This is a genomic window from Cytobacillus spongiae (genome assembly GCF_021390075.1).
In genome coordinates this window covers 2,940,213-2,997,883 of the sequence record NZ_CP089997.1, presented here as the reverse complement: position 1 = coordinate 2,997,883, position 57,671 = coordinate 2,940,213, and the positions used below count along the sequence as shown (strand labels likewise).

Sequence of the window (57,671 nt, the reverse complement as noted above, 5' to 3'; positions counted from 1 at the left end):
ATAGCTGAATTTGGAGTAGCCGCTCACTGGGCATATAAAGAGGGCAAACAAGTAGACCCAGGGGCATCGTTGGAGACGAAGCTCTCATGGTTTAGAGAAATATTAGAATTTCAGGACGATTCAGCAAATGCTGAGGAGTTTATGGAATCATTGAAGTTTGATCTTTTTTCTGATATGGTGTTCGTGTTTACTCCAAAAGGAGATGTAATCGAGCTTCCTTCAGGTTCTGTTCCGATTGATTTCTCCTATCGAATTCACTCAGAAATTGGGAATAAAACAATTGGTGCCAAAGTTAATGGGAAAATGGTGACATTAGACTATCAGCTCAAAACAGGTGATATTGTTGAAATTTTAACCTCAAAGCATTCGTATGGACCTAGTAAGGATTGGTTGAAGCTCGCACAAACTTCACAGGCAAAAAATAAAATTCGCCAATTCTTTAAGAAACAACGTAAAGAAGAAAATGTAGAAAAAGGGAAAGAACTTATTGAAAAAGAAATCCGAAGCATGGATTTTGATATAAAAGAAATCTTAAACCCGGATAATGTAAAGAGAATTTGTGAAAAGTTTAATTTTGCAAACGAAGAAGATATGTTTGCAGCTGTGGGTTATAATGGCATAACTGCTCTTCAAGTTGCTAACCGTTTAACCGAAAAATGGCGAAAAATGCGCGATCGTGAACAAGAAGCAGATATTGTAAATGCAGTATCTGAATTGAAAAGCTTTCCTTCTACAAAAAAGCGTGAATCAGGAGTTCGTGTCTCTGGAATTGATAACCTATTAATCCGATTATCGAGATGCTGTAATCCGATTCCTGGAGATGAAATAGTCGGCTTTATTACAAAGGGAAGAGGCGTTTCAGTCCATCGTGATGACTGTACGAATATCGATCAAGATGAGGCGAGGGCGCGCCTAATTCCGGTAGAGTGGGAAACAGCACTTAATAACCGCAAGGAATACAATGTAGATATTGAAATAACAGGTTATGATCGAAGAGGCTTGTTAAATGAAGTGCTTCAGGCAGTGAATGAAACGAAAACCAATATTTCAGCTGTTTCTGGTCGCTCTGATCGGAACAAAATGGCAACGATTACGATGTCGATATCGATCTTAAATGTAAATCATCTCCAAAAGGTGGCCGATCGGATTAAGCAAATACCAGATATCTATGCAGTTCGCCGAATGATGAATTAAGGAGTTATCATATGCGTGTAGTTGTTCAAAGAAGTAAAGAAGCAAGTGTGACGGTTGACGGTGCTGTTGTGGGCCAAATTACTAAAGGATTCGTGCTACTAGTAGGTGTAACCCATGACGATACGGAGGCAGATGCAGCTTTTTTGGCCGATAAAATTGCCAATCTACGTGTATTTGAGGATGAGAACGGAAAAATGAATCATTCTTTACTAGATGTTGAAGGAGAGGTTCTGTCTGTTTCTCAGTTTACTTTGTATGGAGATTGCCGTAAAGGGAGACGTCCGAACTTTATGGAAGCTGCTAGACCTGAGCATGCAGAAGGAATCTATCAAAAATTTAATGCACTGCTTTTAGAAAAAGGGTTAAAGGTAGATACCGGTACATTCGGAGCGATGATGGATGTTCAGATTGTGAATGACGGCCCAGTTACGTTAATAATTGAAAGTAAGTGAACAGTCCTTTTGGGGGCTGTTTTTTCTTTAATGAGGTTGTTTTCATGTGCGTTGTTAATGAATTAACTTGTATTCAATCACTTAGTTCGTTCCATTTTACTCCGGACACTTGCTTTTCGAGGGGAGGAAGTCAAACCTCATCGGCGTTCGCCTGTTAGGGCTTGACTTTTCCTCTGCATCCCGCAAGAGTCAAGAGTCCTCTGCTCCATTGCCACTATGTATTCAATAATCCAGCCATTTAGTAACTAGATACACCCCATACAAAAGACACCGCTCCAAACTTCTCTCTGTTGGAGCGGTGTCTCTTTAATTTGCTTTAAAGAATTGGGCTAGTCCTTGGAAGATTCCTGTTGCGACGGATTCCTGAAACTGACTTGAATTAATGAGCATCTCTTCTGTTGGATTACTCAAATAGCCAAGCTCTAGCAATACGGCTTTTTGGTTGTTTTCTCTAAGTACATGGTAGTCTCCTTGACGGACTCCTCTATCTTTTAACTTCGCTTTGGCAACAGTCGCTGAGAAGACGGAAGTAGCCAGTTGCTTTTGATACGTATGGTAGTAATATGCAGTCATTCCACGAACACTTCGATCATTAATGCTATCATAATGGATACTAATAAACGCATCTGCATTATGATATTCAGCCGTGCTTACTCTAGAGCGCAAAGAGATATAAGTATCATTATTGCGGGTTAGGATAACATTTGCGCCAGAAGCTTTTAGCTTATCATAGAGAAGCGTTGTTGTCCGAAGAGTGACTCCCTTTTCAAGGGTTCCTCTAGCCCCTTCTGTACCACCATCACGACCTCCATGGCCAGGATCTAGCACAATAGTAACATCTTTTAAATATTTTTCTGCTCCTAGTTTTTCAATCTGTGGTGCTGGACCACTAACAGACACAATCCAACCCGCTACATATGCTTTAGATCCGTCGGCAAGCTTTATTTGGTACCAATTATTACTTAGGCTCAGCACTTCAAACTGATCTCCCGCATTCGCTCTTTTTACAACAGAGGTTTGAACATTAGGGCCTTTTCTAATGTTTGTCCCGTTGTATAAGATCGTGACCGCACTTTCCTTAACGGTTTGTTCCTTTGTTGGTTCTTTTGATGTAGACTTACTTAAAAACCAGCCAGCAACCCATCCGTAGGAGTCTTTCTTATACTCTATTTTTGCCCAGTTATTTACTTCTTCAATAATTTGAAAGGATGTCCCTTTTTGAACAGACCCCAATATTTTCCCGTTCAATGATCCCGTACTACGAACGGATAGTGCTGTTGCTGTTACGGTGCCGATCACACTAGCTGCAGGAGTCTGTGGTGCAGAGCTCGAAGGTGGATCTACTTTTGTTTGGATAAACTGGCTGCTAACCCATGCAGAGGCTCCCTTATAGTCAATTTTAACCCAATCCCTTTGAAATGAAAGGATTGAGACCGATTCGCCCTTCCCCAGCTTTCCGACAATTCGAGCATTCAGGCTAGGTTCAGTACGTACATTTAAATTTTCAACCGTAGCCATTCCTTTCGTTGTTGCAGAAGGATTTTTCTTGGGAGAGGGTGTTGAGACAGACGCTGATTGAATAAAATCAGCAGAAACCCAGCCTTCGCCAAAACTTCCATTTATTTTTATCCAGTTTTCGTTCTTATCTATCGTATCGACTGCTTGTCCCTTGTTGAGGGAACCTATTACTTGAAATCCAGTTCCAGGTCCTTTCCTAATTCTAAGACCATCTGTTAATACAGTCGCTTGAGATCCTAAGGTTGAATGGTTTGAGGAGCCAGATGACGCGTTTTTCGTTATTAACCAATTGGCAACCCACCCTTTTTTCGAGCCTGGTAGATTAATTTGAATCCAATCTCCATCTTCCTTAGAATATGTAAATGTTTGTCCTTTCGAAACCTTTTCGATTACGCGGTAGCTTAAACCAGGTCCCTCTCTAACATTCAATGAGCTAGTAGAAATGGTGATCGTTTGACTAGCTGCAGAAGCGATCTGTATAGGGGTGTATCCTCCAATAAAAAGGATTAAACATAAAGACATGATGAGTATTCTTCTAGCAAGCAATTCATTTCCTCCTTTTTTCGTATCTAGTTAACCCTCTATGTTTTCTACAAAGTAAACAAATTCTATTTTAAACTTTTATTTCCTGCCCGCAACAATGGATTTTGATATTTTCTATGTTTCGTGAAAGTTTTTACTCCGTTTGGGAAAGAATAGATAACTGAACTAGATGATGGAACGAAAGGTGATCACAATGAGATTTAGTGAAAAAGGAATGTCTATTCAAGCTGGAGAGAATAAACTTTTCGGAGTCGATTTTCATGATTTTATCCAAAAGGAACAAAGCTCAAATATGGTTGAACTTGCATCAGAATTTGGCTTAACAATGAGAGATGTACGTAAACTAAAGAAACATATTGAACGCAATTGAAATCTCCACTTGACAATAGAAACAATGCTACGTATTATTATATAAACAAAATGACATAATTTTTACCGATGATGGAGAACAGTAATTAAGATTCAAGTGAAAAGAGAGGAAGCACCTTAGGCTGAAAGTGTTTCTGCATATTGCCTTAATGAATGAACACTCCGTAGGTTTCTTTCTGAAAAAGGAAATCCCTTTAGTAGGTTAGAACGTTAGCAGGCGTTAACTGTCAAAGCGGAAGTGCGTTCATTTAAGCGCCTTCAACTAGGGTGGCACCACGGGAATAATAACTCTCGTCCCTTGTATTTCGATACAAGGGATGGGAGTTTTTTTGTATTCTTTATAGCTATTTTATTCTGGTATCAAGCGGTTAATCTTCCTTTGAAACCTGCATAAATAAACAGCTACCACCACAACCCCCTCTATCATGTAACTACATAAATGAATAATCGTAAGGAGGAAGTGTGAGATGTCGATTCGCATTCCAAGAGGAACACAAGATATCCTTCCAGGTGAAGTAGAAAAATGGCAGCAAATTGAAAAGAATGCAAGGGAGATTTGCGAAAGGTATCAGTACCGTGAAATTCGTACACCTATCTTTGAACACACAGAATTATTTTTAAGAAGTGTAGGGGATACAACAGACATCGTTCAAAAAGAAATGTATACCTTTAAAGACCGCGGGGATCGTGACTTAACACTTCGACCAGAAGGAACTGCCTCAACTGTTCGCTCTTTTGTAGAAAATAAAATGTTTGGAGACCCCAACCAACCAGTAAAGCTCTATTATATGGGGCCAATGTTCCGTTACGAACGACCACAAGCTGGACGTTTTCGTCAATTTGTTCAGTTCGGAGTAGAAACATTAGGAAGTGCAGACCCTGCAATTGATGCAGAAGTGATTTCACTAGCCATGTCCATTTATCGTTCAATGGGTTTAAAGAAGCTGAAGCTAATCATCAATAGTCTAGGAGATAAGGAAAGTCGAAAAGCACACAGAGAGGCTTTAATCCAACATTTTGAGCCTAGAATTGGTGAATTTTGTTCAGATTGTCAGAGTCGTTTAGAAAAAAATCCAATGAGAATTCTAGACTGCAAGAAGGATCGAGAGCATGAATTAATGGCATCTGCTCCTTCAATCATTGATTATTTAAATGATGAGTCTAAGCAATATTTTGAAAAAGTTCAAACGTATCTGTCAGAATTAGAAATCCCTTTTGAAGTTGATCCGAATTTAGTAAGGGGATTAGATTACTACAACCATACAGCATTTGAAATAATGAGTGATGCTGAGGGCTTTGGGGCTATAACAACTCTATGTGGAGGAGGTCGTTATAACGGCCTAGTAGAAGAAATGGGTGGTCCTGAAACGCCAGGGATTGGATTTGCACTAAGCATTGAGCGCTTTATCGCTGCCCTAGAAGCCGAAAGTGTCGAAATCAATGTGAACCAAGGGATTGATTGCTATTTTGTCTCATTAGGTGAATCAGCTAAAGATTACACAGTAAAGCTGTTACATCAATTAAGAACTGCAGGCTATACTGCTGAGCGAGATTATTTAGACCGTAAGTTTAAAGCGCAGTTTAAAGCAGCGGATCGATTGAATGCTAAATATGTGGCCATCTTAGGGGAAGATGAATTACAGGCAAATAAAATTAATGTCAAAGCAATGGCTACAGGAGAACAAACAGAGTTGGCATTAGATCGTTTTATTGAACAATTTAAAGAACTAGGTAACTAGAGGAGGATTTCAATGTTTGGGAGAACCTATTATTGTGGTGAAGTAACGGAAAAGACAATCGGTGAAAAAGTAACTTTAAAGGGTTGGGTTCAAAAACGAAGAGATTTAGGTGGGTTGATATTTATCGACCTTCGTGACCGAACTGGAATTGTTCAAATAGTCTTCAACCCAGATGTTTCAACTGAAGCATTAGCTATTGCTGAGAAAGTACGAAATGAATTTGTATTAGATATTGTCGGTACAGTGATAGCAAGAGAAGAAGGAACAGTAAACAACAATTTAAAAACAGGGAAGATTGAAGTTCAAGCAGAGCAAGTGACTATTATAAATGAGGCAAAAACACCTCCTTTTGTAATTGCTGACCAAACGGATGTATCTGAGGATGTCCGCTTGAAATATCGTTACTTAGACTTAAGACGCTCTGTTATGTTTGACACATTTAAAATGCGTCATCAAGTGACAAAGGCGATGAGGGATTTCCTTGATGGAGAAGGCTTCTTAGACGTAGAAACACCTATTCTAACAAAAAGTACTCCAGAGGGTGCACGAGATTATTTAGTTCCAAGTCGCGTACATGAAGGGGAATTTTATGCTTTGCCACAATCGCCGCAAATCTTTAAACAGCTCCTAATGGTCGGTGGATTTGAGCGTTATTACCAAATTGCACGCTGTTTCCGTGATGAGGACTTACGAGCAGACCGTCAGCCGGAATTTACGCAAGTCGATATTGAAATGAGCTTTATGAGTCAGGAAGACATTATGAGCCTAATGGAAAATATGGTTCAAAAAGTAATGAAGGATGTTAAGGATCTTGACGTCACATTACCATTTCCAAGAATGCCATATCATGAAGCAATGGCTCGTTTCGGTTCTGACAAACCAGATACTCGGTTTGGGATGGAGTTAGTTGACTTATCGGAAATAGTAAAAGATTCAAGCTTTAAAGTGTTTGCAAGTGCTGTTGCAACTGGTGGCCAAGTGAAAGCAATTAATGTAAATGACGGTGCAAGTAAATACTCGCGAAAAGATATCGATGCCTTAACAGAGTTTGTTGCTCGATATGGTGCAAAAGGATTAGCTTGGTTAAAAGCAGAAGAGGATGGATTAAAAGGTCCGATCTCGAAGTTTATTTCTGAGGAAGATCAACAAGCTCTATATGCTGCTTTATCAGTAGAAGCAGGCGATCTATTGTTATTTGTAGCAGATAAGACTTCCGTTGTAGCAGATGCGTTAGGAGCACTACGCATGAAGCTTGGAAAAGAGCTACAGCTAATTGATCTAAGTAAATTTAACTTCCTATGGGTAACTGATTGGCCATTGCTTGAGTATGACGAAGAAGCTGGTCGATATTTTGCGGCACATCACCCATTTACGATGCCTGTGAGAGAGGATTTTGAATTACTTGATTCAGCTCCTGAAAAAGTAAGAGCACAAGCATATGACTTAGTTTTAAACGGATATGAGCTAGGCGGTGGATCTCTTCGTATTTTTGAAAGACACGTACAAGAAAAGATGTTCAGTATTTTAGGCTTTTCTAAAGAAGAAGCTATGGAACAGTTTGGATTCTTATTAGAGGCATTTGAATACGGAACACCACCACATGGAGGAATCGCTTTAGGTCTAGATAGACTAGTAATGCTTCTAGCAGGCAGCAGCAATCTACGTGATACGATTGCATTTCCTAAAACAGCAAGTGCAAGTTGTTTATTAACAGATGCCCCTGGAAGTGTTAGCGAAGCACAGCTAGATGAGTTACACCTTTCGTTAAAGCAAAGCGCTGCTAAAGGATAATGAGAATGGGGAGATGGATTATCACAAGATGTAGTTAATCCTTCTTTTGTCATAGCCTAGATTCCTTGAAACCCAAGCTTATTTATGCTATGATAAAACCAATTAAAAAAGAGTCCTGATGTGTTCGTTGGGTAACCTTTAGTTTTGACCGAACATTTCAAACTACGGGAGTTCGGAGTTTTCAAGTAGCGTAAATGCCTTTGGATGAAGGACTTACAAACGCTTGGAGCAGAACACCCACCTGCTGAGAGCGGGTTCAAAACGTAGGATCAAGAAGCTACGGCACAATTGGGGCTCTTCCTTTACTAACTAATGTAAAAACCTAAGCTAATGGCTTGGGTTTTTTATTTTTGTACCTATTAATATCCTTAATTCCTATCGATATACTTGTTTTTATATGAAAGTATGATATATTCGATTACGGGTAAAACATATAGAAGAAGATTTATCCCATTTTATACTATTTCAATGGAGTTGATTCATAGATGCTACACCAATTTTCAAGAAATGAGCTTGCCATTGGTAAAGAAGGCTTAGATCAAATGAAGAATAGTACTGTGGCAGTATTAGGGATTGGCGGCGTCGGTTCATTCGCTGCAGAAGCCCTCGCACGATCAGGGGTAGGACGACTAATATTAATTGATAAGGATGACGTTGATATCACAAATGTTAACCGCCAAGTTATTGCTCTACTCTCAACGGTAGGTCGTCCCAAGGTAGAAATAATGAAAGAAAGAATAATGGATATTAACCCTGAGTGTGATGTGATTGCTCTTAAGATGTTCTATACAGAGGAAACGTATGAACAAATTTTTGAATATGGCCTAGATTATGTGATTGATGCCTCTGATACCATTTCATATAAAATTCATCTGATGAAAGAATGCTTAAATCGAAAAATCCCAATGATTTCTAGTATGGGAGCAGCTAATAAAATGGACCCAACTCGATTTCAAATTGCTGATATTTCGAAAACCCATACTGATCCTTTGGCTAAGGTAATTCGAACTCGGTTAAGAAAAGAAGGCATTAGAAAGGGAATACCAGTTGTTTTCTCGGATGAAAGTCCAATTGTCATTCGTGAGGATGTTCGTAAAGAGGTAGGGAAAGATGATGCGAAAATTCGTAAGGCAAAAATGCCACCATCATCAAATGCCTTCGTTCCCTCTGTTGCTGGGTTAATTATGGCTAGCCATGTAGTTACAGAGCTATTAGGGAACATTAAAATTTCTCGAGTGAAGGACGAAAAATAACAACAATATAAAAGAGGCTGGGACATAAGGATTTCAGTCAATGGAATATCCGAACTAAAAGGAGTTGTCTCCTTATACTAGTTCGGGTATTTTTGTTTGTTCGGAAAACAAATGTAATAAAATAGTGGAATAGAGTGGAAGAAACTCGACTACTAAGGGAAATAGAGGAAAGGCTGAGACACCAAAGCGCAATGGAACGAACAATGACTTTTTTAACCTTAAAAAAGTCATTGTTCGTCTTTGAGAAGGAGTCATTTAGTTAGATCCCAGCCTCATTTTTTATTAAAATCCTATTGACAATTTTTAGTGTACTTGTGTATTATCTAACTAGAACACTGATACAATAAAACACAACGGAGGTGGAACGTGTGAGTCCTTTTATCGGTTTATATAAAAAAGAAATGAAAATATCTAGAAATACCGATTTAATGGTTATTGGTTTCATGTTACTCGCTGAAATTATCGGGTACAGTTTATCAACCTATTATCAAAATCCAATTATTTTTGCCATTATTTCACTCGGTTTAATCTTTGCTCATATCTTTTTTATTCCGGCCTATCTATTAACTTCATTGAATATTGAAGGTCAAACGCAGCTTTGGTTACACAATCCAACAAGTGGTGTAAAACTGTTTTTAGCCAAAATTGCGGCTTCATTTACCGTTTTTATTTTGTCGCTTCTGGCTACGTTACTTATAGGTGGTTATGCAATCAGTCAAGCATTGTCATTGTCTGAGTTAAATACTTTAAAAGTGGATCTTTATACAAGTCTTCCGCTAAGTGGAATTGGCATAGCGCTTTCTTCGATCTATCTAGGTGTATGGATTCTTTTTTATTGGGCACTTTATCATTCCATTAAGGTCATCCCTAGTATTAAAGGGTTTCGCTGGCTAATCATAATTGGAATTTGGCTGTTGTTTAATATAATCGGAAATTACTTAAGTCGATTATCGTTCATTGACAAATTGAAGGCTTTTGGAGCTTTTAAGTTTGACCGTACGAATAACTCCATAACTGTAAAAGCAGAAAACTCGTCATTTGAATTAGGGGGAGTCTTTTTCAACTTATCACTCGGTAATGCGCTTCTATACATGGTAGTAATTACAATTGTATTTTATGCAGCAGTCTGGCTACTTGAACGTAAAGTGGAGGTGTGAGGAGGATGGGTGAAGAGTTTCAAGCTTCAAAACCAATCTATTTGCAGATTGTAGATAAAGTATGTCATCAAATTGCACGAAACGAGCTTTTACCAGGAGATAAGCTTCCTTCTGTAAGAGAAATGGCCATTAAATCAGGTGTAAACCCAAATACGATTCAAAGAACTTATAGTGAATTGGAGAGGATGGCAATCGTGGAAACGAAGCGAGGACAAGGAACATTTGTGACGGAAAATGAAACGGCTGTAAAGGAACTAAAGTTCCAGCTTCAACGTTCAATCATTGAAGCGTTTTTTACAGCAATGAAGGATTTAGGTTTTTCAGAAGAAGAAATGATAGACGGCTTGCAAAGTTATATAGTCGAAAAGCAGGTGAGCCATGATGATTGAATTAAAGAGTGTAACAAAAAAGTATGGGAATGATTTCGCCTTAAAGGATGCTTGCCTAATGCTTGAGCGAGGGAAGATTTACGGTTTGCTCGGACCGAATGGAAGTGGGAAATCGACGACGTTAAAATTGATTGCGGGTCTTGTACATCCAACAAATGGACAGGTGACCGTCAATGGGAAAAGCGTAGACCGAAGAATAGCCCATGATGTCGCTTATTTAACAGAGCTGGATATGGTATATCCTGCATTTACTGTTCAAGATATGATAGAATTCTCTGCTTCTCAATTCCCTGATTTTCAAATGGAAAGAGCAGATGAATTAATAGCGTTTATGAAGCTTGATCGTCAGAAAAAAATTAAACAGCTCTCGAAAGGAAATCGCGGGAGGCTAAAGCTAGTAATTGCTCTAGCTAGAGATGCATCTGTATTATTACTAGATGAGCCATTCTCTGGATTAGATCCGATGGTAAGAGATTCAATTGTAAAAGGACTCTTATCCTATCTTGATTTTGAAAAGCAAACGGTTATCATTGCGACACATGAAATTGATGAAATCGAGCCATTGTTAGATGAAGTGATTGCAATTAAGAATGGCGTTGTTCTAGCTCAAGAGGAAGTAGAGGAGCTGCGAGAGAAAAAAGGGATGTCTATCCTCGAATGGATGAAGCAAATGTTTAAAGATGGAGAGGAGTGTTAGGATGGGAGCTGCAGTTGAACTTCAAAATGTAACGAAAAAAATCAAAGGGAAAACGATTATTGATCAGGTTAGCTTTGAGGTGAATAAAGGGGAAGTGTTTGGTTTTCTTGGTCCAAACGGTGCAGGTAAAACAACAACAATCCGTATGATTGTTGGGCTAATTGGAATAACAGAAGGTGATATTAAGATTTGCGGTACGAGCATTAAGCAGGATTTTGAAAAAGCAATCGGAAACATCGGAGCAATTGTAGAAAATCCAGAAATGTATAAATTCTTAACTGGATATCAGAATCTACTTCATTATTCGAGGATGTCTAAAGGGATCTCAAAGGAGAAAATTAAAGAAGTAGTCGAGCTTGTTGGCTTATCTGACCGAATTCATGAGAAGGTGAAAACGTATTCACTTGGTATGAGACAAAGATTAGGGTTAGCACAATCGTTATTACATGATCCAGATGTATTAATCTTAGATGAACCGACAAATGGTTTAGATCCTGCGGGAATCCGTGAAATTCGTGATCACCTTCGAAAGCTAGCACGTGAACGTAATATGGCAGTAATCGTATCTAGCCATCTACTATCAGAAATGGAAATGATGTGCGATCGCATTGGAATCATTCAAAAAGGAAAGTTGATAGACGTTCAGCTTGTAAGAGATTTTGTAAATAACACAGAAAAGGTCTATGAATTTGAAGTTACAGATAAAGAAAAGGCAAAAGAAATTGTTACGCTACTTCGTTCTGATATTGAAGTTCAACTAACAGAACAAGGCATTGCTCTACCATCTGTGAAAGAGGAAATTCCAAAGGTAGTAAATGCACTTGTAAAGGAGAATGTAAGCATATACGGAATTAAAGAAGTGACTAAGTCGTTAGAGGATCGTTTCCTAGAAGTTACGACTGAGAAGGAGGTTGTTGTTCATGGGTAATTTAATTAAGAATGAGCTAATGAAAATATTTAGACGGCCAGGAACATATGTGATGATTGGCTTGTTAATATTCGTAATTTCGGTTGCCGGGATTATAATTAAAAGTCAAGAATCAAAAGGGAGTGTTCCAGATAACGCTGAGTGGAAACAAGCCTTAATCATTCAAAATCAAGAATTTGAGAAGCAATTAGATGAGATGGGGGATGCCATTTCACGAGATCAAAAGGCTTATTTTGATAAAGAAATAAAGATGAATGAGTATCGAATTGAAAACGATATCTCACCTAATGTAGATTATTCAGTTTGGGGATTTGTGACAGATGCTTCCATGTTCATTGAGCTTGCTGGATTATTTACGATTATAGTAGCTGCAGGTATTGTGGCAAGTGAATTTAGCTGGGGGACAATTAAACTTCTATTAATCCGACCGATTACAAGAAGCAAAATACTCTTATCAAAATACGTCTCAGTGCTAATATTTGGCCTATTAATGATCTCCCTATTATTTAGCTATTCTGTCGGCTTAGGGTCTATATTATTCGGATTACCTGAACAAGCAACGCCATATTTGAATTACTATGAAGGGAAAATTACGGAGCAGAACATGCTTGTTCATCTCATCATTTTTTATGGGTTTAAATCCATAAGTATGGTCATGCTTGCTACAATGGCATTCATGATTTCCGCAGTATTCCGAAACAGTTCCCTAGCAATTGGTCTATCAATATTCTTAATGTTTGTTGGTAGCCAGGTGACGCGGGTGATTTCGATGAAGTATGAGTGGGCGAAGTTTAGTTTGTTTGCCAATACGGATCTATTGCAGTACTTTGAAGGGGCTCCATTAGTGGAGGGGATGACTCTTTCATTCTCCATCATGATGCTTTTTGTCTATTTGCTTCTATTTCATGCCCTTACTTTTGGAGTATTTAGCAAGCGTGATGTAGCAGGGTAAATAAATGTAGCTCAAAACAAGTAAAAAACTGTCCATTAAACTCGGTTATATCGCGTTCAATGGGCAGCTTTTTTAAATTTTGATGTGCTTCCCTTTGGCAGTTTATATACCTATTTCAACTTATCATAAATGCTTGCAAGTGCTTGTTCGAATTTACCGGTTTTCTTCGGCTCATAGTAGATTTTGTTTTTTAATGGGTCAGGTAAGTACTGCTGTTTCACCCACCCTCCTTCGTAATCATGGGGATAAAGGTATTCTACTCCTCTGCCGAGTTCCTTTGCTCCAATGTAATGAGCATCCTTTAGATGCTTTGGGACTTCACCGATTATTCCCTTTCGTAAATCTGCGATTGCTGCATCTAATGCTAGATAAGCCGAGTTTGATTTTGGAGACAAGCATAGCTCAATAACCGTGTTAGCTAGAGGAATACGTGCTTCAGGAAAACCAATTCGTTCAGCTGTCTCAATTGCAGCTAAAGCACGAGGTCCAGCCTGTGGGTTGGCGAGCCCAATGTCTTCATACGCAATTACAAGTAGCCGCCTGCTAATACTTGGTAAATCGCCTGCTTCAATTAGTCTGCCAAGATAATGAAGAGCTGCATTTACATCACTTCCGCGAATCGATTTTTGAAAGGCGGAAAGTACATCATAATGAGCATCTCCACCCTTATCATGGGAGAAGCTTTTTTTCTGCAGGCATTCTTCCGCTGTTTGGAGATCAATAGATACAATACCATCTTCCTTTACCTCAGTAGATGTCACTGCCAGTTCTAAAGCATTTAATGCGCTTCTAACATCTCCGTTGGATGATGAGGCAAAATGAGTTAACGCGTCCTCTTCCACTATGATTTGCTGTTTTCCTAGACCTCTTTCGCTATCTTTAATCGCACGAAGGAGTGCTTCTTTCATATCCTCAACGGACAAACGCTCTAATTCAAAGATTTGGCAACGACTTCTTATCGCAGGGTTTATAGCATGGAAAGGATTACTTGTTGTAGCACCTATTAAAACAATCATTCCGTTCTCCAAAAAGGGAAGTAGGAAATCCTGTTTTGCTTTATCGAGGCGATGGACCTCATCAAGTAGCAAAATCACTTTTCCAGACATTTTCGCCTCTGCTGCGACAATTTCCATATCCTTTTTATTATTTGTAACAGCATTTAGCGTGCGAAAGGCAAAACGGGTACTTCCAGCAATTGCACTAGCAATCGAAGTTTTTCCAATGCCTGGTGGCCCATATAATATCATGGAAGATAATTGTTTTGCTTTTACCATCCGATTAATGATTTTTCCTTCTCCAACTAGATGCTTTTGTCCAATTATTTCTTCAATCGTTTTCGGCCTCATTCGAAAGGCGAGGGGTTTTAGATTCATTCTCTATCAACTCACAATATTATGTTATCTGCTTCTTTAAACATATCATATCCTTCAAGTTGACAAAATGTATCTGCTCTTCGAATTATGCTATAATATCGAAAGTCTATCTAATTACTAAGGGTTTTGGTAAAATTTTTATAAAGAATTTTATAAAGAATATCGAAGCTAATATACATCGTTAAGGAGTTATGCAAGATGACAATGAAACGGAGAGGTCAGGTAGGACCTAGATTTACGGTGTATATAGTGGGGCTGCTTATTATGGCTCTGGGCATTGTCTTATTAATCAAAGCTGGTTTAGGGGCCACCCCATGGGATGTACTACATGTAGGACTCTTTTATCAAGTTGGATTAACGATTGGAACTTGGTCCATAGTTGTTGGATTTGTGATTTTAGGTGTTGCAACGTTAATCTCAAAGGAGCTTCCCCAATTTGGAGCTTTTTTAAATATGATTCTAGTTGGCCTTTTTATTGATCTATATTTACTATTACCAATTCTGCAAACCCCAGCTGGCTTTATTGGAAAGCTGGTTATGTTTGTGGTAGGAATATTTGTAATGGGCTATGGAATGGGTTTATATATTTCTGCTCAATTCGGTGCTGGTCCTCGGGATAGCTTAATGATTGCCTTAACAGAGAAAACGGGCTGGAAAGTCAAGAATGTTCGTATGGGAATGGAGTGCATCGTTCTGGTTATCGGCTGGCAGCTTGGGGGGCCTGTATCCTGGGGGACAATTCTATTTAGTTTTGGGATAGGTCCAATTGTCGGTATTGCCCTCCCTCAGTGTCAACATTTAACTGATAAATGGTTAAATACATTAGCTAAAAAGAAACAAATCATTGTAGAAAACGGCGTAAAAAGAGGTGCGAGTTCATGAAGATATCAACTAAAGGTCGCTATGGTTTGACCATTATGATAGAGTTAGCCAAAAAGCATGGAGAAGGTCCAACTTCCTTGAAGACAATTGCTCAAGCGAATGACCTTTCAGAACATTATTTAGAGCAACTAATTGCCCCGTTAAGAAACGCGGGATTAGTTAGAAGTATTAGAGGAGCGTACGGTGGGTATATTTTAGGAGATGAGCCATCGAAAATATCTGCGGGAGACATTATCCGTGTATTAGAAGGTCCAATCAGTCCAGTAGAAGGGATTGAGAATGAAGAGCCCGCCAAACGAGAGTTGTGGATGCGAATTCGTGATGCAGTAAAGGAAGTACTAGATAATACAACTATTGATGATCTTGCAAGTCATACAGATTACGGCGAATCGGATCCATATATGTTTTATATCTAAGTGTCGAAACTTTTAAATAAACAGTATATTTAGATGTGCTAATGAAACATCAAATGTAATCAAAGTAGGCTATTTTCTAAATAAATTTGTTTTATAAGAGGTAAGATTACCTTCTTTATACGAAGGTTAGCCGTTTGGAGTGGATGGATGCGAGACCATGCGGGAGCAGTGGGACAGATGAAATTCCATAGGCGAAGCCCGAGGATACTCACCAAATTTCTCGCGGCAAGCGAATATCCTTGAGCTAAAAACTGCCCATGTTTCAAAAACAAGATGGTATAAGAAAATAGCTTAAAAATAAGAGGGTGAAAAGTTTGGAATGGATCTATGTAGATCATGCAGCAACTTCTCCAATGCATCCAAAGGTGATTGACCGAATGACCTCTGTCATGACTGATATATTTGGAAATCCATCAAGTATTCATTATTTTGGAAGACAGGCTAGACAAATCATCGATGAAGCAAGAGCGGTCTTAGCATCCAGCATTGGAGCGAAGGAAAATGAAATTATTTTTACTAGTGGAGGAACAGAAGCGGATAATCTCGCCATCTTAGGAGTAGCCGAGGCTTATCGGCATGCTGGGCGTCACATTTTAACAACTCAGGTGGAACATCACGCCGTTCTACATACTTGTCAGCAATTAGAGAAGCAAGGCTACGAAGTAACCTATTTGCCTGTTGATGAGCAAGGTAGAGTTTCCATAGAAGATGTGAAAAGCGCATTAAGACCAGATACCATCTTAGTGACAATAATGTATGGAAATAATGAGGTTGGTACGATTCAACCCATCAAAGAAATTGGTGAGATCCTAAAAAATCATCAAGCACTTTTTCATACGGATGCGGTTCAAGCATATGGAATTGAGAAGCTTGCTGTATCTGAGCTAGGAGTAGATCTATTATCTGTATCTGCCCATAAAATTAATGGGCCAAAGGGAATTGGTTTCCTTTATGCTCATCAACAGGTAAAGCTATCCTCGAGAATGTTCGGTGGGGAACAAGAACGAAAAAGGCGAGCAGGGACAGAAAATGTTTCAGCAATCGCAGGTTTTTGTGAGGCCGTGAAAATCTCGCAAATAGAGATGGAAACAAAGCGTGAGCAGTATGAACAATTTAGAGAGCAAATCATCTCTCGACTAAACAATCAAGCCATTGATTTTTCTCAGAACGGATTACTTGATTATTCGTTGCCACATGTTTTAAACTTAAGCTTCCCAAACACAAATGTAGAAGCCATGCTTGTTAATTTAGATCTTGCTGGGATTGCCGCATCAAGTGGCTCAGCCTGTACGGCAGGATCGATTGACCCGTCACATGTCCTCGTTGCCATGTTTGGGAAAGGCTCTGAGCGTTTAAGTAATTCCATCCGATTTAGCTTCGGCTTATATAATACAGCAGAACAGATGCAACGTTTGGGTGATGAAGTCGCTTCAATCGTTCAAAGACTGACAAAATAATAAAGTGTGGTGAAATAAGTGAATAAAGCACCGAAAGATACGCGTGTCGTTGTCGGAATGTCCGGGGGAGTTGATTCGTCTGTAGCCGCTTTGCTATTAAAAGAACAAGGCTACGATGTAATTGGAATCTTTATGAAAAACTGGGATGATACAGATGAAAATGGAGTCTGTACAGCAACAGAGGATTACAATGATGTAATTCGTGTTTGTAACCAAATTGGTATCCCTTATTATGCAGTTAACTTTGAGAAGCAATACTGGGACAAAGTGTTCACTTACTTCTTAGACGAATACAAAGAAGGAAGAACACCTAATCCTGATGTAATGTGCAATAAAGAAATTAAGTTCAAAGCGTTTCTAGAGCATGCGATGAACCTTGGAGCAGATTATTTAGCTACAGGTCACTATGCTCGTGTAGAAACTGTAGATGGACAAGTGAAAATGCTTCGAGGGTTAGATGATAATAAAGATCAAACCTATTTCTTAAACCAACTTACACAAGAACAGCTAGAAAAAGTGATGTTCCCGATTGGAAATATTGAGAAATCAGAAGTGCGTGAAATCGCTAAACGAGCAAATTTAGCGACGGCTACAAAAAAGGATAGCACCGGTATATGCTTTATTGGAGAACGAAATTTTAAGGAGTTCTTAAGCAACTATTTACCAGCTCAACCTGGAAATATGGAAACATTAGATGGAGAAGTAGTTGGGAAGCATGATGGGTTGATGTATTATACAATTGGCCAGCGGCATGGTCTTGGAATTGGTGGAGCAGGAGAACCTTGGTTTGTCATTGGAAAAGACCTTAAGCGGAATGTTCTATTTGTAGGGCAAAGCTTTCATAATGAAAAATTGTATTCAGATTATATTATTGCGACGAATGTAAGCTGGGTCTCAAATGCTGAAAAACCAGAAATTTTCGAATGTACGGCTAAGTTTCGCTATCGTCAGCCAGACAATTATGTAACTGTTGAACAACTTGGAGAAGGCAAAGTGAAGGTTTCGTTCCGCGAACCGATTAGAGCAGTCACTCCTGGACAAGCTGTTGTATTCTACAATGGCGATGAGTGTTTGGGCGGGGGAACGATCGATGAAATCTTTAAAGATGATGAAAAGCTTACGTATGTAGGGTAATAGAATAAGAAATTCCAAAACCTCGGTTCTCAACATGAATCGAGGTTTTATCATGAAATATGCTATACTTTGTAAGAAGAAATGGAGCGTGAAGTAAATGGATAAAAATAAGATCGGAATAACGTATATGCAAGAAGGAAAATGGGAAGAGGCCGCAAAAATCTTTATGGAAGCTATTGAAGAAGAGCCGAAAAATCCTGTAACCTATATTAATTTTGGGAATGTTCTATCAGCTGTAGGGGAACTCGAGAAAGCATTAAGCTTTTATAAAAAAGCAATTGAAATAGATGAAAATGCTGCGGCAGCATACTATAGTGCAGGAAATTTATATTATGAAGGGGGAAATTTTGAAGAAGCAAAAAATATGTTTGAACAAGCAATGAAAAAAGGACTCCTATCGAGTGATAATTTCTTTATGCTTGGGATGACCCTTCTTCAATTAGACCAAGCCAAGCTAGCTCTCCCCTACTTCCAGCGAAGTGTAGAGCTAAATGAAGAGGATGTGGAAGCTAGGTTTCAATTTGGGCTATGCTTAGCGCAACAGGAGCTGTTAGATGAAGCTATGACTCAATTTGAAATCTGCATTGAAAAAGATTCGACGCATTCGGATGCATACTATAATTTAGGGGTTGCGTATGGTTTTAAGGAAGATGAAAAGCGAGCTTTAGAAATGTTTAACAAAGCACTCGAAATTCAGCCAGATCATATGTTAGCTGGTTATGGAAAGAAGCTTATTGAAAAAGAGCAATCTGATATCAATTAATCGTTCATTCTATGGAGAGAGGGGGGAGTAGATTGGATATTCAAGATTCACTTGATTTGTTTGCAGAGCAAGGGAAGTATATGAAGGGCAAGCATCTAGTCACAATTTTCCGCAATGACCAAAATCTATATACCGTTATGCGAATTCGAATTGAAGAAACAAATATAGACTATGAGGACAAGGAAGCTGTAGTGATCGGATACTTTCCTCAATTACATGAACAGGAAACGTATATTTTTTATGGAGAAGAAAAAGAACACCCTAAGTTTGGAACTCAATTTCAAGCAACTCACTTCCGTAAGGATATTCCTCAATCCAAGGAAGGGGTAATTAGCTATTTATCGAGTGACCTGTTTAAAGGAATTGGAAAAAAAACAGCTGAAAATATTGTCGAGACCCTTGGAGAAAATGCGATTTCGCGGATTTTGAAAGAGCCTTCCCTGCTAGATCAAGTGCCAAAGCTCCCTCCTGAAAAAGCAAAATCCTTGTACGATAATTTAATGGAACATCAAGGGCTCGAGCAAGCAATGATTGCTCTAAACCAATATGGTTTTGGTCCACAATTATCTATGAAAATTTATCAACAGTATAAAGAAAATACCATACATATTCTTCAATCAAACCCATATCAGCTTGTAGAGGATATTGAAGGGATTGGCTTTGCAAGGGCGGATGATTTGGGCTATCAGATTGGAATCAGTGGCAGTCATCCTGATCGAATTAAAGCTGCTTGCTTATATACACTTGAGTCTGAAAGTATGCAATCTGGACACGTATATGTAGAGGCGAAAAGTCTCCTTGAGCAAGTAAAGCGATTGTTGGAGGATAACCAAAGGGATTCGATTGATTTTCAAGCGATATCGGGAGAAATCGTAAAGCTGCAAGAGGAAGGCAAAATTATCATAGAAGAAAGACGCCTCTATTTACCTTCGCTTTACTTTGCTGAAAAGGGACTTGTGACGAATATTCATAGGCTGTTGAAGCAAACTGACTACGCAGATCAGTTTCCTGAATCCGAGTTTTTGCTCTCACTCGGCAACCTTGAGGAGAGGTTAAACGTCCAATATGCACCTACACAGAAAGAAGCCATACAAACAGCTCTCATGTCTCCGATGTTAATATTAACAGGAGGTCCAGGTACAGGGAAAACAACGGTCATTAAAGGAATCGTGGAGCTTTACGCTGATTTGCATGGCTGTTCATTAAGCCCGAATGATTATAAGAAGGAAGAACCGTTCCCCTTTTTGTTAACTGCACCAACTGGAAGAGCAGCCAAACGGATGATGGAGTCAACCGGATTACCTGCTGTTACGATTCATCGCTTATTAGGCTGGAATGGGTCAAATGGCTTTGACCGTCATGAGGAAAATCCGTTAGAAGGCAAAATATTAATTGTGGACGAATCATCAATGGTCGATATATGGCTAGCTAATCAACTCTTTAAAGCCCTCCCAGACCAGATGCAAGTCATACTTGTTGGTGATGAGGATCAGCTTCCTTCAGTTGGGCCTGGTCAAGTATTAAAGGACTTATTGAGATCACAGAGTGTACCTACTGTTAGATTAACAGATATTTATCGACAAGCCGAAGGCTCGTCCATCATTGAACTCGCTCATGAAATTAAGAAAGGTACATTACCAGAAGATATTTCCACTCAAAAGCCTGACCGTTCATTTATCAAGTGTGCTTCTACCCAAATCGCGGACGTTGTCAAAAAAGTGGCATTAAATGCAAAAAATAAAGGGTATACAGCAAAGGATATACAAGTGCTTGCACCGATGTATAGAGGCCCTGCAGGAATTGATAAGCTTAATGAGCTTTTGCAAGAAATTTTCAATCCCAATCCAGATGGCACACGTAAAGAGCTTGTATTTGGCGAAGTGAAATACCGAATTGGCGATAAAGTCCTCCAATTAGTTAATCAGCCTGAAAATCATGTGTTTAATGGTGACATTGGCGAGATTGTTTCCATTTTTTATGCAAAGGAAAATACTGAAAAACAAGACATGATTGTTGCATCCTTTGATGGAATAGAAGCAACTTATACAAGGCAGGACTTGAATCAAATTACACATGCGTATTGCTGCTCAGTTCATAAATCTCAAGGGAGTGAATTTCCAATTGTCATTCTCCCAGTAGTAAAGAGCTATTATCGAATGCTGAGACGCAATTTAATTTATACAGCGATTACTAGGAGTCAGCAGTTTTTAATTTTGTGTGGGGAAGAAGACGCATTTAAGATGGGGATTCAACGAGGAGACGATACAGCTCGGCAAACTAGCTTAACGGAAAGGCTGAAAGAAACGATTGGTTTCATAAACGAGGAGAATTCCGACTTTGAAGAAAAAAAACGTTCAGCAGAAATTCAGTTAACGGAAGAAAACTATCTGAACGTTGATCCGCTAATAGGGATGGAAAACATTACTCCATACGACTTTTTAACAGAAGTTCCAGTTAATTCGTAGTCATTTTAATCGATTATTGCTCGAATGGTAAACGTTACACCTTATGATTTTTACCCAAGTAACGGAAACTATAAATGTTCCGGAAAGGGTGGGAAGAACTTTGCGGACATTTTCAATCGTTAAAGGGTTGCCTGTTTTTGAATTAAAATCGGGCTCAAAAATCGGTGAAGTGTGTGATTTTAGCATTGCAAATGGAAGAGTAAAGGGATTGCTTTTAAAAAAGGGTGCTCTCTTAAAAAAAACATATTTTATCGATATTCATGATGTTTCCTCTTTCGGCTGGAATGGGGTTATGTTAAAGGATCCGAAGGCACTTAAGCGTATAAAAAGAGTAGAGGATTATACATTCGATGGGCACAACCGTCTCAATAGGCGAATGATGCTGACCAGTAGTGGCGACCAGTTGGGTTTACTGGAAGATGTATACTTTCTAGAAGAAATGGGGACAATTGTAGGGTATGAATTATCTGATGGTTTCTTTTCGGATGTTACTGAAGGGAAGCGCGTGATTAAGACCAATCAGCCACCTGCAATTGGAAAAGACGCCATCATTGTTCATCTACCAAATGATGAAAAGCGTAAACAATGAGAGGTGTCCTTCATGCTTAAGTGTCCTAACTGCTCAAGTAAAGATATTGGTAAGATCGGAATCAATCAATATTATTGCTGGAACTGCTTTATTGAGCTTTCCTTGTCAAATGGCATTATTAGTACCCATCAAGTTGAAGAAGACGGAACGTTGAGTTCGTTAGATGATTTGTTTGAAGAGGATGAGCGCCGCTTTAGTGTTTGAATTTCAAACAAGAGGTGATACGAATGAATAAAATGATGACTTCTATGATGGCCTTAGGTGCTGGAATTGCTGCTTACAATATGGCATCCAGAAACAATATGATGTCTAAGCGTAAAATGAAGAAGCTCGGTAGACGAATCAATAAAGCATTATTTTAGACAGGAAATCCCTTCTCAAGTGAGGAGGGATTTTCCTTTTGCATAATTTATTGTATTTCTCCAAAAGCTACTAGCGTAGTCGATCGAATAAACAGGAGGCTAGTCTTTTATGGATATTAGACTTATATGGTTTTACCGCCTCGGTTTTTTATTGCTGTTATTTATCGTTATGTATATATTCCTGAAATTGCAGGACCTTTGGATGCCTGTGTTACATCTATTAATTACCGTAGCGATTCCTTTTTTTGTTGCCGCATTTATCACTTATCTCCTCCACCCAGTTATAGAAAGTTTGCATGAAAAAGGGTTACACCGTGGGCTTGCAGTATTTATTATCTATAGCTTGTTTTTTGGAGGCATAGCATTTGCCCTATACAAGGGAATTCCTGCGTTTATTTCTCAATTAAGAGATTTGTCTGAAAATGCACCAAACTTAACAAATCAATACCGAAATTGGGTTGAGCTCATTCAGCAGAAAACCTCAACTTGGCCAGATGGGATTCAGCAAAAAATTCATGATGGAATCAATGGTGTTGAAAAAGCACTCAATGGATTAGTTTCTAAAGCGTTAGATGGAGCAGTAAATGTGTTAAATTCGATTGTCATTATTGCAATTATCCCGTTTATCGCTTTTTATATGTTAAAGGACTTTGACACAATGAAAAAGGCCGTGTGGTATCTAACCCCTAGAAAATGGCGTAAAGATGGAATATTGTTTTTACGAGACGTAGACAAATCCCTTGGAAGTTATATAAGAGGACAGCTGTTTGTTTGTGTTGTAATCGGGGGTATCTCTGCCTTGCTCTTTTGGTTAGTAAAATTAAAATATGCTTTGTTGCTAGGAGTATTTGTCGGTATTACGAATGTTATTCCCTATTTTGGTCCTATTTTTGGTGCAATCCCAGCTGTAGTTATTGCATCAACCATTTCAGTTAAAATGGTATTGATATCTTTAGGGATTATTCTGCTTCTACAATTTTTAGAAGGGAATATCTTATCGCCGTTAATTGTTGGAAAAAGTCTACATATGCATCCATTGCTCATTATGTTTGCCTTGTTAATTGGTGGAGAAATTGCAGGGGTCATTGGCTTGATATTAGCCGTTCCAGTGCTAGCAGTAGTAAAAGTCGCGTTGCTACATGGAAGGAATCATTTTGGAAAAGTTAAGCCAGATAGTCATTCGCTGAAACCTTAATGGAAATATTGACAAACTTCCATATCAATCGCTATAATGCGTGTTATAAGAAGGAAATAAAATAACCGTAACATGAAGAAGGATCAAGTATGTTATAGTCCATCTTGTGTCTTATAAACACATTAGAGAGGAATTTCCATGGCTGAAAGAAATTCTAGATGAAGGATAACAGAACGCTAATCCTGAGTGCAGCTAATCCCTGCCGTTTTCCGCGTTAAGGAGTCATGAGAGATGGAAGATGGAAGCCTTTCTTCCATAATCAGGGTGGTACCGCGAGTTAGCTCTCGTCCCTGTTTTAGGGATGAGGGCTTTTTGTATTGTTTTTTAGCCAAAAGGAAAAAACTGTATTGAGCATCTGATTGGTGATTGAAACGACATTAAGAAAACGCAACATTACGAAAATACAGTGTGAATAATAGGAGGGTACATAATGAAAAAGCTAACTGGTGCTGAGATTCGCCAAATGTATTTAGATTTCTTTAAAGAAAAGGGACACAATGTAGAACCAAGTGCTTCACTTGTTCCACATGACGATCCATCATTACTATGGATTAATAGTGGTGTAGCAACTCTTAAGAAATATTTTGATGGCAGAGTTATTCCTGAAAATCCAAGAATTACAAATGCGCAAAAATCCATTCGCACAAACGATATTGAGAATGTAGGGAAAACAGCACGCCATCATACATTTTTTGAAATGCTTGGAAACTTCTCAATAGGGGATTATTTTAAAGTTGAAGCGATTGAATGGGCATGGGAATTCCTTACTTCGGATAAATGGATTGGCTTTGATGCAGAACGTTTATCTGTAACTGTCCATCCTGAAGATGATGAAGCATATGCAATCTGGAAGGATAAAATTGGCGTGCCAGAAGAACGAATTATTCGCTTGGAAGGGAATTTTTGGGATATCGGTGAAGGTCCAAGTGGCCCAAACACAGAAATCTTCTACGATCGCGGTCAAGATTATGGAAATGATCTCAATGATCCAGAGTTATATCCTGGTGGAGAAAATGAGCGTTATTTAGAAGTTTGGAACCTTGTATTCTCAGAATTTAACCATAATCCAGATCATACGTATACACCACTTCCTAAGAAGAACATAGATACAGGAATGGGGCTTGAGCGTATGGCATCAGTCGTTCAAGATGTTCCAACAAACTTTGATACGGATCTTTTCATGCCGATTATTCGTGCAACAGAAGAAATCTCTGGAGAGAAATACGGCAAAGACAAGGAAAAGGATGTAGCTTTCAAAGTAATCGCTGACCATATTCGTACGGTTGGGTTTGCTGTTGGTGATGGAGCTCTTCCTTCTAATGAAGGACGGGGATATGTACTTCGCCGCCTTCTACGCCGTGCGGTCCGCTATGCGAAAACGATTAGTATTCATCGTCCGTTCATGTATGAGCTTGTACCAGTAGTTGGTGAAATCATGCAAGACTTCTATCCTGAAGTAAAAGAAAAAACGGAGTTCATTCAAAAGGTAGTGAAAAACGAAGAAGAGCGGTTCCACGAAACATTGAATGAAGGATTATCTATACTATCAGCAGTTATAAAAAAACAAAAAGAAACTGGCAGTAATATGATTCTTGGAGAAGATGTATTTCGTCTATACGACACATACGGATTCCCAATCGAACTTACAGAAGAATATGCAGAAGAAGAAGGAATGAAGGTTGATCATGCAGGCTTCGAACAAGAAATGGAAGCACAGCGTGATCGTGCTCGTGCAGCACGTCAAGACGTGGACTCCATGCAAGTACAAGGTGGAGTATTAAGTGAAGTAAAGATCTCAAGTGAATTTGTAGGCTATGATCAGCTTTCAGTTGATTCAACAGTTGTTGTCATCGTGAAGGAAGGCCAATTTGTTGAAAAGGCAAGTAAAGGGGAAGAAATCCAGCTTATTCTTGACAGAACACCTTTCTATGCTGAGAGTGGAGGACAAGTAGCCGACAAAGGAACATTAGTAGCTGATGGTGTAAAAGTACGAATTAAAGACGTTAAAAAGGCACCTAATGGTCAAAATTTACACAATGCTGTAATCGAAGAAGGAACACTTACTACAAATGACAATGTAAAGGCTACAATCGAGAATGATAACCGTGGGAAGATTATTAAAAATCATACGGCAACACATCTTTTGCATCAAGCCTTAAAGGATGTTCTTGGAAATCACGTAAATCAAGCAGGATCACTTGTAGAACCAGATCGTTTACGCTTTGATTTTTCACACTTTGGTCAGATTACACAAGAGGAAATTGAACAAATTGAGCAAATTGTGAATGAAAAGATATGGCAAGGAATTCAAGTGGAAATCGAGAATAAAGAGATAGACGAAGCAAAGGCAATGGGGGCTATGGCTTTATTCGGTGAAAAGTATGGCAAGGTGGTTCGAGTTGTTCAAGTGGGAAATTATAGCATTGAACTGTGCGGGGGCTGTCATGTTCCAAATACATCTGTTATTGGGCTATTTAAAATTATTTCTGAAAGTGGAATTGGGGCTGGAACACGCCGCATTGAAGCCGTTACAGGAGAAGCAGCTTACAAAATGCTTAATGACCAGCTTAGCATTCTGAAAGAAGCTGCAGGGAAATTAAAAACAAATCCAAAAGAAGTAGCAAGTAGGATTGATCTATTATTAGCTGATATGAAACAGCTTCAAAGAGAAAATGAATCGCTTACAGCAAAATTGGGTAATATTGAAGCAGGAAGTATTATGGATCAAGCAAAAGAGATTAATGGAGTAACGGTCCTAGCATCAACTGTTCAAGGAATGGATATGAACAATCTGCGCAATATGGCGGATGATTTGAAAGAAAAACTAGGTTCAGCTGTAGTTGTATTAGGAAGTGTAAACGAAGGAAAAGTAAACCTAATTGCCGGAGTAACTAAAGACTTAATTGAAAAAGGCTACCATGCAGGGAAATTAATTAAAGAAGTAGCTACTCGCTGTGGCGGTGGTGGCGGTGGTCGCCCAGATATGGCCCAAGCAGGCGGAAAAGATCCGAATCAATTGGAATCTGCAATACAATTTGTAGAGGAATGGGTGAAATCCGTTTGATATCAACAGAAAGTAGTGTAATATAAAGATATCAAACCAATAGCACAAGCTATCTTTCTTCCGATGAATTTGTTGGCGGATGGAATAACTTCTTTTTTGCTGTAGTTTAGATGGTATGGTAGAGTGATATTGGTTGTCTAACATACCATGTCTATAGAAATTAGTAGGTCTCTCTATTAAAAAAGCGAGGTGTAACGTATGAGCTCATTTGATCAAACGATGAGGTTTAATTTTCCTGAAGATCCTTTTGAACATGATGTTAATGAAGTGCTGTTGCAAGTATATGAAGCATTACAGGAAAAGGGGTATAATCCGATTAATCAAATAGTTGGATATTTACTTTCAGGAGATCCAGCCTACATCCCGCGCCATAGAGATGCTCGCAATATTATCCGTAAGCTTGAAAGAGATGAAATCATCGAAGAATTAGTAAAGTCCTACTTAAAACAACAGCGAGAGGGATAAAATATATGCGTAGTATGGGGTTAGACGTCGGTTCCAAAACGGTCGGCGTAGCGCTAAGTGATGCACTAGGCTGGACAGCGCAAGGGTTAAAAACCATTTTGATTAATGAAGAAGCAAATGAATTTGGCTTTGATGAAATTGGTGAATTAATTAATGAGCATGAAGTCACAAAGGTGGTCGTCGGTTTCCCGAAGAATATGAATGGAACAATCGGTCCAAGAGGAGAAGCAAGTCAAGTGTTTGCTAAAGAATTGGAAAAACGATTTGGTGTTGCTACAATTCTATGGGACGAGCGTTTAACTACAATGGCTGCTGAACGTGTTTTGCTTGAAGCTGATATGAGTAGAAAGAAGCGAAAAAAGGTAATTGATAAAATGGCTGCTGTCATGATATTACAAGGATATTTGAACAGCCAAAACTAATGAGGTGAACGTAATGAATAACGGTGAAAACAATATTACAGTAGTAGATGAACAAGGGAACGAACAATTATGTGAGGTTTTATTCACATTTGATTCAGAGGAATTTGGTAAGTCATATGTTCTTTACTACCCAGTGGGAGCAAATGAAGAGGATGAAGAAGATATTGAAATTCATGCATCTGCATTTATCCCAAGTGAAGACAACAACGATGGTGAATTAATGCCAATTGAAACAGATGAAGAGTGGGATCTTATTGAAGAGATGCTAAATACATTTCTTGCTGAAGACGAAGAGAACGAATAAGCTCTTGATTAAAGAGGTTCAGTATCACATGATGCCGAACCTCTTTTTTTGTTGCTTAAGAATGTATAAAATTCATCAATCATTGATTTGCACGACAACATCCTACTCCAGCGCCTAGCCCTGCGAGGTCATAAGCCAATTTAGCAAAGAACGCCTTCTAGTCTAAATTGGTTTATGCTTGACTTAGCATGACCAATGCGCCATTAGCTTTTGTATTCTTTTATCACTTTTAAAGATTTAGTAGTAATTACATGAATATTAAGGGTAACCGTTCAAGTCATTAGGATATTTTGACAGTTTCTACAATCTATGCTCAAATAAGTAAGGTAAATAGCCAGTTTCGATAATTTTCGCGCGGGATATAAAAATATAGTATAATGATTCGAGGTATAGACAAAAAGTATAAGTGTCTATTGAATGGAGGGGAACCTTTTTCCAATGGAAGATAAAAAAGAAAAAAAAGAAATCATACGCGAAAAAATGATTGAACGTCAAAAAGAGGCCAAGATTGTGAGAAAAATTGTCTTTATTATTACAACCGTTCTCGTTTTGGTCGTTGGCGGGATAGTCGGTGGAGGCTATCTTTATATTAAATCGGCGCTAGAGCCAGCTGATGCAAACAATCAACAGGAGAAACGTATCGAAATTCCCATCGGCTCAAGTGTAACAGATATATCAAACATCTTAGAAGAAAGCGGTATTATTAAAGATGCGCGTATCTTTAAATACTATATAAAATTTAAAAATGAAGCAGGCTTTATGGCTGGAGAATATATGCTGAAATCGTCTATGACTATTCCAGAAATCATTGAGAACTTAAAAACGGGAATGATTATGGAGGAAGTAGTATTCAAAATGACGATTCCTGAGGGGAAACAGCTTCAGCAAATTGCCGCTATTATTGCTGAAAAAACAGGTAGAACGGAAGAGGAAGTATTTAAGGCCTTAAATGATGAACAATTTATTAAGGACTTAATGGCCCGCTATCCTGATATTTTAACTGAAGAAATACTGAGGAAGGATATAAAATATCCTTTAGAAGGGTATTTATTCCCTGCAACATATCCATTTTATAAAGAAAATCCAACCATCCAAGAAATAGTTTATACGATGCTAGATAAAACAAAGGAAGTCATCTCTAATTATAGAGGACAAATGGAAACGTTGGAGTACACACCACATAAGCTGCTTACGATGTCTTCTTTAATCGAAGAGGAAGCAACCGAGCAGGTTGATCGAGACACAATAGCTAGCGTGTTCTATAATCGGATTGAGGTAGGCATGCCACTACAAACAGATCCAACGGTTCTATATGCACAAGGGGAGCATAAATCTAGAGTGTTATACAAAGATTTGGAAATTGATTCCCCTTATAACACTTATAAGTATCCAGGCCTGACACCGGGACCAATTGCAAATGCGGGTGTTACCTCGATAGAAGCAGCGTTAAACCCAGCGGATACGGATTACTTATATTTCTTAGCAACTGGATCTGGTGAAGTACTGTTCAGCACCACTCTTGATGAACACAACCAGAAGAAAGCACAGCATATTACAAATCAGTAGAACTCTTAAAGGGAGTGCAGAAAAATTAGCATTCCCTTTTTGTTTATGGTAAAATAGTTCAAGTGTTTTAAATAATCCTGGTGATAGCGTAATCTACAGAGCCCTGATGTTATGTTTTTTCAACGATTAGTTCTGTGAAACGCTATTTTTTCATGTTTAAATAGAACATTTTTCTTCATGATTGAGGTGATCCAGCTTGTTAGATCAACAGCTGATAGCATATATTGAAAATTTAATTCCTGGCCGAGGGGAACTTTTTAACGATATGGAAGCATATGCAAAAGAACACAATGTTCCCATTATGGAGCTTGTTGGGATGGAAACGCTGCTTCAACTATTAAGAATCCATCAGCCCAAAAAAATACTAGAAGTTGGTACTGCCATTGGCTATTCTGCCTTGCGAATGGCTACTGCTCTACCAGATGCTCATATTGTGACGATTGAACGAGACGAGGAGAGGGCTAATAAAGCTCTTTTCTTTATCCAGCAAGCAGAAAAATCAAGTCAGATTACGTTAGTGCAAGGTGACGCTCTAGAGGTAGAGGATCATATTAACCCGCTTGGCTTGTACGATGTAATTTTCATAGATGCGGCAAAAGGGCAATATAAGCGCTTCTTTGAGTTGTATGAAAACTATTTAAGCCCAGGTGGCTTAATAATCACAGATAATATCCTATATAAAGGGTTAGTTGTGGCAAAGGAGTTTAAAAACCGAAGACAACGTAGTCTTTTAAAAAAAATCAATGAATATAATGCATGGCTGCTGAGCCATCCGAATTATGATTCCGTCATTTTACCCGTAGGGGATGGAATCGTTATTAGTAAAAAGAGGTGAGGAAAATGAAGAAACCAGAACTACTTGTTACCCCATCCAGTATTGAAGATATTAAGCCATTAATAGATGCCGGAGCAGATGCCTTTGTTATCGGAGAGCAAAAGTTTGGATTGCGTCTAGCAGGTGAGTTTACTCGAGATGATGTGAAACAAACGATTTCACTTGCACATAATGAAGACAAGAAAGTATATGTGGCCATGAATGCCATTTTTCATAATGACAAAATTGAAGAAGCGAGAGATTATATTGGTTTTCTAAAAGAAGTACAAGTAGATGGGATTATTTTCGGTGATCCAGCTATTCTAATGCTAGCTCGTGAAGTGGCTCCAAAGTTAAAGCTACATTGGAATACAGAAACGACGGCTACGAATTGGTATACTTGCAATTATTGGGGAAGAAAAGGCGCTAAGCGCGCAGTGTTAGCCCGTGAGATTAATATGGATGCTGTTTTAGAAATGAAAGAGCATGCAGAAGTAGAGATTGAAGTTCAAATACATGGAATGACAGCAATGTTCCAATCGAAGCGTTCCTTATTAGGGAACTATTTTGAATATCAAGGGAAAGCATTAGAAATAGAAAATCGCAAGCTTGAAAAAAATATGCTCCTTCATGATAAAGAGCGCCATAACAAATATCCCATTTTTGAAGATGAAAATGGAACACATATAATGAGCCCTAACGATATTTGTATGATTGATGAGCTGCAGGAATTGATTGAAAAGGGAATAGATTCGTTTAAAATTGATGGTGTGTTAAAAAGTGCTGAATATATTATAGCCGTGACAAAGCTTTATCGTAACGGAATTGATCTTTGTGTAAACGACCCAGATGAATATGAAGATGTAAAGGACGAGCTACTTGGAGAAATTGAGAAGATCCAACCAGATAACCGTCCATTAGATACTGGATTTTTCTTTAAAGAAACGGTTTATTAAAGGAGGTTACAATCAATGACAACGGTAAAAGATAAGATTTCAACGATCGTTGACGGGAAACGCGTGATTGTCAAAAAACCTGAACTATTAGCGCCTGCGGGCAATTTAGAGAAATTAAAAATTGCTGTTCAATATGGAGCAGACGCCGTGTTTATTGGAGGACAAGAATACGGACTTCGTTCCAATGCGGATAACTTCACATTTGATGAAATGAAGGAAGGCGTAGAGTTTGCCAAAAAGTATGGTGCAAAAATTTATGTTACAACCAATATTTTTGCACATAATGAAAATATTGATGGATTAGAAGAATATATTCTAGGACTAAAAGAAGCTGGAATTGCAGGGATCATTGTGGCAGATCCGTTAATTATTGAAACCTGTCGGCGACTAGCACCTGAAATCGAAGTGCATTTAAGTACGCAGCAATCACTTTCAAACTGGAAAGCCGTTCAGTTTTGGAAGGAAGAAGGCTTAGAACGAGTTGTATTAGCACGTGAAACAAGTGCAGAAGAAGTTCAAGAAATGAAAGAAAAGGTAAATATTGAAATTGAAGCATTTATTCATGGAGCAATGTGTATTGCTTATTCAGGTCGTTGTACGTTAAGTAATCATATGACTGCTCGTGATTCGAACCGTGGTGGCTGCTGTCAATCATGTCGCTGGGACTATGATTTATATCAGGTAGAAGGTAATGAAGAAAAGGCATTGTACGATAACCAAGATGCTCCATTTGCCATGAGTCCTAAAGATCTTAAGTTAATTGAATCGATTCCTCGCATGATTGAGCTTGGTGTGGATAGCTTGAAGATTGAAGGACGTATGAAATCCATTCACTATGTAGCTACTGTGGTAAGTGTGTACCGTAAAGTCATTGATGCATACTGTGCAGATCCAGATCATTTCAAAATTAAGCAAGAATGGTTAGACGAGCTAGATAAATGTGCAAACCGTGATACAGCTCCAGCCTTTTTTGAAGGAGTTCCTGGGTATAAAGAACAGATGTATGGAAATCATAGCAAAAAGACAAAATTTGATTTTGTCGGCTTAGTGCTCGATTATAATGAAGAGACACAAATGGTGACACTTCAACAGCGTAATCATTTTAAGCCAGGTCAAGAAGTGGAGTTCTTTGGACCGGAGATTGATAACTTTAATCAAGTAATTGAGACGATTTGGGACGAGGATGGCAATGAATTAGATGCTGCTCGTCACCCGTTGCAAATTGTTAGGTTTAAAGTTGATCAACCGGTATACCCTAACAACATGATGCGAAAGGAGCTCTAGAAACAACATGAAACGCAAGCCAGTTGTTATTGGAGTAGCTGGTGGATCTGGTTCTGGAAAGACGAGTGTAACAAAAGCAATTTATGAACGTTTTAAAGGCCATTCCATTTTAATGCTAGAACAAGATTATTATTATAAAGACCAAAGTTATTTACCGTTTGAAGAAAGACTTCTTACAAATTACGATCATCCATTAGCTTTTGACAATGATTTACTCATTGAACATGTGAAGGCACTGTTAAATTATGAACCAATTGATAAACCGGTTTATGATTATGCCATGCATACTCGTTCAGAAGAAGTCATTGTAGTGGAGCCGAAGGATGTAATAATCCTAGAAGGAATTCTCGTATTAGAAGACGAGCGATTACGCAATTTAATGGATATTAAGCTTTATGTGGATACTGATGCAGACCTTCGTATTATAAGAAGGCTTGTAAGGGATATTAAAGAACGAGGTCGTTCCATTGACTCTGTTATTGAGCAATACGTAAATGTTGTTAGACCTATGCATAACCAGTTTATTGAGCCAACTAAACGTTATGCAGATGTAATTATACCTGAAGGTGGCCACAACTACGTAGCAATTGATCTAATGGTAACAAAAATTCAAACAATTCTTGAACAAAAATCATTTTTATGAAACAATAGCATAGATAATATTAGATGCTAGACAACTGTCATTGATTGATTCAAACAAATGGCAACTATACGAGTGATGCGCGCCCTATTTAATAGGACGCGCTCCTGTGCATTTACAGTTATCTGTAGGTGCACTACATATATTGAGCTAACTCCACATAAGGATTAGCGTCAAATGAACTAAATATATATACACAATCTAGCGGGGGTTGTGAACTAGAAGGAGTGAAGATTTTGGCTACAGAAAAAGTGTTTCCAATGACACAAGCAGGTAAAGAAAAGCTAGAACAAGAACTTGAACAATTAAAGACAGTAAAACGTAAAGAAGTTGTAGAACGTATTAAAATTGCTCGTAGTTTCGGAGATCTTTCTGAGAACTCAGAGTATGACTCTGCTAAAGAAGAGCAAGCCTTTGTGGAAGGACGTATTACAACTCTAGAAAACATGATTCGCAATGCGAAAATCATCTCAGAAGATGAGATGGGTGGAGATAGCGTAACATTAGGCCGCTCTGTTACATTTATTGAGCTTCCTGATGGCGATGAAGAAACATATACGATTGTTGGTAGTGCAGAAGCAGATCCATTTGAAGGGAAAATTTCAAATGATTCTCCAATTGCAAAGAGCTTAATCGGTCGTAAAGTAGGAGATCAAGTTACCATTCAAACTCCAGGTGGAGAAATGAGCGTTCGCATTACATCCATTAAATAAACGGATTTAATACAGAAATGTTTGAAAACAATCAACCTCGTCAACACTTTTGACGAGGTGTTTTTTTATGTGGAGAAAAAGAGTAATTATATGGTTAAGTATTACGTTAACATTAATGGGTCTGTTAATTGGTAGGCTCATTCAAGTACAGCTAGTGTCCACGACAAACTTTACTAAGCATGGAGTGAATTTAATTGAGGCAAGTGTTCAGCAACGCTCTCAAGAGGTAGTAATAGATAATGGCAGAGGTAATTTCCTCTATCAAAGTGGTGAACCCATTACACATAAAAATGTATCGGTGCTCGTTCTATTCCCATTTCTAAATCGGATGGAATGGGATGCAGCTGCTGTTGCCAACATTCTTGGAATTTCCGAATTGTCTCTTCGCCATTCCCTCAAAGACAAAGAAGAACCCTACGCATATGGAGACCCCTATCCATTTCGGTTAACAGAGGGACAAATGGAAAAGATTAATGAGCTGAAAATTCCTGGTGTATTTGCTGTAAATAAGAAATACAATTTATCGGTAAACCCAGCTGAACAGCTTATAGGAATCACAGGTGAAAATGCCACATTGTTAAGCAAGCGTTATCCGGATAAAGAGCTTTCAGGTAATACTTTAATTGGGCTAACAGGTATGGAAAAAAGCTTCGATGAATTTCTTTTACCCGATGGGAAATCAAAGCTTGTCTATCATGTAGATGGCATCGGTTCCCCATTGTTTGGTATCAATGTAAAATATGTCGAGCCAGCAAACCCCTTCTATCCGATTAACATACGTACGACAATTGATGAGGAATTGCAAAAGATAGCAGAAGAGCTAGTTGATCAGCATCCGATTGAAAAAGGTGGATTAGTTTTATTAGACATTGAAACCAATTCAGTGCTTGCCATGGTTTCAAGACCAACAATCAATAAGTATGCTCCTTTTAGTGATGAGGCGGGTGGTATTGAGAATCAAATGATTAAAGAGCAAATCATGGGATCTGTATTTAAGACGGTTGTTTCAGCCGCGGCCATTGAATATGAACTAGATGAACCTACTCGCTTATTTGATTGTAGTCAAAAGATAAATGGGGACCCAGATCTTGATCATGACTATGGAATGCTAAGTTTTAAAGAGAGCTTTGCGAGAAGCTGTAATAATACGTTTGGGACATTAGCAAAGGAATTAAAAAAAATCGATCCGAATATATTAGAGACGTTCGCAGAAAAGCTATCGCTGACTGGGCCTGTTAGCTGGAAGGGGGACATCTATCATTTTAATGACTTTGCGCAATTACAGGATGAGCAAAAAGGCCGTGTGTTTCGAACGGAAGAAGCTAAGAAGGATGATAATTTTGTAGCTATGTCAGGGATTGGACAACATGAGGTTCGGGCAACTCCACTAGCAATTGTTAATATGATGGCAACCATCGCAAAGGCAGGGAAGAAGGAGATGGTCCGAGTCGCATCTGAAATCGAATACAAAAATCAAACCTCTTTATTAAAATTTGAACAATCTCCACTGCCAGGGGATACAATTGCACCATATACCGCAATGAAACTGCAAATGCTTTTGCGAGAGGTTGTCATAAATGAAAATGGAACAGGAAGATGGTTTCAGAGTTTACCTTATGAAGTGGCAGGAAAATCAGGTACTGCTGAAACTGGAATCTATAAAGGGGATAAGCAGCTTCATAATAAATGGTTTGCCGGATACTTTCCATTTGAAAATCCTAAATATGCATTAGTTGCTGTTAATTTAGGAGTCTTTGAGGATGAAGGGGGGGTGAACCCTCTTTTTGCCGAAATGGTAAAAAAGGTCTACGTGTATAATCAAGAACCATAAATATCCCCTATTGGTCTCTGTTATTTATGATTATTACATGATACACTCAATTTCGTTTTTAGCTTTGTTTGATATATTTCTTCAAGTTTAAAGGAAGTCATGATAGAATGTTGAAGAGATAATGGGGTAGAGATTGAATGGTACAAGCAACCAACATGGTATGTAATATTCTACATAAATAGGGAGGGACCTTTTATGGATTATGAAAATGGTCGAACTCGATCTGGTAGACAAGCAAAAAAACGAAAGACAAATATTATTTTAAATAGTCTAATCGTATTAGTCATTTTATTAATCATTTTTGTTTCAGCCAATATATTCTTCGGAAATAATGATGAAAAAGCAACAAACGAAGTAGAGACAAGTGAAGAAAATACTGAAAAAGATGAGTCTCAACATCAGGAGCAACAGCAATCAGAATCGAGTAATGAACAGGAACAGACAGAATCAGAATCGACTGATGCATCCGAAGAAGCAAGTAGTAATCTTGAAACTGAAACAGAAGGAACGACAGAGAATGAAGAGGCCATTGTGACTGAAGGCGGATCTCCGAATGTTAAAAAGACAATCGTAAATCCTTCATGGAAGCCTGTTGGAACTTCACAAACAGGAGAGCATACAGCTGTATATAGTCAAGAATCACCTGATTGGGAAGAAATGCTACAAGCGATTAGTTACGGCTCAGGAGTAGACCAAGGAAATATGACCTTATGGTTTCTTGGGAATAATGGACCGAATCGATCTGTTGCAACAATTTCTACAAAAGATACGCAGCAAGCTTATCGAGTATATATTGAATGGATAGATGGAGAAGGCTGGAAACCTGAAAAAGTTCAAGAGCTTAAGGAAAACGATAAAGGAAAGCCAGTTGATCCAGAAGCAGAAGAAGAAGAAGAGTCTGATGATGATTAAGTAGGATAGGATGGGTGAATCCTATCCTATTTTTTGCTTCAACTCAACTTGTAACACGTATCGTCTCGAAAGTACGGCTTTAAAAAAGGGGATTGTCAATTAAATGGAGCTGCTTCCGCTATTTTTAAAGTGAACTACAGCTGAATACCATCTTCTTCCTTGTTCATCTAGATGCATTTGATGTGAAACGGAATGAACGCAAAGTAAGATACCTTTATTCACCTCGATTTGTTCATTGATTTTCTTTTCTAGCGTCTTTAAATCCGCCGCTTCAAAGAATTCGATTTTGTCTTTTATTAAATCAAATTGAAAATTCATCAATTTTCGTTCCTTTCTATTTAGATATCAACCTTATTTTATTTCGTAATTCCCTTGTTTTTCAATTATTCTATCTTAATCTTTACATGAAATAAAGACCAGTATGGAAATGGTTAATTGATTAATGGTAAAATGGTGTTTGTGTAAAATAGATGGAACAATAGAGTACATAAGAGGTTGCCTTTAAAACATAATATGTTAAAGCAGAAGGATCAAATTCTACACCATTTTAATCATAAGTGAGGTATTTAGAAATGAAAATAGCTATTATCGGAGCAATGGAAGAAGAAGTTACTGTATTACGGGACAAAATCGATAACCGAACACATGAAACAATTGCTGGCTGTGAATTTACTTTTGGGACGATGAATGGTGCAGATGTAATCCTCCTACGTTCGGGAATTGGAAAAGTTAATGCGGCAATGTCCAGTACAATTCTAATGGAAAAATATCAGCCAGATTACATTATTAATACAGGATCTGCTGGTGGGTTTAACCCTGAGTTAAATGTGGGTGACGTTGTCATTTCAACAGAAGTGCGCCACCATGATGTAGATGTTACTGCTTTTGGATACGAATATGGACAAGTTCCACAGCTCCCTGCAGCATTTGTAGCTAACGAAGAACTAGTACAAATCGCAGAAGAATGCGCGAAAGAAATAACAGATATCCAAGTTGTACAAGGGCTAATTGCAACGGGCGATTCATTTATGAATGATTCAAAACGAGTGGATTTTATTCGTGATAAGTTCGTTAATTTACAAGCACTTGAAATGGAGGCTGCTGCAATTGCACAGGTTGCACACCTATTCCAAATTCCATTTGTAATTATCCGCTCATTATCAGACATAGCAGGAAAAGAATCTCATGTTTCATTTGATCAATTTTTAGAAAAAGCAGCACTAAATTCATCATCATTAGTTATGAAGATCGTTGCTGCAATTAGAGAAAAGAATCAATAATTTCGTCAGTAACCATTTGCTTTATAACTGGTATTGCTTAACGAAACACGGAGAATCTATCATGAACAAAAACACACCCAGCATCTTCTAAGGGTGTGTTTTTCTACCTGAATTGCTGGAAATTGCATCACCTATCTTGCTAGTAGACATGTTACATTAATTTAGTAGGGTTATAGAACGAATCTAGCAAAGTGTAGGTGAGGTACCCATGAAACAACAAACAAAGCATCTAAATGATAAAATGGTCGATTGTAAGCGTTTTGCCATCGTTTTATTAGCAGTAGGAGCTTTATTTTATTTAGGTTCAATCATTCCTTCTGAAACTGATCATACTTTTGAAATATACATTAAACTAACGACTTCGATTGTCTTCTTAGGAAGTTCGATTATCTTATTTATGAAATCAAAATCCATTCGGAAGCAATTAGAAAAAATGGAAGAGTAAGAACGTTTCATGAGGAAAAGATGAAATGACTCCGATTAGTGGAGGTAAGATTGTAGGCAATTCGGCTGCAGTCTTTTTTTTGTGTGCACAAATGAGGTCTTTTTATGAAAAGAATAAATAATATTCAAAATAGGGGTTTACAAGTTCGATGAAAGTGGATATACTTACCATTGTAAGTAAAAAATTCTATTTTAAAGGAGGTCGAATGAAATGATCATGTTTGGATTAGGTTTATCGTCAACAACTTCATATGTATTAGAATATTCGACCGATAGGAATGGATTACTTCATTAATTTCAAAAGAAGTAAGTATAACCATGCCGTAGGGAGAATAAACCCCTAGGCTATTTTTGTGCCTAAATTTAGCTGCAGGGGGTTCCTTGCGGCTTTTTTGTTTGCAATTGGCAATATCGCCTATGTTTGAAAAAGTAAAAATTGGTTATGTATGTATAAAGGAGGTGAGAATATATGACACTGAATATATTGTTTTTAACCATTACAGTAAAAAAACGCAATTTAACACCAGAAGATGCAATTCGTCAACAAGAAGCACGTAAAATTCATGAACAAAATAAAGATCGTCAATTTTCAATCTATCGCCCGTTCTAATTTTGAGATTTTATGAAATTAACAAGAGAGAGGAGTTTATAAGATGGTATTTATGATTCAAGGACGTGAAGATATTTTATGGGTGGAGAAAGACTCCACCTAACTATACTATGTATAGGTAGGGAGATGATTCTGTGTTTCTACATGTATTGGTGCTTACATTAGGCTTACGAAAAAAGAAGTAATCGCCCATTTCAAGCATTGTGTAGTTTAACAAAAAGTTCACATCCAACCAAATTATTAACCATGTAAATATGGTAAATTTGAGTTAGAAAAGATAACCTTTCAAAGGGGTGTCGAACATGTTCGCAATTGTTATGGGCTTAGTTATATGCGGTGCGATCGGCTGCATAATTGCAGCTGAAGTGACAGCTGAAGAAGTATAAAACAGAAAAACATTAACCATACTCGGTTAATGTTTTTCTGTTTTATTAGACTGTTGAACATCAAACAGAATGTAGCTCAATCTGTACAGCATAGTTTTTAAACAATCACGTTTCGAAACTTCTCCTATTTATTCCGCCTTTCAGGACGTACCCATAAGTATCCTACGAGTAAGATGGTAGCAATTAACACGAGTAAAGTCTTCATAGAGAAGCCTTCAAAAATAAATTGAGCCGCACTCGAAAATACAACAATTATCAATACTAAAAATAATATCAGTTTATGTGGTGTCAACGTTTTTACCTCTTTCTATAAGTATCCTCTAAAATATTTTATCGAAACTCTTTACGTTCTGTCCATACTGGAATGCATATGTAAATATTATCCTCTAACAAGCTATTCTAAAAATAATATCATTGGGACAGACACATTTTTGTCTCGGTTTTCATAGGAATTAGTTATAGGCGAAAGTCCTTAAAACGGGGGTGGAATTTTGTCTGGTATTTTAACAGCACTTAGCTACTTGTTAAAAGAAGTCCTATTTCTCGTTTCATATGTTAAGAATAATGCCTTTCCTCAACCACTTTCTCCAGCAGATGAGAAAAAATACTTACGCTTAATGGCTGAAGGAGATGCACATGCTCGCAATATGCTAATTGAGCATAATTTACGTCTTGTTGCACATATAGTCAAGAAATTCGAAAATACTGGAGAAGATTCAGAGGACTTAATATCAATCGGAACGATCGGGCTAATCAAAGCCATCGAAAGCTACTCAGAAGGAAAGGGTACAAAGCTTGCAACTTACGCTGCGCGCTGTATAGAAAATGAAATTCTCATGCATTTACGCGCTTTAAAGAAGACGAAGAAGGATGTGTCTCTTCACGATCCGATTGGGCAGGATAAAGAAGGAAATGAAATCTCCTTAATTGACGTGTTGAAGTCAGAATCAGAAGATGTAATCAATACGATTCAGTTAAATATGGAGCTCGAAAAAGTGAAGGAATATATTGATGTCCTCGATGGAAGGGAAAAAGAAGTGATTGTAGGGCGGTTTGGGCTAGATTTAAAGAAGGAAAAGACCCAACGGGAGATTGCGAAAGAGCTAGGAATTTCAAGAAGCTATGTATCTCGAATTGAAAAGCGTGCGCTAATGAAGATGTTTCATGAATTTTATCGCGCAGAGAAAGAAAAAGGGAAAAAATAATAAACAATTATAGCAATAGAAACTGAAAACAGATTCTAAAAAGAGGGAGCGTTTGCTCTCTCTTTTGCTATTTCCATATAAAATTTATTGATCCAAGCAACGAAGGGTATGAGGGCTAGTGTTAAAATAAATCGGTATTGAGGATGTTGAATGGAATCTCACTTCACCAGCCTTGATAATTTCCTGCATTTGCCTATACGAATAATAGACGAATGCATATATTATAATTAAAGCTTATTGGATGGAAGGGAGGTTTCTGTTTATGTCATACGGCTATCCAAAATCATGCTCCTATGGTTACCCATTTGCATATCCTGTCCCTTATCCAGTACCATACCGAAGCGGTGGTGGTTGGGCTGCCCTCTTTATCGTTTTATTTGTTCTTTTACTCATCTTCGGTGGCTTTTGGTACTATGGATCGTATGATCGATAGATTAGCAAGATAGAAGTTTTCCGAAATTTCCAACTTATTGATAGAAATTTCGGAAAACTAAATATATAATATAGCTATACATATTTAAAGGAGGATCTATATGGCAACAACTACATACTCAGAGGTTTGGGATTTAGATATATTTTTTAAAAACGGGAGTGCATCTGAAGAGTTTACAAAACATCTTCAAGTAACGAACGACTTTATTCAAAAATTTAATCATCAAGTTCAAGAATGGAGACCGACCAATACTCCTTCTGATTACAATCAACTAACAGATTTTCTAGACCTTTTTCAGCAAGTAGCGAAGAAGCTCCGCCAAGCAGGAGCTTTTGTAAGCTGTCTTCAAGCGCAAAATACAGAAGATAAAAAAGCTGGGGATCTTAGAGCGAAAACAACGGAATTAAGTGCTTCATTCCAATCGGCGCTGACTGGTTTTGATCAAAAATTAACGACTTACGATCAGACGGTTTGGGAAGAGTTACTTCTAAATGATCATATAAAGGAGCTTAGCTTTGTTCTAAATGAGCGTAGAACGCATGCACTCGAGAAATTGTCACAGAAAGAAGAATCAACGATAAATGCATTAGGTGTTGACGGGTATCATGGATGGGGGCAAATGTACGATTTAATTGTCGGCAGCATTCAAATTCCATTTGAACAAGACGGAAAAGAACAGCTGCTATCCGTTGGTCAGGCAGCAAATAAATTCTCAAGCTCTAACCCAAAGGTTCGCAAAGATATGTTTACACAGTGGGAAAAGGCTTGGGGAGAAAAAGCAGACTATCTTAGCGAAACGCTAAACCATCTGGCAGGCTTTAGGCTGAATGTCTATAAACTTAGAGGCTGGGAGGATGTTTTAAAAGAACCACTTCAGATGAACCGAATGAAAAAAGAAACATTAGAGATGATGTGGAAAGTCATATCAGAAAATAAGCAACCTTTAGTAAAATTTTTAAACCGTAAAGCCAAAAGCTTAGGGCTAGAAAAGTTAAGCTGGTATGATCTCGATGCTCCACTTGGGAAATCTGAATCAAAGGTTAGCTACCAAGAAGGGGCAGATTTTATTCTAGAGCATTTCTCTCGTTTTGGAGAGGAAATGACATCATTTGCGAAAATGGCATTTGAAGATAAATGGATTGAAGCAGAAGACCGTCCTGGAAAAATGCCTGGAGGCTTTCATACGTATTTTCCAGAGAACAGCCAATCGCGTATCTTTATGACATTCTCAGGCTCTCCTTCCAATGTATCTACACTAGCTCACGAGCTTGGACATGGATTTCATACGTATGCGATGAGAGATTTGCATCTCCTAAACCGAAATTATGCCATGAATGTTGCTGAAACAGCATCCACCTTTGCTGAAATGATTGTGGCAGATGCTGCTGTGAAAAACGCTACCTCTGAAGAAGAAAAATTGGCGTTACTTGAAGATAAAGTCCAACGGTCAGTTGCATTATTAATGAATATTCATGCTCGATTCTTATTTGAAACTCGTTTTTATGAGGAAAGAAAACAAGGAATAGTAAGCACAGACCGGCTAAATGAATTGATGCTTGAGGCTCAAAAAGAAGCATATGGGAATGCGTTAGAAGATTATCATCCAACTTTTTGGGCTTCTAAGCTACATTTCTTTATCACAGGAGTTCCATTCTATAACTTCCCATATACCTTTGGTTACCTCTTTTCGCTTGGTATTTATGCAAGAGCATTAGAAGAAGGGAAAGGGTATGAGGAGAAATATATCGCTCTTTTAAAGGACACAGCTAGAATGTCTGTTGAAGAGTTGGCAATGAAACATTTAAATGTAGATCTAACTCAACCAGAATTCTGGGAAAAAGCTGTGAAATTATGTATGGACGATGTAGAAGAATTTCTAGCATTGACAGAAGGTAAATAATAAGAAAAACGGGCGGTCTCTTGGATGAGAGCGCCCGTTTCTTATTTAGAAGGGAAAATTACACGTTAGTTGCATATGGACTACATTTTCTTTATACGGAAAGGACTAATCATTAAAAAGGAAAGCACAATAATTAAAAATAAGATCCCTTGAGTTTGGATTACCGAAAGTGTTAGATAACTTAATGTGAGCAAGCAACCTGCAGCCGTAATTGGGAGACCGATAAAATATCCATTGTTCTCAGATATATTAAACTTTGCTAACCGTAAAGCTCCACAGCCAATATAGAAAATTGTAAAAAAGGCTCCAGGAGCACCAAATTCGTGCAATACACCAACATATAACAATAGTGCCGGTGCGACCCCAAAGGAGATAATATCACTCATCGAGTCGAGCTCTTTGCCCAATTCAGAAACAATTTGTAGCTTTCTAGCTACCATGCCATCAAAACGATCCAACAGTGCAGCAATAAAAATTAACAATAAGCTGACTTTAAGTTGATCGTTAAGTGTAGCAATAACTGAAAATCCACCGAGCATTAGGTTACTCATCGTCAATGCATTTGCAGCTTGTGCTTTAACCTTCTTCCATGTTGTATCAAGTACATGGGTTAAAAACATGTTCTCACTCCTTATTTCAGAACAGAACAATTATAATAATAGTCCCTATCGAATAACGTTTCGCTTTTTTCGTAATTTATTATATAATGATATTTTATTCTAAAACTTTTATGTCTGTCCGTAAAGGTAAAATTAAGTTAATGGAGGAGTTCTCTTGTTACAAGCAATTTATCGTTTGTTTATAGAGCTAACAAATGGAAGGGTTACTTCAGGACTTCTTAGAAGGTTTGCACAATCTAGAGCTAGCCAGCTGATTATACCCTCCTTTGCAAAAGTATATAAGATCAATCAGGAAGAAATGGAAAAGTCTATAAAGGATTATGAAACACTTCATGAGTTTTTTACTCGAAACATGAAAACAGATGTAAGAACCATCGATCAGAATCCAGACTCCATTGTAAGTCCTGTAGACGCAGTAATTGAAGATATGGGAGCCATACAACATGACCATACAATTACTGTAAAGGGTAAAAGCTATTCCATTTCTGAGATGCTTGGGGATGATAAGCTTTTACAAAAATATATGGATGGAACATATATTATTTTCTATTTAAGCCCTACAGACTATCATCGAATTCATAGTCCAATTTCTGGAAAAGTACAACACCAATGGACGTTGGGAGAGAAATCCTATCCAGTTAATCGATTAGGATTAAAATATGGAAAAGATACACTTTCGAAGAATTATCGGAAAATTACTGAAGTGAAGCATGAAAGAGGTCATATAGCAATCGTTAAGGTTGGGGCTATGTTTGTAAACTCAATTGAAGTCATTCATGAAGGCGATGAGCTCGTAAAAGGAAATGAAATGGCATATTTTAGTTTTGGCTCTACGGTTGTTTTATTGTTCGAGCACAATACATTTAAGCCCATCTCTGACATATCTCTGCCGATGAGTGTGAAAATGGGGCAAAAAATTGGAGAGGTAATATAGGTCGTTTTCAATCAAGGGTTGGATTCTCTATATAAAAGAAAAAAAGCCCTATGAAGGGCCATATCCAAATGATTAAGAAGAAACTCGAACATTATGTGATAAAGAACGTCGGTGAATTTCTGTTTCGATGAGGCGAATAAAATCCAAACTTAAGTTAAGTTCGATCGCTTTGTAATAAGATTCAATTAGCAATTCATCTGACAGTTTCCTCATACTAGGATCCACCTCCATAGGTAAAGTTATGGTACTAAAAAAGATTGTAGGTACATATACTGTATGTTTGCCTTTGCTGTATCTTTACTCTACCAAATAATAGATATTCGAACAACCGTTCCCTTATCCACAGGTTTCGGTGGATAACTTGTGGTTAATTTGTTTATAAATGGTAAAAAGGTATAGAATTCAATGTGTAGAATGTGAATAAAGTTATCCACAGTTGTAGAAAATCCGAGGGGATTGTCGAAAAATATTTCTTTTACTGTTAAAAATAGCAATTTTCGACAAAATCCCACATGGATATACAAGTTTTAATTGGGTTGTTGTCGATTGTTAAGTGGAAAGCTACTAAAGTAATGAAATAGATATAGCGGTAGGTTCTTATAAAAAGATTCAAGTTTTTTTTGAAAGCAAGGATAAAATTGGGTATGATGGAAACGGTGAATTCAAGGTTAAATAATGAGGTGTAAATAAAGTGCTAAAGCAATTTTTACCGGATCAGCATGTAAAAAGTATATTTGAGATTTCTCCTAAAGAATTAAAGGAGAGAAATATTAAAGGGATCATTACGGACTTAGACAATACGTTAGTGGAATGGGATCGCCCAAATGCAACTCCAAAATTAATTGAGTGGTTTGCTGAGATGAAACAAAATCAAATTCTTGTTACTGTTGTCTCGAACAATAAAGAAGCCCGGGTTAAGTCTTTTTCTGAGCCATTAGACATTCCATTTATCTATCAAGCGAGAAAACCGATGGGACAGGCTTTTAGAAGAGCATTGAAAGAAATGGGATTAAAGAAAACTGAAACAGTGGTAATCGGTGATCAGCTGTTAACAGACGTTCTAGGTGGTAACCGTAATGGATTTCATACGATTCTTGTTGTACCTGTAGCGCAAACAGATGGATTTGTAACGAGGTTTAATCGAAGAGTAGAAAGAAGAATCTTAAACTGGTTTAGAAAAAAAGGAATGCTTCAATGGGAGGATTAATTAGTGAGTGAACAATATGTATGTATTGGCTGTGGAGTTCAGATCCAAACAGACAATCCAGAAGAAATCGGATATGCTCCGCAATCCGCGTTTGAGAAAGAAACGATCATTTGTCAACGATGCTTTCGATTAAAGCATTACAATGAAGTTCAAGATGTAAGTCTGACAGATGATGATTTCTTGAAGATTTTAAATGAAGTAGGCAAAAGCGATGCTTTAATTGTAAAAATTGTTGATATCTTTGACTTTAACGGGAGTTGGCTACCAGGTATTCATCGTTTTGTCGGGAGAAATAAAGTTCTATTAATCGGAAATAAAGTAGATCTTCTTCCTAAGTCAGTGAAACCGAATAAGCTAATCAACTGGATGAAGCATGAAGCGAAACAGCTTGGCTTAAAGCCTGAAGAAGTCTTTCTAGTTAGTGCGTCTAGAGGACAAAATATTGCGGAAGTAGCTGAAGCTATTGATGAATATCGTGAGGGCAAGGATGTTTACGTGGTAGGGTGTACAAATGTTGGGAAATCTACGTTTATTAACCGCATTTTAAAAGAAGTATCAGGTGAGGAGGACGTAATAACGACTTCTCATTTTCCTGGTACTACATTAGATACGATTGAAATTCCATTATCTGATGGAAAGGCATTAGTTGATACACCGGGGATTATCAATCACCATCAGATGGCTCACTATGTCGATAAAAGAGATTTAAAGGTGATTACACCGAAAAAAGAAATTAAACCAAAAATATTTCAATTAAATGAAGAGCAAACGTTATTTTTTGGTGGATTAGCTCGTTTTGATTATATTAGCGGAGGGCGGCGCTCACTTGTCTGCTATTTCTCAAATGAGATTAACATCCATCGTACAAAGCTAGAAAATGCAGATGAATTATACAGCAAACATGTAGGCGAGATGTTAACTCCGCCACGAATCGAACAACTGGAAGATTTTCCAGAACTAGTGCGTCATGAATTTACAATTAAAGAGGGAAAAACAGATATCGTAATTTCTGGTTTAGGTTGGATTACAATCAATGAGCCAGGTGCAAAAGTAGCTGCGTATGTTCCGAAAGGCGTTCATGCCATCGTTCGCAAATCGCTCATATAAAATTTCTTGATATTGGAGGAGAGGATATGAAGAAATTATTCGCAGTTATTGGTGATCCTATTTCACATTCAATGTCACCTGCTATGCACAATGACTTGTTTAAGCGCTACGAAATAGATGCTCATTATCATCCCTTACACATTAAAGCGGAAGAGCTTGAGACAGCAATTAAGGGACTTAAAGCTATAGGGATTGCAGGATTTAACGTTACCATCCCACATAAAACAACTATCATCCCTTTTTTAGATCAAGTTGACCCTCTAGCTAGAGCCATTGGTGCTGTAAATACAGTAGTAAATGAAAATGGTCAATTGGTCGGTTATAATACAGATGGTGAAGGCTTTGTTAAAGGTTTACTTGCTGATTTTGAAACTGTACAAGAAAAAAAGTCTTTGGTTATTGGTGCAGGTGGGGCAGCGAGGGCAATCTACTATACGATGGCTCATTACGGTGTGAAATCGTTGGATATATGCAATCGGACTCAGAACCGAGCTCTGCAACTTGTACATGAAAGTCCTTATCAGGTGGAAACTTCTGTACAATCCATTAAGGAAGCAGAGGAGAATTTAGGAACATACGACTTAATCATTCAAACAACATCTATCGGGATGGTACCGAATCAACATCAGCAGCCATTATCCTTAAAAAATATGAAAGCAGAAGCTTTTGTCAGTGACATCATTTATAATCCATTTGAAACGATGCTTCTTCAAGAAGCAAAAAGGAATGGAGCTGGCGTTCAAAATGGACTTAATATGTTTATTTTTCAAGGTGCTCTCGCATTTCAAAAATGGACAGGAATTTCTCCTGATCCCGAAAGAATGAAAATGACAGTAATGAAACATCTAGGAGGATCCAAATGTTAACAGGGAAACAAAAGCGTTTTTTACGCTCAAAAGCTCACCACTTAAACCCAATTTTTCAAGTTGGAAAAGGTGGAGTAAATGATAATATGATTAAACAAGTAAGTGAAGCTTTAGAAGCAAGAGAACTAATGAAAATTAGTATTTTACAAAATTGTGATGAAGATAAAGATCTAGTAGCAGAGCAAATTGTAAGAGGAACGAAAGCGAATCTTGTTCAAATTATCGGAAATATGATTGTATTGTATAAAGAATCTAAAGAAAATAAGCAAATCCAATTACCTTAAGTCGTAATTAGGAGGGCGTCATTTGAGAAAAGTTGGCATCCTTGGAGGAACCTTTAATCCTCCCCATTATGGACATTTGATTATGGCAAATGAGGTTCTCTCATCCTTTGATTTAGATGAAGTATGGTTTATGCCGAATCAACAGCCTCCCCATAAAAGTCATGCAGATCTAGTTCATCATACGGATCGACTAAATATGCTTGGACTTGCAATTGAGGGAAATGAGAAGTTTAAAATTGAGCGTATTGAACTAGAGAGGGAAGGTCGTTCATTTACGTATGACACGATGGTGGAATTAAAAGAACGACATTCACACGAGTTTTACTTTATTATTGGTGCAGATATGATAGAATACTTGCCTAAATGGTATAGGATTGATGAATTAATTAAGATGGTACAGTTCATTGGTGTTAACCGCCCTGCCTACTGTCATGAAACAAGCTATCCAATCCTTAATACTGAAATTCCTGATATTACAATCTCCTCCAGTATGATTCGAAAGCGTATAAAGGAAGGCAAGACAACAAGATATTTTCTTCCTGACACTGTTAGAACATATATAAAGGAGAACCATCTTTATGAATCGTAAACAGGCATTAAAAATCGTTGAAGAGCAATTAACACCTCATCGGTATGAGCATACGCTAGGTGTAATGGAAACCGCTATTGAACTTGCTGCCCATTATGGAGCAGATGAGAAGAAAGCCGAACTAGCAGCGATTTTCCATGATTATGCGAAATTTCGTCCAAAAAAAGAGATGAAAAGAATTATTGAGGAACAGGGGATGCCTAAAGAGCTGCTTGTTTATGGAAAGGAGCTCTGGCATGCGCCAGTAGGGGCATTTCTAGTGGAAAAGGAAGCAGGGATTACAGACTCAGAAGTGCTTGACGCAATTCGTTACCATACTGCAGGAAGGCCAGGAATGACCTTACTTGAGAAAGTAATCTATATTGCAGATTATATTGAGCCAGGGAGACATTTTCCAGGAGTGGACGAAGTAAGAGAAATGGCTAAGTCCGACCTGGATTTAGCGTTAGCTCAGTCCATTAAAAATACGATATTATTTTTAATGAAAAAGAACCTGCCGATCTATCCAGAAACATTTCTTACTTATAATGAGTTAACCATGAAAGCGGAGGATTGATTAGATGAGTGAAAGAAAGCTATTATTATCAACTGTAAAAGCAGCAGACGACAAAAGAGCAGAAGATATTCTCGTATTGAATATGCAAGGAATTTCGTTAATAGCTGACCATTTTGTGATTTGTCACGGGAATTCAGAAAAACAAGTACAAGCAATTGCCCGTGAAATCAAAGAAAAAGCAGAAGAAAATGGTTATCATGTGAAGCGTCTTGAAGGCTTTGACGAAGCAAAGTGGATTCTAGTGGACTTAGGAGATGTAGTTGCCCATATTTTCCACCGTGATGAAAGAAGCTATTATAAACTTGAACGTCTTTGGGGCGATGCGCCAATTGAAAATGTGTTAAGCGAGCTAAGCTAATGTCCTATGGAGATTTTGCGTATATTTATGATGAACTGATGAGTCATGTTCCTTATGATCAGTGGGTAAAGCTTGTGAAGGATAAACAAGAAAAATATAGTATCAACGAAGGGAATCAATTATTAGACCTTGCGTGTGGTACAGGTGAATTATCCATTAGGTTTGCAAACGAAGGTTTTGCAGTTACTGGGATTGATCTTTCAGAGGATATGCTAGCCGTTGCTCACTCTAAAGCAATGGAACATCAACAATCGATTCAATTCCTTCAACAGGATATGTCCGAACTTGAGGGGCTTGATCAATTCGATATTATTGGGATTTTTTGTGACTCTCTAAATTATTTACAAACAGAGGAGCAAGTCACTCAAACATTTAAGAGTGTATTTAATTACCTGAAAGATGGCGGTTTATTCATTTTTGATGTGCATTCAGTATTTAAAGTCATGCAAGTTTTCATGAATCAAACATTTGCATTGAACGATGAAGAGATAAGCTATATTTGGCATTCTTATCAAGGGGAGCACCCAAACAGCGTTGAACATGATTTAACATTTTTTGTTTTTGATGAAGAAACAGGTAGTTATAACCGGTACGATGAGCTTCATTTTCAGAGAACGTTCCCAATCCAAGTATATGAAGCATGGTTAAAAGAGATTGGGTTTGAACTTTTAGATATCACAGCAGATTTTGAAAATACGCCTCCACAGACTCAATCAGAGCGCATTTTCTTTACGTTAAGAAAAAGAGCATAATTAAAAAGTGAAATAAACGATCAAGTCATGAGGATGATTTGATCGTTTTTCTATTTGGTTTTTTGGCCGTTTTCGTATCTATTGTTGCTTTTGAAATATGGGCAGTTTTCCCTCCAATATACACGCTTACCACAGGGTAGGCGGTGAATCTCCACTGCTTAGCTGTCGTCTTGGAACTTTAGATTTCAAACTGTTAGCCTTCGTATGAAGAGGAAAACTCCCAGGAATAAAATAACAATCATTTGGAAAATGTCCTTTTTTCGGAAGATAGTTTTGTCTCTAGTTTATGGCTGCAAATAATCTGTAGCTAGAAACGTATTAGATTAATTGTGATAAGATGGATTAAAAATAGGAGGGACAAAATGAAAATTTCACTTATTCGTCATGGGCGTTCGCTCTGTGAAAAGCAACGATCCTTAACATATGAGGAGTTTAAAAATTGGGTAATGCAATACGACGAACTTGGAGTATCGGAAGAATTAGAATATCCTAAAGAAACAGTAAGAGAAATCGAATCTTCATCCATCGTTTTAACAAGTAATTTAAAGCGTTCCATCGTTTCAGCAAAGTATTTACTTGTAAAAGAGAATGTTGATTCATCTTCTTTATTTAGAGAAATAGAGTTACCTTTGCCACAAATCAAATGGCTCCCGATTAAGCTACATTCGGACCTATGGCTATTATGGTTTCGGACTTTGTGGTTTTGTGGATATAGCAAAGGGTGTGAATCGTATAAACAGGCGAAGCAACGAGCCGAGCATGCGGCGGTAAAATTAGTAAGTTATGGAGGGAAACACTCTTCCATCGTATTAGTAGGCCATGGATTCTTTAATCAACTTATTGCAAATGAATTACGAAACCAAGGGTTTCAAGGGGGAACGCGTACCTCCACACAGCACTGGGCAGTTACTATCTATGAAAAGTAAAAAAGCCAAAGCTTGTGGACTCATTTCCAACGAGCTTTGGCTTTGTGAAACATTTGTGAACTTCATGCGATAAGAAGGATTTCTAGTGAAATTGCTGAATAGTTAATGTGTATATTGTTTTTTTGTCAGCTCTAGATCGTCATCAAATTTCCTGTGTGTCGCTTGAAATAGCTGATTAAACACATCTCCCAGTCCATCCTCTAACACTTTTATTCCTTCACCAGTAATTCCGCCCTTTACACACACTTTTTCCTGTAGTGTAGGGAGTGTAAAGAACCCTTTTCGCAACAGTTCTCCTAACCCAATTAACATGTCACTTGCGAGTTTTGTAGCAGCTTCTTCGTCTATCTCTGTTTCTTCAACTGCTCCTTCGATAAACCTTCTGGTTAAATAGCTGAAAAACGCCGGGCCACAGCTGACAATATCTGATGCCACTCTCGTTATATCTTCTTCTATCTCCATTGGTGTAGAAATGGCTCGAAACATGTCTTGTAATAAATCTCTCCATCCGTGTGTGCATTGATTACCGAATGACAGAAGTGAGACCCCTGCTAGGGCTCGGTTTGTAATACTCGGAATGGCCCTCGCTACGGAGCAATCTACAATTGTTTCTATCTGTTCCACACTTATTGGACTTGTAATCGATACAACACACTTGTTTTCATTAAGATACGGTTTAATGGTTTGTAACACCGGATATACATCATGAGGTTTTACACATATAAATACTAGCTCCGCATTTCTAGCAATGTCCTCTGCTTTATCTACAACTGTAACAGCCTCATACACTTCTTGGATTTTTAATGCTTTCTGTTTTGTTCTATTCATAACCATCATGGAAGAAGGGGAAACGGCATTCCCATCAATTAATGCCTCAATTAATATTCTCCCCATATTACCTGTACCAATGAATCCGATTTTCATGGTTCCATCCCTCCTTCACAATCTAGCTTCTCATAAAACAATATGTGGAAATTGAAATGATTATGCCTAAGAAAGGGTGAGTTTTCTTGATAGATTGGCTGAAAATAAATAAAAATTCCGTCATCATTGGAGTAGGGGGTGTCGTCCTTTGTAGCTTGATTTTTCTTTTGGTTGGAAAAGAAGAGGAGCAGGCTATTCAAATCAGTGAACAGATGCAAGAGGGAACATTAGAAGAAAATGAGGAAAAAGAGAAAGGAGCTCCTCAACAAGAAGCAATCAAACGGTTGATGGTAGATGTTAAGGGATTCGTTCATCACCCCGGGGTATATGAAGTTGAAGAAGGAAGTCGGGTCCAAGATGTCATTCGATTGGCTGGAGGGCTTAGAGAGAATGCAGATGGGAATGGCGTTAATTTTGCCATGCGTGTGGAAGATGAAATGGTCTTATATATCCCAATGATTGGTGAGCAAATTGAATCAATAGTAGCTGCTAACAATACTTCATCAAGTGGAGAAGAGGGCAAGGTCAATCTGAATAAAGCGACTGAAACGGAATTACAAACGCTACCTGGGATAGGTCCTTCAAAAGCAGCTGCAATTATAGAGTATAGAGAGTCAAACGGAGAATTTGCAACAATTGAAGACTTACAAAATATTAGTGGCATTGGTGAGAAAACATTTGAAAAATTAAAGGACCTAGTCTCAGTAAAGTGAAATGGAGGAATACACTGAAACATGCCCCAATTTCATTCATATTCCCTTATAATAGAATGGTACATACTTAGCAAAGGTTGGGATAATGTTGAGTCAGAGCAATAGGTTTACATGGGAGCAATATTTTATGCTGAATGCACACTTGATTAGCATGAGAAGCACCTGTAATCGATTAAGGGTAGGTTCCGTGCTCGTAAAAGACAACCGGATTATTAGTACAGGTTATAATGGTGGAATAAGCGGTGAAGATCATTGTGTGGATGTGGGCTGCTATGTAATTGATAATCATTGTTTACGTTGCTTACACTCTGAAGAAAATGCGATTTTACAGTGTGCTCTGCAAGGAATATCTACTAAGGGAAGTCATATTTATGTAACTCATTTCCCTTGTATACATTGCATGAAGAAAATCCTTCAAGCAGGTATTGAGAGAATATATTATGCAAAAGACTACAAAAATCATGAATATTGCTATCATTTGTTGAAAAGAAGTAATGTTGAAGCTATAAAAATGGCTGTAAATTTTGAAGATTTTATTGATGAGAATGAATCAACAAAAGGCTCAATTAGGTGGGATTTTAAATAATAACGATTTTTGAAGAAGACGAACTTATCATTCAATTGTTCGTCTTCTATTTGTACACCCACTATACATGCCACTTCCATGAAAGGAAGACCGGTCAACTTAAGTACTCTTGTCTCCATCCCCGTTTCAATTTATTGACCAATACGTTAATTCAATAGCCATTTTCCTAAGCATAGGAGGAAGAAATGAAAGGAAAATACATATATGTTGCTTTATTTAGCTTAATTGGGACATGGTCTGCCTCGGAGCTTACTGGGCTTATTGGTTTATTAATAGGAATCGTTTATCTATGGAAAATAAAAGGATATCATCTCAAGTTTATTCTGTTGTGCTGTATGGTTTTTTTGATATTTTTCGGTAATGCAAAGCTTTCGTTGAATAAAGTATCTGATCTTTCCTTAGACTTTAACAACTTCACCATTGAATTTCAATCCTTCAAGATCGATGGGAATCGATTAACCGGTACTGCAACTGAATGGACAACTGAGGAAAAGGTCATGCTAAATTACAAAATCATGTCGTCTGAAGAGAAAAAAGTACTAACTGAAAAGTTACAGTATGGGTTGTTATGTCAGGTGCATGGAGAGCTAGAGGAACCCAATCAAGCTAGAAACCCAAATGCCTTCGATTATAAAACCTACTTAAAGCATCAGGATATATATTGGGTGTTATCGATTTCGAGTTTAACACTTGAGGCATGCCAACCTAATAATAAACTTACTACAAAATTGTTCAAATTGAGAAGTGATGGTCTAAATGATTTACAGGAGCATTTTCCAAAAGATACAGTAGCTATTGTTGCAGCTTTACTATTTGGAGAAAGAAAGTGGATGGAAAAGTCTCTATTAGAGGATTATCAAGAGCTTGGGATTGTGCACATTTTAGCTATTTCTGGTCTTCACGTTGGTTTGCTTGTAGGTTTTGCTTTCTATTCTGGAATCCGTATGGGGCTTACAAGAGAGCGAATGGCTACACTATTATTGTTCATTCTGCCTGTTTATCCAGTCATTACTGGTTTCTCTCCTTCTGTTAATCGAGCCGCAGGGATGGTATTTTTGCTATTACTTAGTCAAAAAATAGGTTTTTCAAGAAAGTGGCTACCTGTGGATATCATTAGCATTGTCTTACTTGTCTATCTATTCATTTCACCTTCTGTTATTTTTCATGTGGGCTTTCAATTATCCTTCATTGTGACGTTTGCTTTAATTTTGTCTTCACCAAAAATATTATTGAAAGCAACCCATCCTATTTCTCTGATTGCGACCACATCCTTTATTGCACAAATTTCAGCCTTTCCTATCTTGCTCCATTCGTTTTATGAAATATCCCTTATAAGTATTTTTGCGAATGTAATTTTTATACCGATCTTCTCTTTTATTGTTTTACCGCTATGTATTGGTTTGTATCTTCTTCATTTAGTGAGCTTCCCTTTTATAAACCCTCTCCTTCTTGTATTATCATTAATTATTCAATGGGTAAACAAGTTAGCTTCTTTCCTTACGACCTTTCCTTATACGACAGCACTCTTAGGCAAACCTTCAAAGACCGAAATAATCGGATATATAATTTCGATTCCACTACTTTTTTTGAGCTGGGAAAGGAAAAGGTTGTTTCCTGTTCTTATCAGTTTGTTATGTTTAGTCGGAATAATTCATTTGGCTTCTCAAGATCTCAGTTCATCAGGAGAAATTACAGTAATTGATGTTGGGCAAGGAGATTGTATCTTTATTCGATTGCCTTATGGGAAGGGAAATTACTTAATTGATACGGGAGGTCGGGTTTCTTTTAATGATCAGGGTTGGAAGGAGCGTCTCAATACATATGACGTAGGTTCAGATGTAGTCGTTCCCTTCTTAAAAAGTAAAGGAATAAGTAAGCTCGATAAATTAATATTAACTCATGGAGATGCAGACCATATTCAAGGTAGCTTCGGACTACTAGAAGATATAGATGTGGAAGAAATTCTACTTCCGAACGTTGAAGAACAGCCTGCGCTTGTTCAGCTCATCTTAAATAATGCAATCAGAAAAGGGGTACGAGTTCAGTATGTTTCAAAGGGTGACACTTGGACAAGTGGGGACACATTATTTCAAATTCTTTCACCATCAAGAGAAACGATGCAGGAACGTAACAATGGTTCAATTGTTATTTATACAGAAATAGGGGGACTTTCTTGGCTTTTTACAGGTGATTTAGAAGAACAAGGAGAGAAAGTGCTTGTTAAAAATTACCCTAACCTAAAGATAGATGTGCTGAAGGCTGGACATCATGGAAGTAATTCCTCTACGTCAGAACCTTTCCTTCAATCCATTCAGCCAAGAATGTCAATTATTTCAGCCGGGGTGAATAATCGATACGGGCACCCTCACCAAGAAGTGCTATCAAGACTAGCACAACAGCACGTGCAGATTCTTCGAACAGATCAGCATGGGGCAATAACCTATAAATTTAGTGGAATGAATGGAACCTTTTCAGCCCAATTACCATAAAATAAAGTATTAAAATGAAATAAGTTCAATATAGCTATGAAAGAAGAAGAGACTGCATTCATGCAGTCTCCGTTAATTTGCAATATGTAGCCTTTTAAGCTCCTGCTAAGAACTTAATGACTGTTGCAATAATAAATAGTGTTGCAAAAAAGCCGAATGAAACGATGAACCCTACTCCAGAGTCTACAGCGTCATTACGTGTACTTTGGACATTTTTTTCAAATTCGTTCACAGTCTACCCCTCCTATTTCCTTTATAGTATAAGCGATGTCAATAAATAAATCTAGAGTTCCTCAATTCCTTTTCCTTTAATGACAAGAGTTGTCACAAATAGTTTACATTCATAAGGCAAGAATATGATTACAAGCAGTTGTTCCGCTCATCTTTAAGTATCCTAGGCCTTAAAGGTGAACGTTGATCATAGATTAGGAATTGACACTGAATCGGGGTGTCAATTCCTTTTAGTGCTTGTCAAAATGTCCAAGCTTCTTTAGGATAGGAGTATGGATTATTACGTTGATCGGAGCGAAGGATATTGGTTTTAGACGTTTGGAAACAAATTAGAAAACAACAGTTTTCTTCTATTTATGTATTATATGGAAATGAGGCCTTTTTAATAAATGAAACGAAGCAACTCTTAACGAAATATGTTTTGGATGATGAAGCAGCTGATTTTAATTTGTCTACATATGATCTTGAGGAAACGCCTGTTGAAGTAGCGATTGAGGATGCAGAAACCTTTCCGTTCATGGGTGAAAAACGGCTGGTATTTTTACATAACCCTGGTTTTTTAACTGCAGAAAAAACAAAAGACAAGATTGAACATAATGTGAAAAAGCTGGAGGAATACTTGAAGGAGCCAGCGCCTTATTCCATTCTCGTTTTTGTTGCTCCATATGAAAAGCTAGATGAGCGGAAAAAGCTGACAAAAGAATTAAAGAAATTAGCAACAGTAGTTGAAGCAAAGAAGTTGAATGAGTATGAACTTAAATCATGGATTCGAGAACGAGCAGCTCATGCAGGAGTTGAGATTGATGATGATGCGGTAGAGCATATGTTAACTCTCGCTGGGACGAATCTTTTTATGTTAACTACTGAAATTGACAAGCTTGCTTTATATTGCGGGGATGAAAAAAGAATTCATAAACAGGCTGTTGATGAGCTTGTTGCACGTTCTTTAGAACAGAACATTTTCAGTTTAGTTGATAAAGTTGTACACCGAAAGATTGATGAAGCGCTTAGAATTTATTATGATTTATTGAAGCAAAATGAAGAGCCAATCAAAATTCTCTCCATTATTGCAGGACAATTTCGCTTAATTTACCAGGTGAAGGAGCTATCTAGAAGGGGGTATGGTCAGCAGCAAATGGCTGGATATCTCAAGGTTCATCCATTTCGAGTGAAATTAGCGGCAGGGCAAGGGAAGCTTTTTAAAGATGAAGAGCTAGCACATATTATGAAAAATTTAGCTGATGCAGACTACCAAATGAAAACAGGTGGATTAAAGAAAGAGATGCTCATTGAATTATTTTTATTTCGTCTGCATATCAATTATTAGCATAACAAAGAACGACCTCTAGTAATTAGAGGTCGTTTTAGCTTGTCAGAATAAGGGACGGAGTGCACACACTCTCTGTCTCTTTTTTAATAAAAAATGGCTACCAATTGATAGCCATTTAAGAAAATTATGCGTTTAGAGAGTTGATTTTCTTAGCTAAACGAGCTTGTTTACGAGCAGCAGCGTTTTTGTGGATAAGACCTTTAGCAGCAGCTTTGTCTAATTGACTTACAGCGTTTGTAAAGCTTTCCTTTGCAGCAGCAGCGTCGTTGTTAACGATAGCAGATTCTACTTTCTTAACAGCAGTACGCATTGTAGACTTAACTGCTGAGTTTTGCGCGTTACGTTCGTTGCT

62 protein-coding genes, 1 other RNA gene and 1 other annotated feature (2 of these 64 cut by a window edge) are annotated in these 57,671 nt (G+C 37.8%); of the genes, 54 read left to right on the top strand and 9 right to left on the bottom strand.

Features of this window, described 5'->3' with window-relative positions; genetic code table 11:
* Both LS684_RS15230 and dtd read left to right on the top strand, forming a co-directional pair.
* Positions 1 to 1,194: the 3' portion of a RelA/SpoT family protein gene (locus tag LS684_RS15230; RefSeq protein WP_233807179.1), read on the top strand. Its footprint begins 1,002 nt before the window's first position; the window shows 1,194 of its 2,196 coding nt (coding positions 1,003–2,196); the start codon falls outside the window, past its left edge; the stop codon is at positions 1,192 to 1,194.
* Positions 1,195 to 1,205: 11 nt separating this feature from the next.
* Entirely contained in the window at positions 1,206 to 1,646 is a 441-nt protein-coding gene (gene dtd / locus LS684_RS15225; protein ID WP_233807177.1) for a D-aminoacyl-tRNA deacylase, read from the top strand.
* 306 nt (positions 1,647 to 1,952) lie between these two features.
* Here the strand turns inward: dtd and LS684_RS15220 are convergent, their stop codons facing one another.
* Positions 1,953 to 3,710 carry an N-acetylmuramoyl-L-alanine amidase family protein gene (locus tag LS684_RS15220; protein WP_233807176.1) on the bottom strand — a complete coding sequence of 586 codons (1,758 nt, stop codon included), beginning with the start codon at positions 3,708 to 3,710 and terminating at the stop codon, positions 1,953 to 1,955.
* A 190-nt stretch (positions 3,711 to 3,900) separates the two neighbouring features.
* Between LS684_RS15220 and LS684_RS15215 the strand changes: the two genes are divergently transcribed.
* From LS684_RS15215 to LS684_RS15170, 10 genes are all read left to right on the top strand, one after another.
* Positions 3,901 to 4,077 (top strand): hypothetical protein, encoded by a 177-nt coding sequence (locus tag LS684_RS15215; protein WP_233807174.1) that lies wholly within the window; start codon positions 3,901 to 3,903, stop codon positions 4,075 to 4,077.
* A gap of 59 nt (positions 4,078 to 4,136) precedes the next feature.
* Positions 4,137 to 4,378: a binding site (T-box leader), on the top strand.
* Positions 4,379 to 4,543: 165 nt separating this feature from the next.
* The gene (gene hisS, locus LS684_RS15210; protein ID WP_233807173.1) at positions 4,544 to 5,815 is read left to right on the top strand and encodes a histidine--tRNA ligase; all 1,272 of its coding nucleotides are present in this window, start codon (positions 4,544 to 4,546) and stop codon (positions 5,813 to 5,815) included.
* A gap of 12 nt (positions 5,816 to 5,827) precedes the next feature.
* Positions 5,828 to 7,606, top strand: a complete 1,779-nt coding sequence (gene aspS, locus LS684_RS15205) for an aspartate--tRNA ligase (RefSeq protein WP_233807171.1) — start codon at positions 5,828 to 5,830, stop codon at positions 7,604 to 7,606.
* A 109-nt stretch (positions 7,607 to 7,715) separates the two neighbouring features.
* Positions 7,716 to 7,905: non-coding RNA, 6S RNA (gene ssrS, locus LS684_RS15200), on the top strand.
* Between the two features lie 186 nt (positions 7,906 to 8,091).
* Positions 8,092 to 8,859, top strand: a complete 768-nt coding sequence (locus LS684_RS15195) for a tRNA threonylcarbamoyladenosine dehydratase (RefSeq protein ID WP_233807169.1) — start codon at positions 8,092 to 8,094, stop codon at positions 8,857 to 8,859.
* A 368-nt stretch (positions 8,860 to 9,227) separates the two neighbouring features.
* Positions 9,228 to 10,016, top strand: a complete 789-nt coding sequence (locus LS684_RS15190) for a hypothetical protein (protein WP_233807168.1) — start codon at positions 9,228 to 9,230, stop codon at positions 10,014 to 10,016.
* Between the two features lie 5 nt (positions 10,017 to 10,021).
* On the top strand, positions 10,022 to 10,405 hold the full coding sequence (locus LS684_RS15185; RefSeq protein ID WP_233807166.1) for a GntR family transcriptional regulator: 384 nt from the start codon (positions 10,022 to 10,024) through the stop codon (positions 10,403 to 10,405).
* Complete coding sequence (locus tag LS684_RS15180) at positions 10,395 to 11,102, top strand: ABC transporter ATP-binding protein (RefSeq protein WP_233807164.1); 708 nt, start codon at positions 10,395 to 10,397, stop codon at positions 11,100 to 11,102. The genes LS684_RS15185 and LS684_RS15180 overlap by 11 nt, the downstream gene beginning before the upstream one ends.
* Before the next feature lies 1 nt (position 11,103).
* Positions 11,104 to 12,030, top strand: a complete 927-nt coding sequence (locus LS684_RS15175) for an ABC transporter ATP-binding protein (protein WP_233807162.1) — start codon at positions 11,104 to 11,106, stop codon at positions 12,028 to 12,030.
* On the top strand, positions 12,023 to 12,982 hold the full coding sequence (locus LS684_RS15170) for an ABC transporter permease (RefSeq protein WP_233807161.1): 960 nt from the start codon (positions 12,023 to 12,025) through the stop codon (positions 12,980 to 12,982). The genes LS684_RS15175 and LS684_RS15170 overlap by 8 nt, the downstream gene beginning before the upstream one ends.
* Before the next feature lie 110 nt (positions 12,983 to 13,092).
* Here LS684_RS15170 and LS684_RS15165 read toward each other — a convergent pair whose 3' ends face one another.
* Positions 13,093 to 14,355, bottom strand: coding sequence for a replication-associated recombination protein A (locus LS684_RS15165; protein ID WP_233807159.1), 1,263 nt, complete (start codon positions 14,353 to 14,355; stop codon positions 13,093 to 13,095).
* Positions 14,356 to 14,553: 198 nt separating this feature from the next.
* Here LS684_RS15165 and LS684_RS15160 point away from each other — a divergent pair, with 198 nt between their 5' ends.
* From LS684_RS15160 to LS684_RS15055, 22 genes are all read left to right on the top strand, one after another.
* On the top strand, positions 14,554 to 15,237 hold the full coding sequence (locus LS684_RS15160) for a YczE/YyaS/YitT family protein (RefSeq protein ID WP_233807158.1): 684 nt from the start codon (positions 14,554 to 14,556) through the stop codon (positions 15,235 to 15,237).
* Complete coding sequence (gene cymR, locus LS684_RS15155) at positions 15,234 to 15,653, top strand: cysteine metabolism transcriptional regulator CymR (RefSeq protein ID WP_233807156.1); 420 nt, start codon at positions 15,234 to 15,236, stop codon at positions 15,651 to 15,653. Before LS684_RS15160 ends, cymR begins: the two co-directional genes overlap by 4 nt.
* Before the next feature lie 314 nt (positions 15,654 to 15,967).
* A complete protein-coding gene (locus LS684_RS15150; protein WP_233807154.1) occupies positions 15,968 to 17,110 on the top strand; it encodes a cysteine desulfurase family protein in 1,143 nt (380 codons plus the stop codon).
* 18 nt (positions 17,111 to 17,128) lie between these two features.
* The gene (gene mnmA, locus LS684_RS15145) at positions 17,129 to 18,244 is read left to right on the top strand and encodes a tRNA 2-thiouridine(34) synthase MnmA (protein WP_233807152.1); all 1,116 of its coding nucleotides are present in this window, start codon (positions 17,129 to 17,131) and stop codon (positions 18,242 to 18,244) included.
* A gap of 97 nt (positions 18,245 to 18,341) precedes the next feature.
* The gene (locus tag LS684_RS15140; RefSeq protein ID WP_233807150.1) at positions 18,342 to 19,007 is read left to right on the top strand and encodes a tetratricopeptide repeat protein; all 666 of its coding nucleotides are present in this window, start codon (positions 18,342 to 18,344) and stop codon (positions 19,005 to 19,007) included.
* 32 nt (positions 19,008 to 19,039) lie between these two features.
* Entirely contained in the window at positions 19,040 to 21,472 is a 2,433-nt protein-coding gene (gene recD2, locus LS684_RS15135) for an SF1B family DNA helicase RecD2 (protein WP_233807148.1), read from the top strand.
* Positions 21,473 to 21,572: 100 nt separating this feature from the next.
* Positions 21,573 to 22,061, top strand: a complete 489-nt coding sequence (locus LS684_RS15130) for a PRC-barrel domain-containing protein (protein WP_233807146.1) — start codon at positions 21,573 to 21,575, stop codon at positions 22,059 to 22,061.
* 12 nt (positions 22,062 to 22,073) lie between these two features.
* On the top strand, positions 22,074 to 22,265 hold the full coding sequence (locus LS684_RS15125; protein WP_233807144.1) for a hypothetical protein: 192 nt from the start codon (positions 22,074 to 22,076) through the stop codon (positions 22,263 to 22,265).
* Between the two features lie 23 nt (positions 22,266 to 22,288).
* Positions 22,289 to 22,423: a YrzQ family protein gene (locus LS684_RS15120; RefSeq protein WP_233807142.1), complete on the top strand. Its 135-nt coding sequence runs from the start codon at positions 22,289 to 22,291 to the stop codon at positions 22,421 to 22,423.
* A 109-nt stretch (positions 22,424 to 22,532) separates the two neighbouring features.
* Entirely contained in the window at positions 22,533 to 23,618 is a 1,086-nt protein-coding gene (locus LS684_RS15115) for an AI-2E family transporter (protein ID WP_233807140.1), read from the top strand.
* Between the two features lie 430 nt (positions 23,619 to 24,048).
* A complete protein-coding gene (alaS, locus tag LS684_RS15110) occupies positions 24,049 to 26,682 on the top strand; it encodes an alanine--tRNA ligase (protein WP_233807138.1) in 2,634 nt (877 codons plus the stop codon).
* A 198-nt stretch (positions 26,683 to 26,880) separates the two neighbouring features.
* Positions 26,881 to 27,147 carry an IreB family regulatory phosphoprotein gene (locus tag LS684_RS15105; protein ID WP_233807136.1) on the top strand — a complete coding sequence of 89 codons (267 nt, stop codon included), beginning with the start codon at positions 26,881 to 26,883 and terminating at the stop codon, positions 27,145 to 27,147.
* A gap of 5 nt (positions 27,148 to 27,152) precedes the next feature.
* Positions 27,153 to 27,569: a Holliday junction resolvase RuvX gene (gene ruvX / locus LS684_RS15100; protein WP_233807134.1), complete on the top strand. Its 417-nt coding sequence runs from the start codon at positions 27,153 to 27,155 to the stop codon at positions 27,567 to 27,569.
* 13 nt (positions 27,570 to 27,582) lie between these two features.
* Complete coding sequence (locus LS684_RS15095; protein ID WP_233807133.1) at positions 27,583 to 27,873, top strand: DUF1292 domain-containing protein; 291 nt, start codon at positions 27,583 to 27,585, stop codon at positions 27,871 to 27,873.
* Between the two features lie 438 nt (positions 27,874 to 28,311).
* Positions 28,312 to 29,439, top strand: a complete 1,128-nt coding sequence (mltG, locus tag LS684_RS15090; protein WP_233807132.1) for an endolytic transglycosylase MltG — start codon at positions 28,312 to 28,314, stop codon at positions 29,437 to 29,439.
* A gap of 196 nt (positions 29,440 to 29,635) precedes the next feature.
* A complete protein-coding gene (locus tag LS684_RS15085; RefSeq protein WP_233807131.1) occupies positions 29,636 to 30,274 on the top strand; it encodes an O-methyltransferase in 639 nt (212 codons plus the stop codon).
* Between the two features lie 5 nt (positions 30,275 to 30,279).
* Entirely contained in the window at positions 30,280 to 31,209 is a 930-nt protein-coding gene (locus tag LS684_RS15080; protein WP_233807130.1) for a peptidase U32 family protein, read from the top strand.
* Between the two features lie 15 nt (positions 31,210 to 31,224).
* Positions 31,225 to 32,493, top strand: a complete 1,269-nt coding sequence (locus LS684_RS15075) for a peptidase U32 family protein (RefSeq protein WP_233807129.1) — start codon at positions 31,225 to 31,227, stop codon at positions 32,491 to 32,493.
* 7 nt (positions 32,494 to 32,500) lie between these two features.
* Positions 32,501 to 33,136, top strand: a complete 636-nt coding sequence (gene udk / locus LS684_RS15070) for a uridine kinase (protein WP_233807127.1) — start codon at positions 32,501 to 32,503, stop codon at positions 33,134 to 33,136.
* Positions 33,137 to 33,369: 233 nt separating this feature from the next.
* Positions 33,370 to 33,846, top strand: coding sequence for a transcription elongation factor GreA (gene greA, locus LS684_RS15065; protein ID WP_233807126.1), 477 nt, complete (start codon positions 33,370 to 33,372; stop codon positions 33,844 to 33,846).
* Positions 33,847 to 33,913: 67 nt separating this feature from the next.
* Positions 33,914 to 35,677 carry a peptidoglycan D,D-transpeptidase FtsI family protein gene (locus LS684_RS15060; RefSeq protein WP_233807125.1) on the top strand — a complete coding sequence of 588 codons (1,764 nt, stop codon included), beginning with the start codon at positions 33,914 to 33,916 and terminating at the stop codon, positions 35,675 to 35,677.
* Positions 35,678 to 35,872: 195 nt separating this feature from the next.
* The gene (locus LS684_RS15055; protein WP_233807124.1) at positions 35,873 to 36,589 is read left to right on the top strand and encodes a YrrS family protein; all 717 of its coding nucleotides are present in this window, start codon (positions 35,873 to 35,875) and stop codon (positions 36,587 to 36,589) included.
* Positions 36,590 to 36,688: 99 nt separating this feature from the next.
* Here the strand turns inward: LS684_RS15055 and LS684_RS15050 are convergent, their stop codons facing one another.
* Positions 36,689 to 36,907: a YrzA family protein gene (locus tag LS684_RS15050; RefSeq protein ID WP_233807123.1), complete on the bottom strand. Its 219-nt coding sequence runs from the start codon at positions 36,905 to 36,907 to the stop codon at positions 36,689 to 36,691.
* 254 nt (positions 36,908 to 37,161) lie between these two features.
* On the opposite strand from LS684_RS15050, the gene mtnN reads away from it, so the two are divergent.
* The 3 genes from mtnN to LS684_RS15035 all read left to right on the top strand — a co-directional run bounded on the left by mtnN (position 37,162) and on the right by LS684_RS15035 (position 38,923).
* Positions 37,162 to 37,869, top strand: a complete 708-nt coding sequence (mtnN, locus tag LS684_RS15045; RefSeq protein WP_233807122.1) for a 5'-methylthioadenosine/S-adenosylhomocysteine nucleosidase — start codon at positions 37,162 to 37,164, stop codon at positions 37,867 to 37,869.
* A 208-nt stretch (positions 37,870 to 38,077) separates the two neighbouring features.
* Positions 38,078 to 38,314, top strand: coding sequence for a YrhC family protein (locus LS684_RS15040; protein ID WP_233807121.1), 237 nt, complete (start codon positions 38,078 to 38,080; stop codon positions 38,312 to 38,314).
* 468 nt (positions 38,315 to 38,782) lie between these two features.
* Positions 38,783 to 38,923 carry a YrzI family small protein gene (locus tag LS684_RS15035; RefSeq protein WP_233807119.1) on the top strand — a complete coding sequence of 47 codons (141 nt, stop codon included), beginning with the start codon at positions 38,783 to 38,785 and terminating at the stop codon, positions 38,921 to 38,923.
* Between the two features lie 510 nt (positions 38,924 to 39,433).
* Here the strand turns inward: LS684_RS15035 and LS684_RS15030 are convergent.
* Complete coding sequence (locus LS684_RS15030; RefSeq protein WP_233807117.1) at positions 39,434 to 39,601, bottom strand: hypothetical protein; 168 nt, start codon at positions 39,599 to 39,601, stop codon at positions 39,434 to 39,436.
* Between the two features lie 199 nt (positions 39,602 to 39,800).
* Here LS684_RS15030 and sigK point away from each other — a divergent pair, with 199 nt between their 5' ends.
* From sigK to LS684_RS15015, 3 genes are all read left to right on the top strand, one after another.
* Positions 39,801 to 40,514 (top strand): RNA polymerase sporulation sigma factor SigK, encoded by a 714-nt coding sequence (gene sigK / locus LS684_RS15025; protein WP_233807115.1) that lies wholly within the window; start codon positions 39,801 to 39,803, stop codon positions 40,512 to 40,514.
* A 262-nt stretch (positions 40,515 to 40,776) separates the two neighbouring features.
* A complete protein-coding gene (locus LS684_RS15020) occupies positions 40,777 to 40,947 on the top strand; it encodes a hypothetical protein (RefSeq protein ID WP_233807113.1) in 171 nt (56 codons plus the stop codon).
* A 100-nt stretch (positions 40,948 to 41,047) separates the two neighbouring features.
* Positions 41,048 to 42,847 (top strand): M3 family oligoendopeptidase, encoded by a 1,800-nt coding sequence (locus tag LS684_RS15015; protein ID WP_233807111.1) that lies wholly within the window; start codon positions 41,048 to 41,050, stop codon positions 42,845 to 42,847.
* 80 nt (positions 42,848 to 42,927) lie between these two features.
* Here the strand turns inward: LS684_RS15015 and pssA are convergent, their stop codons facing one another.
* Positions 42,928 to 43,467 carry a CDP-diacylglycerol--serine O-phosphatidyltransferase gene (pssA, locus tag LS684_RS15010; protein WP_233807110.1) on the bottom strand — a complete coding sequence of 180 codons (540 nt, stop codon included), beginning with the start codon at positions 43,465 to 43,467 and terminating at the stop codon, positions 42,928 to 42,930.
* A 154-nt stretch (positions 43,468 to 43,621) separates the two neighbouring features.
* On the opposite strand from pssA, the gene LS684_RS15005 reads away from it, so the two are divergent.
* A complete protein-coding gene (locus LS684_RS15005; protein WP_233807109.1) occupies positions 43,622 to 44,401 on the top strand; it encodes a phosphatidylserine decarboxylase in 780 nt (259 codons plus the stop codon).
* Positions 44,402 to 44,473: 72 nt separating this feature from the next.
* Here LS684_RS15005 and LS684_RS15000 read toward each other — a convergent pair whose 3' ends face one another.
* A complete protein-coding gene (locus LS684_RS15000) occupies positions 44,474 to 44,614 on the bottom strand; it encodes a sporulation histidine kinase inhibitor Sda (protein ID WP_284701567.1) in 141 nt (46 codons plus the stop codon).
* Between the two features lie 478 nt (positions 44,615 to 45,092).
* Here LS684_RS15000 and LS684_RS14995 point away from each other — a divergent pair, with 478 nt between their 5' ends.
* The 9 genes from LS684_RS14995 (at position 45,093) to LS684_RS14955 (ending at position 51,046) form a co-directional block, all read left to right on the top strand.
* Positions 45,093 to 45,608: a YqeG family HAD IIIA-type phosphatase gene (locus LS684_RS14995; protein WP_233807107.1), complete on the top strand. Its 516-nt coding sequence runs from the start codon at positions 45,093 to 45,095 to the stop codon at positions 45,606 to 45,608.
* A 3-nt stretch (positions 45,609 to 45,611) separates the two neighbouring features.
* Positions 45,612 to 46,715 carry a ribosome biogenesis GTPase YqeH gene (gene yqeH / locus LS684_RS14990; protein WP_233807106.1) on the top strand — a complete coding sequence of 368 codons (1,104 nt, stop codon included), beginning with the start codon at positions 45,612 to 45,614 and terminating at the stop codon, positions 46,713 to 46,715.
* 26 nt (positions 46,716 to 46,741) lie between these two features.
* The gene (gene aroE, locus LS684_RS14985) at positions 46,742 to 47,581 is read left to right on the top strand and encodes a shikimate dehydrogenase (RefSeq protein WP_233807105.1); all 840 of its coding nucleotides are present in this window, start codon (positions 46,742 to 46,744) and stop codon (positions 47,579 to 47,581) included.
* Complete coding sequence (yhbY, locus tag LS684_RS14980; RefSeq protein WP_233807103.1) at positions 47,575 to 47,865, top strand: ribosome assembly RNA-binding protein YhbY; 291 nt, start codon at positions 47,575 to 47,577, stop codon at positions 47,863 to 47,865. The genes aroE and yhbY overlap by 7 nt, the downstream gene beginning before the upstream one ends.
* Before the next feature lie 22 nt (positions 47,866 to 47,887).
* Positions 47,888 to 48,454 (top strand): nicotinate-nucleotide adenylyltransferase, encoded by a 567-nt coding sequence (locus LS684_RS14975; protein WP_233807102.1) that lies wholly within the window; start codon positions 47,888 to 47,890, stop codon positions 48,452 to 48,454.
* Entirely contained in the window at positions 48,444 to 49,010 is a 567-nt protein-coding gene (gene yqeK, locus LS684_RS14970) for a bis(5'-nucleosyl)-tetraphosphatase (symmetrical) YqeK (RefSeq protein ID WP_233807101.1), read from the top strand. The genes LS684_RS14975 and yqeK overlap by 11 nt, the downstream gene beginning before the upstream one ends.
* Positions 49,011 to 49,014: 4 nt before the next feature.
* Entirely contained in the window at positions 49,015 to 49,368 is a 354-nt protein-coding gene (gene rsfS / locus LS684_RS14965; RefSeq protein WP_233807100.1) for a ribosome silencing factor, read from the top strand.
* Complete coding sequence (locus tag LS684_RS14960) at positions 49,368 to 50,120, top strand: class I SAM-dependent DNA methyltransferase (RefSeq protein WP_233807099.1); 753 nt, start codon at positions 49,368 to 49,370, stop codon at positions 50,118 to 50,120. The genes rsfS and LS684_RS14960 overlap by 1 nt, the downstream gene beginning before the upstream one ends.
* A 362-nt stretch (positions 50,121 to 50,482) precedes the next feature.
* Positions 50,483 to 51,046 carry a histidine phosphatase family protein gene (locus LS684_RS14955; protein WP_233807098.1) on the top strand — a complete coding sequence of 188 codons (564 nt, stop codon included), beginning with the start codon at positions 50,483 to 50,485 and terminating at the stop codon, positions 51,044 to 51,046.
* A 102-nt stretch (positions 51,047 to 51,148) separates the two neighbouring features.
* On the opposite strand, the gene comER is transcribed toward LS684_RS14955, so the two are convergent.
* Positions 51,149 to 51,970 (bottom strand): late competence protein ComER, encoded by an 822-nt coding sequence (comER, locus tag LS684_RS14950; RefSeq protein ID WP_233807097.1) that lies wholly within the window; start codon positions 51,968 to 51,970, stop codon positions 51,149 to 51,151.
* A gap of 86 nt (positions 51,971 to 52,056) precedes the next feature.
* On the opposite strand from comER, the gene LS684_RS14945 reads away from it, so the two are divergent.
* The 3 genes from LS684_RS14945 to LS684_RS14935 all read left to right on the top strand — a co-directional run bounded on the left by LS684_RS14945 (position 52,057) and on the right by LS684_RS14935 (position 55,758).
* Entirely contained in the window at positions 52,057 to 52,683 is a 627-nt protein-coding gene (locus LS684_RS14945; protein WP_233807095.1) for a helix-hairpin-helix domain-containing protein, read from the top strand.
* A gap of 85 nt (positions 52,684 to 52,768) precedes the next feature.
* Positions 52,769 to 53,269 (top strand): ComE operon protein 2, encoded by a 501-nt coding sequence (locus tag LS684_RS14940; protein WP_233807094.1) that lies wholly within the window; start codon positions 52,769 to 52,771, stop codon positions 53,267 to 53,269.
* Positions 53,270 to 53,454: 185 nt separating this feature from the next.
* Positions 53,455 to 55,758, top strand: coding sequence for a DNA internalization-related competence protein ComEC/Rec2 (locus tag LS684_RS14935; RefSeq protein ID WP_233807092.1), 2,304 nt, complete (start codon positions 53,455 to 53,457; stop codon positions 55,756 to 55,758).
* Positions 55,759 to 55,852: 94 nt separating this feature from the next.
* Here the strand turns inward: LS684_RS14935 and LS684_RS14930 are convergent, their stop codons facing one another.
* Complete coding sequence (locus LS684_RS14930) at positions 55,853 to 55,990, bottom strand: YqzM family protein (protein ID WP_233807090.1); 138 nt, start codon at positions 55,988 to 55,990, stop codon at positions 55,853 to 55,855.
* Between the two features lie 303 nt (positions 55,991 to 56,293).
* Between LS684_RS14930 and holA the strand changes: the two genes are divergently transcribed.
* Positions 56,294 to 57,316, top strand: a complete 1,023-nt coding sequence (gene holA / locus LS684_RS14925; RefSeq protein ID WP_233807089.1) for a DNA polymerase III subunit delta — start codon at positions 56,294 to 56,296, stop codon at positions 57,314 to 57,316.
* Positions 57,317 to 57,443: 127 nt separating this feature from the next.
* On the opposite strand, the gene rpsT is transcribed toward holA, so the two are convergent.
* Positions 57,444 to 57,671: the 3' portion of a 30S ribosomal protein S20 gene (gene rpsT, locus LS684_RS14920; RefSeq protein ID WP_233807088.1), read on the bottom strand. It continues 39 nt past the right edge of the window; the window shows 228 of its 267 coding nt (coding positions 40–267); its start codon lies off the right edge, out of view; the stop codon is at positions 57,444 to 57,446.

What these genes read in the sequence shown, in the direction of transcription:
- dtd (WP_233807177.1), top strand. Translation starts at nt 1,206, where the DNA reads ATGCGTGTAGTTGTTCAAAGAAGTAAAGAAGCAAGTGTGACGGTTGAC.
- LS684_RS15020 (WP_233807113.1), top strand. Translation starts at nt 40,777, where the DNA reads ATGTCATACGGCTATCCAAAATCATGCTCCTATGGTTACCCATTTGCA.
- LS684_RS15055 (WP_233807124.1), top strand. Translation starts at nt 35,873, where the DNA reads ATGGATTATGAAAATGGTCGAACTCGATCTGGTAGACAAGCAAAAAAA.
- LS684_RS15035 (WP_233807119.1), top strand. Translation starts at nt 38,783, where the DNA reads ATGACACTGAATATATTGTTTTTAACCATTACAGTAAAAAAACGCAAT.
- LS684_RS14935 (WP_233807092.1), top strand. Translation starts at nt 53,455, where the DNA reads ATGAAAGGAAAATACATATATGTTGCTTTATTTAGCTTAATTGGGACA.
- LS684_RS15170 (WP_233807161.1), top strand. Translation starts at nt 12,023, where the DNA reads ATGGGTAATTTAATTAAGAATGAGCTAATGAAAATATTTAGACGGCCA.
- alaS (WP_233807138.1), top strand. Translation starts at nt 24,049, where the DNA reads ATGAAAAAGCTAACTGGTGCTGAGATTCGCCAAATGTATTTAGATTTC.
- LS684_RS15185 (WP_233807166.1), top strand. Translation starts at nt 10,022, where the DNA reads ATGGGTGAAGAGTTTCAAGCTTCAAAACCAATCTATTTGCAGATTGTA.
- comER (WP_233807097.1), bottom strand. Translation starts at nt 51,970, where the DNA reads ATGAAAATCGGATTCATTGGTACAGGTAATATGGGGAGAATATTAATT.
- LS684_RS15075 (WP_233807129.1), top strand. Translation starts at nt 31,225, where the DNA reads ATGACAACGGTAAAAGATAAGATTTCAACGATCGTTGACGGGAAACGC.
- LS684_RS15060 (WP_233807125.1), top strand. Translation starts at nt 33,914, where the DNA reads ATGTGGAGAAAAAGAGTAATTATATGGTTAAGTATTACGTTAACATTA.
- LS684_RS15115 (WP_233807140.1), top strand. Translation starts at nt 22,533, where the DNA reads ATGGATATTAGACTTATATGGTTTTACCGCCTCGGTTTTTTATTGCTG.
- yhbY (WP_233807103.1), top strand. Translation starts at nt 47,575, where the DNA reads ATGTTAACAGGGAAACAAAAGCGTTTTTTACGCTCAAAAGCTCACCAC.
- LS684_RS15125 (WP_233807144.1), top strand. Translation starts at nt 22,074, where the DNA reads ATGCTTAAGTGTCCTAACTGCTCAAGTAAAGATATTGGTAAGATCGGA.
- pssA (WP_233807110.1), bottom strand. Translation starts at nt 43,467, where the DNA reads ATGTTTTTAACCCATGTACTTGATACAACATGGAAGAAGGTTAAAGCA.
- LS684_RS14960 (WP_233807099.1), top strand. Translation starts at nt 49,368, where the DNA reads ATGTCCTATGGAGATTTTGCGTATATTTATGATGAACTGATGAGTCAT.
- LS684_RS14955 (WP_233807098.1), top strand. Translation starts at nt 50,483, where the DNA reads ATGAAAATTTCACTTATTCGTCATGGGCGTTCGCTCTGTGAAAAGCAA.
- LS684_RS15050 (WP_233807123.1), bottom strand. Translation starts at nt 36,907, where the DNA reads ATGAATTTTCAATTTGATTTAATAAAAGACAAAATCGAATTCTTTGAA.
- hisS (WP_233807173.1), top strand. Translation starts at nt 4,544, where the DNA reads ATGTCGATTCGCATTCCAAGAGGAACACAAGATATCCTTCCAGGTGAA.
- LS684_RS15015 (WP_233807111.1), top strand. Translation starts at nt 41,048, where the DNA reads ATGGCAACAACTACATACTCAGAGGTTTGGGATTTAGATATATTTTTT.
- LS684_RS15040 (WP_233807121.1), top strand. Translation starts at nt 38,078, where the DNA reads ATGAAACAACAAACAAAGCATCTAAATGATAAAATGGTCGATTGTAAG.
- mltG (WP_233807132.1), top strand. Translation starts at nt 28,312, where the DNA reads ATGGAAGATAAAAAAGAAAAAAAAGAAATCATACGCGAAAAAATGATT.
- udk (WP_233807127.1), top strand. Translation starts at nt 32,501, where the DNA reads ATGAAACGCAAGCCAGTTGTTATTGGAGTAGCTGGTGGATCTGGTTCT.
- LS684_RS15095 (WP_233807133.1), top strand. Translation starts at nt 27,583, where the DNA reads ATGAATAACGGTGAAAACAATATTACAGTAGTAGATGAACAAGGGAAC.
- LS684_RS15215 (WP_233807174.1), top strand. Translation starts at nt 3,901, where the DNA reads ATGAGATTTAGTGAAAAAGGAATGTCTATTCAAGCTGGAGAGAATAAA.
- yqeK (WP_233807101.1), top strand. Translation starts at nt 48,444, where the DNA reads ATGAATCGTAAACAGGCATTAAAAATCGTTGAAGAGCAATTAACACCT.
- LS684_RS15195 (WP_233807169.1), top strand. Translation starts at nt 8,092, where the DNA reads ATGCTACACCAATTTTCAAGAAATGAGCTTGCCATTGGTAAAGAAGGC.
- ruvX (WP_233807134.1), top strand. Translation starts at nt 27,153, where the DNA reads ATGCGTAGTATGGGGTTAGACGTCGGTTCCAAAACGGTCGGCGTAGCG.
- aspS (WP_233807171.1), top strand. Translation starts at nt 5,828, where the DNA reads ATGTTTGGGAGAACCTATTATTGTGGTGAAGTAACGGAAAAGACAATC.
- aroE (WP_233807105.1), top strand. Translation starts at nt 46,742, where the DNA reads ATGAAGAAATTATTCGCAGTTATTGGTGATCCTATTTCACATTCAATG.
- LS684_RS15000 (WP_284701567.1), bottom strand. Translation starts at nt 44,614, where the DNA reads ATGAGGAAACTGTCAGATGAATTGCTAATTGAATCTTATTACAAAGCG.
- rsfS (WP_233807100.1), top strand. Translation starts at nt 49,015, where the DNA reads ATGAGTGAAAGAAAGCTATTATTATCAACTGTAAAAGCAGCAGACGAC.
- LS684_RS15105 (WP_233807136.1), top strand. Translation starts at nt 26,881, where the DNA reads ATGAGCTCATTTGATCAAACGATGAGGTTTAATTTTCCTGAAGATCCT.
- LS684_RS15180 (WP_233807164.1), top strand. Translation starts at nt 10,395, where the DNA reads ATGATGATTGAATTAAAGAGTGTAACAAAAAAGTATGGGAATGATTTC.
- LS684_RS15160 (WP_233807158.1), top strand. Translation starts at nt 14,554, where the DNA reads ATGACAATGAAACGGAGAGGTCAGGTAGGACCTAGATTTACGGTGTAT.
- LS684_RS15080 (WP_233807130.1), top strand. Translation starts at nt 30,280, where the DNA reads ATGAAGAAACCAGAACTACTTGTTACCCCATCCAGTATTGAAGATATT.
- LS684_RS15175 (WP_233807162.1), top strand. Translation starts at nt 11,104, where the DNA reads ATGGGAGCTGCAGTTGAACTTCAAAATGTAACGAAAAAAATCAAAGGG.
- mtnN (WP_233807122.1), top strand. Translation starts at nt 37,162, where the DNA reads ATGAAAATAGCTATTATCGGAGCAATGGAAGAAGAAGTTACTGTATTA.
- LS684_RS15140 (WP_233807150.1), top strand. Translation starts at nt 18,342, where the DNA reads ATGGATAAAAATAAGATCGGAATAACGTATATGCAAGAAGGAAAATGG.
- LS684_RS15165 (WP_233807159.1), bottom strand. Translation starts at nt 14,355, where the DNA reads ATGAATCTAAAACCCCTCGCCTTTCGAATGAGGCCGAAAACGATTGAA.
- LS684_RS14940 (WP_233807094.1), top strand. Translation starts at nt 52,769, where the DNA reads ATGTTGAGTCAGAGCAATAGGTTTACATGGGAGCAATATTTTATGCTG.
- cymR (WP_233807156.1), top strand. Translation starts at nt 15,234, where the DNA reads ATGAAGATATCAACTAAAGGTCGCTATGGTTTGACCATTATGATAGAG.
- LS684_RS15120 (WP_233807142.1), top strand. Translation starts at nt 22,289, where the DNA reads ATGAATAAAATGATGACTTCTATGATGGCCTTAGGTGCTGGAATTGCT.